At 39.4% G+C, this 40,781-nt stretch carries 33 protein-coding genes (1 of these 33 running past the window's edge); 18 read left to right on the top strand and 15 right to left on the bottom strand.

Annotated features, from left to right (window positions below; genetic code table 11):
* The first annotated feature begins 347 nt into the window (after window positions 1-347).
* Window positions 348-860 carry a DUF922 domain-containing protein gene (locus BM015_RS07950; RefSeq protein WP_090657067.1) on the top strand — a complete coding sequence of 171 codons (513 nt, stop codon included), beginning with the start codon at window positions 348-350 and terminating at the stop codon, window positions 858-860.
* Window position 861: 1 nt separating this feature from the next.
* On the opposite strand, the gene BM015_RS07945 is transcribed toward BM015_RS07950, so the two are convergent.
* The 3 genes from BM015_RS07945 to BM015_RS07935 form a co-directional block, all read right to left on the bottom strand.
* Entirely contained in the window at window positions 862-1,803 is a 942-nt protein-coding gene (locus BM015_RS07945) for a hypothetical protein (RefSeq protein ID WP_090657065.1), read from the bottom strand.
* Between the two features lie 5 nt (window positions 1,804-1,808).
* Window positions 1,809-3,680, bottom strand: a complete 1,872-nt coding sequence (locus tag BM015_RS07940; RefSeq protein ID WP_143075793.1) for a type VI secretion system baseplate subunit TssF — start codon at window positions 3,678-3,680, stop codon at window positions 1,809-1,811.
* A 207-nt stretch (window positions 3,681-3,887) separates the two neighbouring features.
* Window positions 3,888-4,325 (bottom strand): GPW/gp25 family protein, encoded by a 438-nt coding sequence (locus BM015_RS07935; RefSeq protein WP_245751286.1) that lies wholly within the window; start codon window positions 4,323-4,325, stop codon window positions 3,888-3,890.
* A gap of 290 nt (window positions 4,326-4,615) precedes the next feature.
* Here BM015_RS07935 and BM015_RS07930 point away from each other — a divergent pair, with 290 nt between their 5' ends.
* The 7 genes from BM015_RS07930 to BM015_RS07900 all read left to right on the top strand — a co-directional run bounded on the left by BM015_RS07930 (window position 4,616) and on the right by BM015_RS07900 (window position 13,302).
* Window positions 4,616-7,093, top strand: coding sequence for an ATP-dependent Clp protease ATP-binding subunit (locus BM015_RS07930; protein WP_090657061.1), 2,478 nt, complete (start codon window positions 4,616-4,618; stop codon window positions 7,091-7,093).
* Window positions 7,094-7,256: 163 nt separating this feature from the next.
* On the top strand, window positions 7,257-7,718 hold the full coding sequence (locus tag BM015_RS07925) for a hypothetical protein (RefSeq protein WP_090657059.1): 462 nt from the start codon (window positions 7,257-7,259) through the stop codon (window positions 7,716-7,718).
* 42 nt (window positions 7,719-7,760) lie between these two features.
* Complete coding sequence (locus tag BM015_RS07920; protein WP_090657057.1) at window positions 7,761-9,134, top strand: type VI secretion system contractile sheath protein TssC; 1,374 nt, start codon at window positions 7,761-7,763, stop codon at window positions 9,132-9,134.
* 225 nt (window positions 9,135-9,359) lie between these two features.
* Window positions 9,360-10,232 (top strand): TssN family type VI secretion system protein, encoded by an 873-nt coding sequence (locus BM015_RS07915; protein ID WP_090657056.1) that lies wholly within the window; start codon window positions 9,360-9,362, stop codon window positions 10,230-10,232.
* A complete protein-coding gene (locus BM015_RS07910) occupies window positions 10,232-11,407 on the top strand; it encodes a hypothetical protein (RefSeq protein WP_090657054.1) in 1,176 nt (391 codons plus the stop codon). The genes BM015_RS07915 and BM015_RS07910 overlap by 1 nt, the downstream gene beginning before the upstream one ends.
* Window positions 11,408-11,435: 28 nt before the next feature.
* Window positions 11,436-11,966 (top strand): type VI secretion system TssO, encoded by a 531-nt coding sequence (gene tssO / locus BM015_RS07905; protein WP_090657052.1) that lies wholly within the window; start codon window positions 11,436-11,438, stop codon window positions 11,964-11,966.
* 19 nt (window positions 11,967-11,985) lie between these two features.
* Entirely contained in the window at window positions 11,986-13,302 is a 1,317-nt protein-coding gene (locus BM015_RS07900; protein WP_090657050.1) for an IPT/TIG domain-containing protein, read from the top strand.
* A gap of 86 nt (window positions 13,303-13,388) precedes the next feature.
* On the opposite strand, the gene BM015_RS07895 is transcribed toward BM015_RS07900, so the two are convergent.
* The 4 genes from BM015_RS07895 to BM015_RS07880 form a co-directional block, all read right to left on the bottom strand.
* A complete protein-coding gene (locus tag BM015_RS07895; RefSeq protein ID WP_090657105.1) occupies window positions 13,389-15,545 on the bottom strand; it encodes a S9 family peptidase in 2,157 nt (718 codons plus the stop codon).
* 203 nt (window positions 15,546-15,748) lie between these two features.
* Window positions 15,749-16,315 carry a hypothetical protein gene (locus BM015_RS07890; protein WP_143075792.1) on the bottom strand — a complete coding sequence of 189 codons (567 nt, stop codon included), beginning with the start codon at window positions 16,313-16,315 and terminating at the stop codon, window positions 15,749-15,751.
* Between the two features lie 237 nt (window positions 16,316-16,552).
* The gene (locus tag BM015_RS07885; protein ID WP_090657047.1) at window positions 16,553-18,835 is read right to left on the bottom strand and encodes an NADP-dependent malic enzyme; all 2,283 of its coding nucleotides are present in this window, start codon (window positions 18,833-18,835) and stop codon (window positions 16,553-16,555) included.
* Between the two features lie 389 nt (window positions 18,836-19,224).
* The gene (locus tag BM015_RS07880) at window positions 19,225-19,899 is read right to left on the bottom strand and encodes a MarC family protein (RefSeq protein ID WP_090657045.1); all 675 of its coding nucleotides are present in this window, start codon (window positions 19,897-19,899) and stop codon (window positions 19,225-19,227) included.
* A gap of 302 nt (window positions 19,900-20,201) precedes the next feature.
* On the opposite strand from BM015_RS07880, the gene BM015_RS07875 reads away from it, so the two are divergent.
* A complete protein-coding gene (locus tag BM015_RS07875) occupies window positions 20,202-20,558 on the top strand; it encodes a hypothetical protein (protein WP_143075791.1) in 357 nt (118 codons plus the stop codon).
* A 55-nt stretch (window positions 20,559-20,613) separates the two neighbouring features.
* Window positions 20,614-20,991: a transmembrane 220 family protein gene (locus BM015_RS07870; protein ID WP_090657041.1), complete on the top strand. Its 378-nt coding sequence runs from the start codon at window positions 20,614-20,616 to the stop codon at window positions 20,989-20,991.
* 4 nt (window positions 20,992-20,995) lie between these two features.
* Here the strand turns inward: BM015_RS07870 and BM015_RS07865 are convergent, their stop codons facing one another.
* From BM015_RS07865 to BM015_RS07855, 3 genes are all read right to left on the bottom strand, one after another.
* Complete coding sequence (locus tag BM015_RS07865) at window positions 20,996-24,412, bottom strand: ThuA domain-containing protein (RefSeq protein WP_090657039.1); 3,417 nt, start codon at window positions 24,410-24,412, stop codon at window positions 20,996-20,998.
* Between the two features lie 319 nt (window positions 24,413-24,731).
* Entirely contained in the window at window positions 24,732-25,298 is a 567-nt protein-coding gene (gene efp / locus BM015_RS07860) for an elongation factor P (RefSeq protein ID WP_090657038.1), read from the bottom strand.
* Window positions 25,299-25,355: 57 nt separating this feature from the next.
* On the bottom strand, window positions 25,356-26,342 hold the full coding sequence (locus tag BM015_RS07855) for an alpha/beta hydrolase (RefSeq protein ID WP_090657036.1): 987 nt from the start codon (window positions 26,340-26,342) through the stop codon (window positions 25,356-25,358).
* A 138-nt stretch (window positions 26,343-26,480) separates the two neighbouring features.
* Between BM015_RS07855 and truB the strand changes: the two genes are divergently transcribed.
* Window positions 26,481-27,206, top strand: coding sequence for a tRNA pseudouridine(55) synthase TruB (gene truB / locus BM015_RS07850; protein WP_245751283.1), 726 nt, complete (start codon window positions 26,481-26,483; stop codon window positions 27,204-27,206).
* Here the strand turns inward: truB and BM015_RS07845 are convergent.
* Window positions 27,183-29,564 carry a BamA/TamA family outer membrane protein gene (locus BM015_RS07845; protein ID WP_143075790.1) on the bottom strand — a complete coding sequence of 794 codons (2,382 nt, stop codon included), beginning with the start codon at window positions 29,562-29,564 and terminating at the stop codon, window positions 27,183-27,185. The two genes, truB and BM015_RS07845, sit on opposite strands and share 24 nt — an antisense overlap.
* Window positions 29,565-29,630: 66 nt before the next feature.
* On the opposite strand from BM015_RS07845, the gene BM015_RS07840 reads away from it, so the two are divergent.
* Window positions 29,631-30,359, top strand: coding sequence for a TrmH family RNA methyltransferase (locus tag BM015_RS07840; protein WP_090657032.1), 729 nt, complete (start codon window positions 29,631-29,633; stop codon window positions 30,357-30,359).
* A 90-nt stretch (window positions 30,360-30,449) separates the two neighbouring features.
* Here BM015_RS07840 and BM015_RS07835 read toward each other — a convergent pair whose 3' ends face one another.
* The 3 genes from BM015_RS07835 to BM015_RS07825 all read right to left on the bottom strand — a co-directional run bounded on the left by BM015_RS07835 (window position 30,450) and on the right by BM015_RS07825 (window position 33,873).
* On the bottom strand, window positions 30,450-31,520 hold the full coding sequence (locus BM015_RS07835) for a fatty acid desaturase family protein (protein ID WP_090657030.1): 1,071 nt from the start codon (window positions 31,518-31,520) through the stop codon (window positions 30,450-30,452).
* A gap of 125 nt (window positions 31,521-31,645) precedes the next feature.
* Complete coding sequence (locus tag BM015_RS07830) at window positions 31,646-32,683, bottom strand: LacI family DNA-binding transcriptional regulator (RefSeq protein ID WP_090657028.1); 1,038 nt, start codon at window positions 32,681-32,683, stop codon at window positions 31,646-31,648.
* Window positions 32,684-32,835: 152 nt separating this feature from the next.
* The gene (locus BM015_RS07825) at window positions 32,836-33,873 is read right to left on the bottom strand and encodes a hypothetical protein (RefSeq protein ID WP_090657026.1); all 1,038 of its coding nucleotides are present in this window, start codon (window positions 33,871-33,873) and stop codon (window positions 32,836-32,838) included.
* 125 nt (window positions 33,874-33,998) lie between these two features.
* Between BM015_RS07825 and BM015_RS07820 the strand changes: the two genes are divergently transcribed.
* Window positions 33,999-34,745, top strand: a complete 747-nt coding sequence (locus BM015_RS07820; RefSeq protein ID WP_090657024.1) for a sensor histidine kinase — start codon at window positions 33,999-34,001, stop codon at window positions 34,743-34,745.
* 46 nt (window positions 34,746-34,791) lie between these two features.
* On the top strand, window positions 34,792-35,547 hold the full coding sequence (locus BM015_RS07815) for a LytR/AlgR family response regulator transcription factor (RefSeq protein WP_090657022.1): 756 nt from the start codon (window positions 34,792-34,794) through the stop codon (window positions 35,545-35,547).
* 63 nt (window positions 35,548-35,610) lie between these two features.
* Here BM015_RS07815 and BM015_RS07810 read toward each other — a convergent pair whose 3' ends face one another.
* Window positions 35,611-37,251 (bottom strand): hypothetical protein, encoded by a 1,641-nt coding sequence (locus BM015_RS07810; RefSeq protein WP_143075789.1) that lies wholly within the window; start codon window positions 37,249-37,251, stop codon window positions 35,611-35,613.
* 147 nt (window positions 37,252-37,398) lie between these two features.
* On the opposite strand from BM015_RS07810, the gene BM015_RS07805 reads away from it, so the two are divergent.
* The 4 genes in view from BM015_RS07805 to BM015_RS07790 are tightly spaced (at most 13 nt apart) and all read left to right on the top strand, a layout consistent with a single transcriptional unit that may run on beyond the window.
* Window positions 37,399-38,214, top strand: coding sequence for a 2OG-Fe(II) oxygenase (locus BM015_RS07805; RefSeq protein WP_090657018.1), 816 nt, complete (start codon window positions 37,399-37,401; stop codon window positions 38,212-38,214).
* Between the two features lie 13 nt (window positions 38,215-38,227).
* Window positions 38,228-39,472 (top strand): glycosyltransferase, encoded by a 1,245-nt coding sequence (locus BM015_RS07800; protein ID WP_090657016.1) that lies wholly within the window; start codon window positions 38,228-38,230, stop codon window positions 39,470-39,472.
* Between the two features lie 5 nt (window positions 39,473-39,477).
* Window positions 39,478-40,401, top strand: coding sequence for a UbiA prenyltransferase family protein (locus BM015_RS07795; RefSeq protein WP_090657014.1), 924 nt, complete (start codon window positions 39,478-39,480; stop codon window positions 40,399-40,401).
* Window positions 40,401-40,781 carry the 5' portion of an FAD-binding oxidoreductase gene (locus BM015_RS07790; RefSeq protein ID WP_090657012.1) on the top strand. It continues 954 nt past the right edge of the window, so 381 of the gene's 1,335 nt are visible here — the first part of the coding sequence; its start codon is at window positions 40,401-40,403; its stop codon lies off the right edge, out of view. The genes BM015_RS07795 and BM015_RS07790 overlap by 1 nt, the downstream gene beginning before the upstream one ends.

The raw sequence follows: 40,781 nt of genomic DNA, 5'->3' as shown, positions 1-40,781 counted from the left end.
ATAATTTTATCGCTGGTGAGCATCGCTATTATTTTTTGGTGTGGTAACTCAAAAATAATTTCTTCTTTGCTCACCCTCTTTTATCTAGCAACTTGGGTTAATTAAAGAAAGCTCGTGCAACGCAATGTGGACGGGCTTTCTTGTTTTTTAGCACATCCTTAGTTTACACGGTTTTGCCTCGGTTTACGTGCAACTTTTATGCGCGAATCGTGTATTTCTTTCTTGCGTATCAGCGCCTGAAGCCATCCTCTTCAATTTTAAAATCAGTAAGGGTTTCTTATGATATGATGTTCATTATATGTCCGTTGCATAAGCTGGCTGCTTGCAAATAATAATACATTTGCCTGATGGCTTTAATTAATTTCAATAGAATATTAACATGGGCGGACTTCCCAAATTCGCTGCCTGCCAGCAAATCAGAAGATGCAAGAATAAGCGTGAGCTGGAAATTGGATGCAGATGAATTTCAGCGAAAAGGTAATGCCATTGTTATAGGGAAATTTGCAGTTGAAATATTTCTCGTGCCTGATAACTGCGGTGTGGTGAGAAGCGTTGTTTCCGGCGACAGGGCTGTGGCGGAAGCTTTGCTGAAACATGAGCAGGGGCATTATGATATTATTGCTTTGGGTGCAAGGGAATTTCATAAAAAGGCAGCAGCTTTATCAGCGCTGACTGAACAGGAATTAAACAATAAATTAGATAAACTACAGGAAGAAATGACAAAAAAAGCTGATGAAGCCGATGCCCGTTATGATGTGCAAACCAATCATAGCCGTAACAAACAAAAGCAGCAGGAATGGGAGCGGTTAATTGCTGCTGAGAAACAAAAACCTGATGGCAGTGTTAGCAACCTGCCTTAAGTTAAAGCCAGGTATCTTCCCCTAAAACACTATTATAAAAACTTTTTTCATCAGCAAGTTTTGTTATTTTATCGCTTGCATCTAATTCAAAGGTTGTAGCAACATCCAAATGTACAGGCAATAAATAATCGTATAAGAGTTGCAATATTTTTTCATTATGGCCGCCGGGCATAAATAGCTGCAGAGCCTTATTTTTTTTGCAATGAATAGCAATATGAATTTCATCTTCCCCCGTATCTAAATGCATATTGCCGGTGGTTAAATCTATGCCAAGCGCACTATCTCCTAAAACACTTATTGCGGGATTGGCTGGTTGCAGCGGCAGTTGCGGTTGCAGGCAAATTTTTACAGGCAACAGGAACATGGCTTCTAAAATAGTTTCAATAGCATTAAAATCATCACGAAGATTATGCAGAATAGGAATCAATAAAATAAAGATGTTGGATTGCCTTGCATCAAGGTATTGGAATATTTCCCACTTGTCGGCAAAAATGCTTACCAGGTCATCATAATGAGAACGTTTATCAAGCCTGTTTTCATACAAGGCCATCTGGGTTCGCAGGCAGTTTATAACCGTTTCAAACGGCAGAAAAAATTTTCTTGCATTTACTTCTTCCTGCCTGCGTTGCTTAATGCTTTTTATAATTTCCTTCTCCGTTTTTACATTCTTATGCGGTGTGGGCTGATGAAATAAACCTTCGGGAAGCATATCGTAAATGCCTTCCCGGCTTGTATTTATAAGTGTATATTCTTTATGGTCGTATTCAGATAATTCATCTTCAATTAATGTAACATCGCTTCTGAAAGATCGTTTAGAGCCGCCGGATAATAAGATCATTACCCTGTCTGCGTTCAGGCCATGTTCAATCATTTCCGCAGCAATCACCTCGGCTTTAAAATCAATATCATAATTGCCAAAAAAAGTATGTGGAAGCGAATGCATGCTGTTTAAACTTTCTGGTTTAATAATATCCTGTAATTATTACTGATGCCTGAGCGCAGTTGCAGCTTTGTTCTAAGCTGTTCGCACAGGTTTTCCCATGTTGCGGCATTTAATGATTCATCATCAGAGGGCGTTAATATAATATCTATTGTTTTCCTGAATGTTTCTTTTGGCAGCGGCGATAATTCAAAACCTTTTTCTATTTCAACATTACTTAGTTTATCGCCTAATTCATAAAAACAAAAATTGCGGATGTCTTCTTTTGTAATAATACGGTTCCTTGTCATAATGCCATACCTGAAAGCCTGCAATCTTTCATCTGCACGCAATTTGTTTTTACCTCCGACGGTTCCTGTTATTAAAACAAGAGAATCCTGCTTTACGGTTAATCCTTTGTTTAGTTGCAATCTTGTATTGGCGCGTATATGATTGGCAACTTCAGCCAGTGTTGTCCAATATTTTGCATACATCATGTCAAACCCTTCAAATGGTTTTGCAATTATGTAATACGGAATTTCATTGCCGTTAATGCCATAGCCTTTTGTTTTCTGCTCCATCAAAGAAATTTTCTGGTTCATTTCTTTGAGTGTGGTGGCCATAAAATCGTATCCATACGAAGAAAATGCAGCGCCTTCGCTGCGCAATAATTCCAGCAGGTATTTAATAAAGTCTTTTGCATTTCTTGTATCAAATCTTTCCACGCCACCGTTGCGCAAAGTATAAGTGCCATATTCATCTTCGTCGGTTTTTTTATAAGGCACCGGTTTATAAGCATGGGTGTTATCTGTGAGCGAATGAACTGACAGGAACTGGTCAACGCCATTTGTTTTAAGCGGTATGATATTGCTGCCACCTTTCAGCCTGAATTTTAAATCGTTTAACTGCCGGTTCATTACGGGGAATGCGTTGGTAAAAACCTGCAGCTCTTCAAAAAACTCAGGCAGCATTGCTGCGGGAAATACAACTTTTATCCAGAGCAGTTCTTCCGTTAATTTCTGCAGGTCATTTTCTGAAAAATTATTATTGAATGATGTGGGATAAACAGATATGCTATCATTAATATTTTTAAGTTTTGTATCTGTTATTGTAACGAAACGCTGGTTATAATAATGCTTTATATCTTTTTCAAGCAGGGATAGTACATCGTATTCAAGAAAGAGGTTTTCGTAAGCATTTAAGCTGTCCTCTTTTTCGGCATATTTAAGTGTTTGCTCAACATTAATTTCAATTTCATCAATATACCATTCTGTCATAGGCAGAAGCTGGTAAATGCGCCCTGCAAGTTTTGGCTCAATATTTTTCAGATCAAAATAAAAAAACAGGTTATTAATGTCTGTAAGTTTTGGGTTGATCTTTAAGCCAATCCAAAGTGTATTTCGTTCTGTTTGCTTCTGCCTGCTGTGTGCAATAAGCTGTTTACCTGTTGTGGTATTGCAGGCATATAAATGTTCAGGCGTGGCTATGTATGAAACCTGCGCATCAAATAATTGTATAGCATCAACCGGTGTAAAATATACTTCAAGTGAAGTGTCTAATACTTCATCCTGTTTTGATGATATTTTTTTTTGCGTATAAAAATTAGCGGTGTTTGATAATACTTCAGCAGGCTCAACTGGCAGGGCGTGCATAACAGCGTGTGCAGGGTTTGGGCAGGTTAAAAAATCCGGCGCCATAAGGCTTGATACTTTCTCAAGTACCCTTACCTGCGAATCTTTTATTTCGTTGCTAAGGCTATACAGCTCTGTAGATAATGCTTCAAGAATGAGCTTAACAGCAGGATCAAGATCATCGCTGTTTTTAATGTTCCAGTAGTTAAGCGCATGCTTAAGCATCCTGGTTTTAATCATTTCTTTTGAGGCGTCAAATTCAGAAGGCATAATAAATTTTAGAAACTATTTTAAGTAAGATTAAATATTCGATGTTGTTGATTTAAGAAAATACTCAATATTCCCCGCCTGACCGAATCAGTCGGGCAGGAACAAAACAATACGCAATGTTCAATTGTAAAGCTCTCTGCAAATTGAACATTGAATATTGTATATTTTAAAATTAAGTGAACGGCATTGACTCAGCATTTACAAAACTTAATCTACTGAAAGCGGGCTTAAAAATAAATTCGTTCTAAAATGAACGGGCTCGCCTGTTTTATGAAGCGTTCCATAAATTTCAATCTCAACCCGCTTCTTTATTTCAACAAACTGTTTTATGCCGTTAAATTTTTCCATATCGGTTACAGCAACGTTTATATCTATATCCGACAACCGGCTTTCGTGTGTGCTTATTGATTTAAGTAAAGACTGGCGCAGTTTTTCTTCCCAAAGCCTTGCGCTTACAATCAATTCAAAATCCAGATCCCATATTTCGCAACCAAAAGTTGAATCGCTTCTGTGCTCTCCAAACCTTGTCATAATAATCAGTTCAAGATTTTTTGTTACCGATGTAAGCAAGTCGCATACGGGCAATTCTTTCCCTTCAATAACAGCTCCAAAGGCCAGCGGTGTTTTATAGTAAACAATACTCACGAAAAGTTTTTTTAATTGTCGTAATTATAGTGTTATCGAAAACACGAATACTATAGCAATCGTTTAAATTGTTTGCATTATTATTATCCGGTATGTCTATTCGCTGAAAACTTAACTTGAATTTATTCATGTAAATTCCTGAACAACCTGTTCTCAAAAAAATCCCCGATAAACATTTATTATCATAATATGATCTGCCCGCCCTAGATAACCTCGTTTCCATAATGCATTTTTTAGCGATTAAGTTATGCTGATAATCCTATTATAAACCAATACGAAAAACAGTATAAATGTCAACTATTGCTTTGAACGAATCAATGAAAACGGCTGTTGAAATAGCACAGTCTTTAGCCAGGGAATACCATAATGATTTCTTTTATCCCGCACATTTATTAAGGGCAATGTTGCATAAAGATGTTGGCTTAAAAGATTTTATTGATTCAATTGGTAAAGACACTGCATATATTATGGAGTGGGCTGAAGTACATATAGAAGATGCGCCAAAAGCTGCTAAAACCAAAGAAAATATAAATGGCGATGATGGTATTAAACAAGCTTTTGAAGAAGCGGATAATGTGCGTATGAAAATGGGATTAGACAATATAACGCCTATCGCCACACTGGTAGCTTTGGCAAAGCCAGGCGTTGCCTTTACATCGGAACAACTCAAATCATTTCCTGTAAAAGAGAAAGAAATACTGGATGTTTATTTTAAAGATGATGGCATACAAAACGCGGTAAAGTCGTCAGCCGAAAATAAAACCAATACATCTTCCGGCGCTTTATATAAATATTGTATTGAGCGTACTGCATTAGCTAAAGAAGGAAAAACAGACCCGATCATTGGAAGGGATAAGGAAACAAGAATGATGATTGAAATTCTTGGCCGCAGAACAAAGCCCAATGTAATTATAACAGGTGAAGCCGGTGTGGGCAAAACAGCGTTGATTGATGGTTTTGCTCTGGATATTATAAACAATAAAGTGCCTGCACAGCTTGCTGATTCTTTACTTTTTGAACTTGACCTTGGCGCTTTAATTGCCGGCGCTTCTTATAAAGGAGAAATAGAAGACAGGTTAAAAAATATATTGAAAGAGATAAAGCAATTTCCAAAGGCTATTTTATTTATTGATGAAATACATATACTGCTCGATAATAAAGGCGGCGGTGGTATTGGTGGCGGCGCTGCCAATCTTTTAAAACCAGAATTGGCAAGGGGCGAAATAACAGTGATTGGCGCTACAACAAACGATGAATATAGAAAATATATTGAAAGTGATCCTGCTTTTACGCGCCGTTTTGAAGCATTGAATGTAGGCGAGCCCGATGTGGTTGCTGCAGAAAAAATGCTTGCCAAACTTGCCCCCAATTTTGAAAAACACCACCAGTTAAAAGTAGAGCCGGAAGCTATTAAAGAAAGCGTGCGTTTATCCAAACGTTATTTGCGCGACAGGAGGCTGCCCGATGTGGCTATCGATCTTTTAGACAGAACAATGGCAGCTATTAAATTAATGGTTGATACCAATAAAAAAGAACTGGAAGATTTAAAAGCTGAGTTTGAAAAAATAAAAGCAGGAAAAGATAAACAACCGGAACATGAATTGTTTGCAGAATATAAATGGCTGAATAATGTATTGCAAAATAAAATAAGCCCCGTTTTATTAGGCAAGCTGGAAGAGCCTGCACAAACCGATAAGTTTGAAACAGCAGATCAGTTTGAAGCTTTTCTCTTGCAGAGTTTTGAAAAATTATTATTGCTTACCAATGAAAAAAAAGATACTGTAACCAAAGAAGATATTGCTTCTGTAATTTCTTATAAAACAGGCATTCCGCTTGGGAAAATACAGGCGCAGGAAAAAGAGCGCCTGATGAATATGGATGACTATTTAAAGAAGAGAGTAGTGGGGCAAGACCATGCCGTAAAAGCTATTGCCGCCGCCGTGCTTGAATCCAGGAGCGGGCTTAATAAAAAAGGCCAGCCCATTGGTTCTTTCTTTTTTCTTGGCCCCACAGGTACTGGTAAAACAGAACTTGCAAAATCTGTAGCCGAATTTTTATTTAATGATGAAAAGGCTATGATAAGATTTGATATGAGTGAGTTTAAGGAAGAACATTCAGCAGCCTTGCTGTATGGCGCACCTCCAGGTTATGTTGGTTATGAAGAAGGCGGTATGCTCGTGAATAAAATCCGGCAAAAGCCTTACTCGGTTTTATTATTTGATGAAATAGAAAAAGCACATCCATCAGTGTTTGATACTTTCCTGCAAATACTCGATGAAGGCCACATGCACGACAGGCTTGGCAAAGAAGGTGATTTCTCCAATGCAATTATCATATTCACTTCCAACATTGGCAGCGAATGGATTGCAGGAGAGTTTGAAAAAGGGGAAATACCGCCTTCAAACAAGCTCATGGAAATCATGACAAAATACTTCAGGCCCGAATTTTTAGCACGCTTAACTGAAATAGTTCCTTTCGCACCTATCAGCGAAAAAAGTATCGTTCGCATATTTGAAATTCAAATGAAAAACCTGTTGGAAGCATTAGATAAGCAGGGCATTAAATTTCAAATTTCGGATGAAGCAAAAAAGCATCTTGCATTAACGGGCTTCACACCTAAATATGGGGCCAGGCAAATTACGGGTGTAATAAGGTCGCAGTTAAGCAGGTCCATATCAAAATATATTGTTTCAGGTGAATTGAAAAAAGACAATAGCCTGCTGGTTGATTTTGCCAATGACGAAATAAAATGGAAGATTGAGCAGTGACCGCTTGATGTTGTATTAATTACAAAAGAACTGTTGTTGCTGTCAGAAAATATTTTGCGACTAAACCCTGTGAATGTGAAGAAGCGAGATTGAATTTATAATAAACTAACTTAATAAACGGCGGGATTTGCTGCCTTAATTGCTAAACTTTAAAACTGAAAATATGCCACAAGTTAAACCAGGAATCGCCACCACCATTCTTGCACCAGACCCGGTTGGAGAAGGTTTTGTTGAGATTTCACCAAATAAAACATTGTTCGTTCAAAAGCTAACCAACGAACCTCCGGTAAAACCGGAAATTGTGGAAGACCTTCAAACAGTAGAACAGGTTTTCGATTATTTTAAACCTAACTGCGATGTTGAGCTCGACCGCGAAGATGGCTCTGCCTTAAAAGAAAATTTTGCATTTGCCGGGTTAGGCGATTTTGACATCAAGAACATAACCAACAGGAGCGATTACTTAAAGAATTTAAGCCTTGAAAATGATGCTTATTTAAAAATCATCAAGCAGCTTAAATCCAATAAGTCTTTAAAAAATGTAATTGAAAATCCTGAAACAAAGCAGGCCTTTGTTAATGCTTTAAAAGCATTGGTTGCCGAGCTTGATGAAGCTGACAACAAATAATTCTTCAACAATTAATTATTCAGTAAACATAAACTCCCTGATATGTCAACAGAATTAAAAGATGAAAGCGTTTTGCAATATAAAGAAGGCGAAAAACAGGCCATAGCCGAAATGCCTTCACTGCAAACTTCTTTAAACACGCTGGTTAGGTCTGGCGGGTATGATTTTTTAGAGGCTGTGGTTGATGGCGCCGATAATATGAACCCCGTTCGCAAAGCCAAGCGCAATATTTTTTTAACCGATACTTCCAAGAAACAGCAGCGTGCTGAATTGAAAAAGAAGATGCAATTATGGATCGATCTTTTAACCGAAAACAATTCAGTTGCAGCAATGGCGGAGAAAAGTATTGAGAAAGCTGAGAATGCAGAGAAGCTTTTGAAACAGAACCTGAAAAAAGTATTGGATGCCAGCCGCGAAATGGAGCAGTCTTACCGTTCTGTTCACCTGTTTTATAAAAACACTGAATCACCAAAACTTAAGAATGTTGTATTGATGAATGCTGCAATGGAGCAGCTTACAGATTTGGATGAGCCAAGGTTTATTGAATATATAGCAGAAGAATTAAAACAAAAATTTGACCGCTTGGATCTTCGCCAGAATTATTCTTTGCTTGTAGTGCCTGGTTATTTAAAATCTGCAACAGTGGTAGATAAGTGGGCGAAGATGGCCTACAATAATAAAGTAATGCTCGTTACAGATTTTGAAAATATTGAAACCCCGGATGATGTGCTGGATATGTTTACCGATGCAAACCTTACAAGCGGCGATCCGCATAAAGCAAACGTAATGATGACCTGCAATTATATTGTGGGCAGAGGTAAAAAAACAGATGTTGGCGAAGAGGAAGATGTGTATGTTCCGGGCTCTGCAGCGCTTGCCGGTAAAATGTATTGTACCAAATTATCGCAGCCGGTTGCAGGTAAAACCTATGGTTCTATTGATGAAGTGGACACGGTGCGTTTCGATCAGAAAAAAGCAGAAATATCAGAGCTTGAAAACGTTGGGCTTGTGCCGTTGGTTGGCGAATGGGGTAAGGTAATGCCTTTCTCTGCCAAAACATTATTCACAGGCGATAACCTGGGCATGCAAACTTATTCTGTAGTGCGTGTATTTGATTTTATTGCCAAAGTGCTTTCCGATTTTCTCAACAGGCGTGCCTTTGAATTATGGAATGTGAAGATGGAAAAAAATCTTCGTTCCCAGATTGTAAAATTCCTTGATGGCATACAAGGGCCTGACAAACTAATTGAGAAATTTCAGATTATAAGATTTGAAAGAGATGAAGAACATAAAGATCATATTTTCCTTGATATTCATATAACGCCATTCTTCCCTGCAAAAAGCTTCCTCGTTAAATTAGATGGTTACAAAGGCGATGATGGCGAGGAATGGAAAGCTTCATTCAAGCAACAATAACACATGCATTTTTTAATGCTGAATAAAGCTTTGTAATGTGTTGTTTGAGATATAAAAAACATTATTGTCGGTTACCGGCCTGACGCTTTAAATGATAAAATGGATTAAGCCTGAAGCGGCTGACCGTTATTCATAATCATCTTGATCAATTAACCCAAACAGCATCTGAAGCTTTATTTTTTCTACACTCATTTATATGTATGCAACTGCATTAAAGGGTATCTCATGGCAATCAAATTTTTTTTAGGATATATTGGGGTGTTTCTGGCGTTTGCAATTACGTTACTGGTGTTGGTTAAGCCTTTTTCTGAAACGTTTTCGGCCAGTGGTAAAAAGCCAACTATATACAGTATTGTTTCTTCCATTCTTGTTTCGCTTGTTGCCTATATTTCAAAGTTTGTAGGCGATCACAGCTTTGCAGTTTACTGGATTATTGCGGCTATATTTCTAATATTTGGCGCTATACATGTTGCTATTGTTCATAAAAAATATTTTCATACTTATAATGAAGATAGTAACAGTAAAATAATCCTGGCTGAAATAATGTTTGGGCTTTCTGTAATATTTTTTGTGGTGGTTATTTTTTCATCGCTGCAATATTTTCTTTCCAACGAGAAGCAATATCTCTTTTATCCCATGCTTTTAAGCTGTCTTGCGTTTTTCATTCCAATGCTGGTGTATCATACGTTTAACGCTGCATACAGTATTCCGGCTGCAAGGTTTATAACATGGGCTTATCCTTTAAATGCTCAAATAGATTTGCCTGATGAAGACCCAAGGGAAAGGTTATATGTAATAGGTTTTGAAATTGCAAAGAAAAACAGCGATGCCGGCCGCTCATACTTCAGGGCAAAAGCGCCCGAAGGCATGAAGCTTGGCGAATTGTATTATCATTTTATAAACGATTATAACGAACTGCAAAGTGAAACGCCAATTGAGTTTGCAACAAAAGATTACGATGCTTACCAGTGGTGGTTTCGCCGAAAACCAAAATGGTACCAGCGCCAGCGTATATTGAACCCTGAAATAACAATGAGGGAAAATGGTGTAAAGGAAAATACAGTAATTATTTGTGAACGTATAAAGAACATTAGATAATGAGAGACCGCATTAAACATCTGCCCGTAAACTGGATTGATGGGATGAAGATTAACAAAAGCCACTTTATTGCGCAGGATGATGCCTGGCGCGATGCCTTGAATGATGTGGCGGCTTTGAATGTTTCTCATTTGAGATTTGGCGTCATTCCTCCATCTGCTGCAGGCGAAGACAACTTTAATGTAAAAATATCTGTTGACAATCAGAACACCGTAAGGGTGGCTGTTTTAGCTTGCCAGGCTGTAACGCCGGGCGGTATAAGAATTAATTTACCGGCAACAGGTAATGTTGAAAATATAAACAATGACCTGGATGCTGCCCCATCAACAACATTCAGTTTTGCAGAAGCAAAGTCTGAAAATATATGGTGGGTAATATTGATAGTAAATCCTTATCAGAAAAAACCTGCCGGTACGCCTGATGTTGCTGAAAACCCTCCGAGGTATCCTTTTGTATTGCCTGCTTATTCGGTTGAAATTATAAGCGATAGCCAGTACAGCCAGTTTGCCTATAATCCTTTTGCTTTAACTGTAGGTAAAATTTTGGCTGAAGGAAATGATTTTAGAGTTGACGCTGATTATATTCCCCCCTGTTATGCCACCGAAGCGCTTGATGATCTTGTAAGCCTGCATGGCGAACTTGATAATTTCTTTTCAACGCTTGAAATGCGCTGCTCGCAGATTGTGCAAAAGATATACAGAAAAAATCAGCAGAACGAATTATCGGAATTAGTACTTTTTTTATGCGACCGGCTTATCCTATTTCTCAGCGATAGAATAACCAAAACAAGATGGGCAACATTATACGAATCGCCGGCTGAATTGTTTGCAGGCATTGTAAGCCTTGCACGTTTAATGAAGAATGTGATTGATTTACGTATAGGTTCCGGTAAGGAAGAGATGATGAATTATATAAGTGAATGGTGCGGATTAAAGCAAGGCGAACTTGAAAATATGCTTACCGGCCTTGCTGCCATACGGTATAATAATAACGATATAAATAATAATATTCAGAAAATAACCCAATTTATAAAAGTAGTTGCTGCTTTATTTGAAACACTTCATAAGCTTGAATTTATAGGCAAGAAAAAAGACTCCGGAATTTTTGTAAAAGAAGAACAGAACGGCTTCCGGGAGCTGCAGCCAAATAAAGCAAGAAGGCGTTTTTTCGGATAATATAATTTCATTTTAAACATACTGATCTATGAAACCAGTTAACCAGCCTGAAAGGCGCAAAGCCTTTTTAAACTTCCTGATATTTTTTATAATAACAATAGCTGTTATAGTTATAACAGTATTTTTTAGTACGCAGGTGCCTTTTGAAGAGAACAGGAAAATGAAGGAAGAAATTACAGCATATCAGCAGGAACAAAAATTCATGGCGCAGTTTTCGGGCAAGCTTACCGACCTGCAAACGTTGATTGATACACTTCAGGCACCCGGTGTTCAAACAGATCTTATAGACAACCGTATAACACTTGCCATGAGCGACCTGCAGGCATTCAAAGAAAAAGCGATGCCGGGTAATGATAATATTTATGCAAAGATGATAGACGCTTTGTATAAGCTGAAGAGCGCCAATTCCAGTCTTGTGAATTTAAGATCACAATCACCCGACATCGGCAAACTGCAGGCAGAGCAGGCTAATTTAATGCAAAGAATAAACAGCGCCAATGCTTATATCGCGCAGTTATCAAGCCAGGTGGGAATGAAACCGCCTTATCAATCTTTTTAGAAAAGCCGTGTTGAATGCTATGAAAAATTCCACATCCATATTTACAAAATCAAGAATGGGCCTCGACGACAGCGTGTGGTTAACCATGCTGATAGTGCTTGTTTGCGCTGCATCTTTTTTAAGTTTTAAGCTGGTAACGCATGTTGATTGTTCTGCGTTTGAAATTGCAACATCAGGTTTAAGGCAGCAAACGAATAATGTGTTTTATGTGGGCGAGTCGATTACTTTTTCTGTTCCGGCAACATCGAAAGATAAGTTAAGCTGGAATTTTGGTGATGGCACCCGTGAGCAAGCAGGCAAACCAGTTGTGCAACATAGTTTTTTGAAAGAAGGTGATTTTACAGTTTCATGTACGCAAAATGATAAGTGCCTGCAAGCTGTTGCAATTAGCATAATTTCCAGGCCCGCAAGGCAAAAAGATACGGCGCAGTTTGCAGCAATTCCAATAATCGGCGCAGACACTGTAGTAGCAGGTGCAGCGGCGCATTTCAGCACATTAATAAAAGCAAGCTACAACTACCAGTGGAACTTGTCAGGCTCGCCTGATGTGAAAACCGCCTCCGGCGTTGATTTCAATTTTTACAAAGAAGGTTTGCAGATGATAACACTAACCATCGATGGTAATAAACGATATACAAAAACAGTAGTGGTATTGCCTAAAAAATCTGCAGGCAGTAATACTCCTGGTGAAGCGGAAGCTTTACCGGCACGGTCAATAAAGATACCGCCGGCCGTTAACTCCGTCTATCCAACCAGTGGCGGCCCCGGTACAAGTGTAACCATTATGGGCAGCTTTTTTAACGGGACGAAGTCGGTAAGTTTCGGTGGTATTGAAGCAAAATCATTCCAAATAGTTTCGCCAACAGAAATTACAGCCATTGTTAGCGAAGGCAGCCAGACGGGGCCTGTTATGGTAACAACGGAAAATGGCCCGTCACCTGCTTCTTCGCCACAGTTCACTTATATTGCTTCAAACGCAGCAGCAGGCGGCAGCATGCCAAACCAGGCTGATAACGCTGCACGCAAAAGCTTAACTGATGCAAATTTGAAAACATTGCTTACGAAGGTGGCTAATGGAGACCCAAATGTAACGGCACAGAAAGTTGCCCAGTTTTTTTGCGGCGGCGAAGGCACATTGGTTAAAGCCAATTCTGAAAAAAAGGCAATCTCCTTATCGGAGCTTTGCAAACGCCTGCAATCAGCAAAAGATGTTACGGTAGAATCTGCGAAAATTATTCATGACCCTAATAACCCCAATTGTGAAACAAACATATTGGTAACCTACAGCCAGCCAAGAAAAATATTGGGAATAAAAGTTGGCAAGAAACGCAATTAAACCCGGTCGGCCGTGCCAGCGGTCTGACCGGGTATTCAAAGCAAGATTATTAATCTTCAACAAACGGATGCTATGTTAGTTGAAGATCATCTTCCGCCCATTGGATTAGATAATCTATACTCCTTAGGATGCGCAGCGCCCAATAAATTCGTTACAAAATAATCCCAGCGGCGGCGCATCATGTAATAAGAAAATGCGCCGTAACCATGGCGGCTGTTGGGGAAAATGATAAGATCATAATCTTTGTTTGCCTTCTCGAGCGCTTCAACCACCAGCAGTGTATTGTACGGCGGAACATTATCATCCAGCATACCATGCGCCAGCAATAATTTTCCTTTAAGGTTGCCGGCATAAACCTGGTTGGCCTGCGCTTCATAATTGTCTTTTCCGGAAGCATCTTTTACAAGCAGGCCGATATATCTTTCACCCCAGTCATCTTCATAATTGCGGTTATCATGGTTACCTGATTCTGAAATACCCACTTTAAAAAAGTCGGGGAATTTAAACATGGCGCAAGCTGTGGCAAAACCACCGCCGGAATGTCCCCAGATGCCTACACGGTTTGTATCAATATAATCATAACGTGCAGCCAGTTGCCTTACGCCGTTAATCTGGTCGGGCAAAGTGTTTTCAGCCATAAAGCCATAACTCATATCATGATAAGATTTTGAACGGAGCGGGTTAGCCGTTCCTTCAATGGCAACCACTACAAAGCCCAGTTCTGCCAGCGATTGATTATCGCCCCTGGCAGGAGAGAAGCCCCAATTACCGCCGATGCTTCCACCTTGCGGGCCGGGATAGATATATACTACAACAGGGTATTTTTTTGCCGGGTCAAGATTAGAAGGCGTAAATACCAATCCATAAATATTTGTTGTATCATCATGCGCTTTTAAGGTTACAGGTTTTGGCGGTTGCCAGCCAATTGCCTTCAGCGGGCTGACGTCTGCTTTTTCCAGCGTTGTAATAACCTTTCCGTTTGTATTGCGTAGTACAACAGTATTGGGAACATCGGGCTGCGAATAATCATCAATAAAATAATTTTTTAAAGGTGAAAAGGTAATCCTGTGAAAACCTGTTTCAGGCGTAAGCGGCACCAATTTCTTTCCGTCGAAACCAATTTTATAAAAATGCGTGAAATAAGGATTGGCTGTATCAAGCCCGTTGGCAAGAAAATAAATCGTCCTGCTTTTTTCATCCACATGCAACATTTGCGTAACCACCCAATTGCCTTTTGTAATTTGATTTTTGAGCTTGCCTGTTGTTGCATCATACAGGTACAGATGGCCCCAGTTATCGCGTTCTGAAAACCAGATGATCTCTTTTGTGCCAGGCAAATATTTCCAGTTAATAGAGCCCCAGCCTGATTCATATTGCGTGGGTACTTTTTCTTCAAACACTTCCCGTACAGCGCCGCTGTTAGCATCGGCTATGCGCACTTTTTCAATTTTATGATCCCTTGAAGTGGAAACAAAAGCAAACTGAGAACCATCATCGCTCCAGCTTATATCATCAAATGTGCCGCTGCTTGAAATATCATCGCTTAAGGTAGCACGGTGCGGATCAGGGGGAATTTGAAGGCGGATCACTTTAGGATTTTCAACATCAATCACAACTCTTTCAATCATAATAATATTGGTATCGCCGGGCAATGGATATTTCCAGTGCTGCAATGTTGGATGCCCAACGTTGGTTGTGGCAAGGTACATATCGCCGGCCTTGCGTTCATCCTGCCGGAAAGTGGCGATTTTTTTTGAATCGGGCGACCATCTTACAATGGCATTATCAGAATGTGTCCAGCCGGCGTTGTCGGTTGCATAACCGTAATATTCAACGCCATCTGTTGTAAGTTGGGTAAGCTGGTTGGTGGCAACATCCCTCACCCATAAATTATAATCTTTTATAAATACTGCTTTTTTGCCATCAGGAGAAAGCACTTCTTTATTGCCGGAGCCGTATCTGTTGCCACCAAGGCCTTCAGGCTTATCAGTTAAGCTGGTGCGTGTTCCTTTAACTGCATCAACCATAACATAATTAACCCCCTGTGCTGTGCGTGTTTGATAAGCATACTGGTTATCGTTTATCCATTTGCCATAGCTCACATTGTTATAGATATATGGCGTAAGGTTGGCAGACAGCATTTTTTCAGCACGTGCATAATCGCTTACAGTTACAGAATCTTTTTGCGCAAAACCAGCAGCAGATATACATGCAGCAAGCAGAAGCAAGGAAATTTTTCTCATGTTAAACATTCAGTTTATAAATACAAAAAGCGCAAAGTAAGTTTTTAGCATGAGAGATAGAAGAGTTTGTTATGCGCTTATTATTAAGCCTGCATCATTCAATTTGGCCAGCACATGAGCACCAGTTTTTAGTGCCGCTGATTTTTACTTTGCGCAGAAATTGCTGTACGTAAAGAAGGCTGTATATCTGCATGCATATAAAGTTATGCTGCTGCAGGCGGCAGCTTTAAAGCTATATGCCTGAACAGCAGGCCGCAAATAGCATACAGCATGGCAAAGAATGCATTCACCATAATAATCTCTGTTACAGAGCTGCCTGCATATTCATACATTTTGGCCAGCAACTGTATGCCGGCACATATTGCCAGTGCAAAAGCCGCAATGAACATCACGTGCTTCATGCCTTTGCTGGTAAAGCGGGAGAGGAGGGTGCCGATAATAACAATGGCTACAATGCCTGCATACATAAGGTTGGCAGCGTTAGGCCCTGAACCAATAAGCCCGACGGCGAGGTTAACCCATATTAATAAAAACGTGGTACCAACAGCAAGTGCAAAAGCTGCCCGGTGCGTAAAGCCGGAAGAATATCTCGTAAGGAATACGTAAGATAATCCTGTACCGAATATCAGCAAACCCATGATAATAAAATCTGATGCGCTCCAGTTTACTTCTTTGGTAAACTGCATGGCTGTAAAAGGTATTGCAAGCAAAAGAAGGGTTATTGCTGCTACCCGGGAAACAGGCCGGGATAAACTTTTTTGTGCTTTCATTGTGAAAGGTATTTGATGTAATTAAAAGTGCTTTGAAATACAAAGTAAAATGATAAAAAATGAAATAGCAAAATAATTTTGGCTGTTTTATTTCAGGTTAATAATAATTGGGGGCTCCTGTGTTGTTTATAGAGTAATTGATATGGGAATTGACAAAGCAAGACTTTGCGAATCTTGCTTTGTCAATTCTTTTAATCTTTTATTTTTTACCAGGTGCTAATGCAGGATGTCATCAGCTTATTTCTCTTTAGCACATTTAATCTGTGCATCCCAAACGGCTATTGCCACCATATTTACAATTTGCCTTACAGAACTTCCCAGTTGTAAAACATGCACCGGTTTTTTTAAGCCGAGCAATACCGGGCCCACTGCTTCTGCACCGCCAACGGCCTGCATTAAATGATAGGCAATATTGCCGGCTGCCAGGTTAGGGAATATCAACACATTGGGCGATTCATTTACAAAGTCGGAGAAAGGATAATTTTCTTTCAGCAAATCCTGGTCAAATGCAACGGCAGCCTGTATCTCACCATCAATTACCAAACCAGGATTTTCTATTTTTATTTGCTCTACCACGCTGCGAACCAGCTTGGCTTCGGGCGAAGAACTGCTTCCAAAATTGGAATAAGACAGCATAGCTACACGCGGTTTGATATTAAAATTCTTAACTGCTTCTGCAGTGAGGCATGTAATATCTTTTAGCTGCTCAACATTAGGATTGAAATTGAGCGTGGTATCTGCAAAAAACAACGGGCCTTTTTTAGTAAGCATAATGTACATGCCCGCCATTCTCTTAACACCGGATTCCATACCTATAATTTCCAGCGCAGGTTTTACCGTATCAGGGTAACGCCGTGTAAGCCCGGATATCATGGCATCGGCTTCGCCCTGCGCCACCATCATGCAACCGAAATAAGTACGTTCGCGCATTACCTGCCTTGCTTCATATAAATTGAAACCGCTGCGTTTTCTTTTCTCAAAATATATATCGCCAAATTCAATGCACTTCGCATCCATCTCTTCGCTCTTGGGGTCAATAATCTGCACGTCTTTCAAAGGCAGGTTATTCTCTTCAATTATTTTTTGTATGCGTTTTTCGTTACCCAATAAAATCGGGATAGCAATACCATCGTCTTTTACAACCTGCACCGCTTTCAGTATTTTAATATTTTCTGCTTCGGCAAATACCACGCGCTGCGGGTTTTGTTTTGCTTTGTTTATAATGAAGCGGAGAATATTATCATCAGTGCCGAGGCGTTTATATAATTGTGCTTCATAAGCTTCCCAATTAGTAATGGGATATTTTGCCACACCGCTTTCTATGGCGGCTTTTGCCACAGCAGGCGAAACAGTAACCAGCAGCCTTGGGTCCATGGGTTTGGGAATAATATACGAAGGCCCGTAATGCAGATGACTTTCGTTGTAAGCTACATTCACAATATCGGGCACAGGTTCTTTTGCCAGTTCCGCCAATGCTTTTACGGCTGCCAGCTTCATGGCTTCATTAATAGCTGTGGCACGCACATCAAGCGCACCACGGAAGATGTAAGGAAAACCCAGTACATTATTCACCTGGTTAGGATAATCACTCCGGCCGGTGGCCATAATTACATCCGGCCTTGCTTCAATGGCATCGTCGTAGGCAATTTCAGGTGTGGGGTTGGCCAATGCGAAAACAATTGGTTTGTCCGCCATTGATTTCAGCATCTCTTTACTTACGACATTGCCTTTTGAAAGACCGATAAATACATCGCAGTTATTCATGGCTTCTTCAAGGCTTTGCGGCTGCACATCCTGCGCAAAAAACTGCTTGTTTTCATCGAGGTCGGTGCGGGATTTTATGATCAATCCCTTACTGTCGAACATATACATGTTGCGCACATCGGCGCCAAGCGCAATGTATATTTTGCAACAGGAGATAGCAGATGCGCCTGCGCCGCTTATTACAAACTTAACTTTTGAAATATCCTTGCCCACCAGTTCCAATGCATTCAGCAAAGCTGCTCCCGATATAATGGCGGTGCCATGCTGATCATCGTGCATAACGGGTATCTTCAACTCTTCTTTCAACCTTCTTTCAATCTCAAAACATTCAGGCGCTTTTATATCTTCCAGGTTAATGCCGCCAAACGTGGGCTCCAGCGCTTTTACCACTTTTACAAATTCGTCTGCATTGGTGATGTTCAGTTCTATATCAAACACATCTATATCAGCAAAAATTTTAAACAATACGCCCTTGCCTTCCATTACCGGTTTGGACGCTTCCGGGCCAATATTTCCCAAACCCAATACGGCCGTGCCATTGCTGATGACAGCTACGAGATTTCCCTTGGCTGTATATTTATAAACATACTCTGTATTATCGTGTATTTCCAAACAAGGCTCTGCCACGCCAGGCGAATAAGCTAAAGCCAGGTCGCGCTGTGTTTTGGTTTCTTTGGTGGGGGCAACTTCAATTTTGCCCGGTCTTTCTTTTTCATGATATTCAAGTGCATCTTCTTTGCGGATCAATTGTGCCATATTGATAAAAATTTAAGGACAGGAGCCTGTGAAAATAAGCGCATTTACTTTGTTCAATGCCGGCTGGCTGTATTGCAAAATAGGACATAGCGGCGAATGTTTGGCGCAAGATGTTACAGCCGCAGGATAAATAATCGCTTTACTGTAATAAAAACAGGGTTTTTATTACAAACAAAAATAAATTTTTTAAGTACCAAATAACAATGGATTATGATCGCATATCATTAAATGAAACCAACATTCCGTAAGTGAAAAAGAATTTGTAAGCAATGTTTTTTTGGGCTGCCCTTTTCCCGGGGCAGCTTTTTTATGCAGTTATCTTAGTGAATTATTATAGCTTAATAATGCAGGCTTGTATTATTGAAGAGTTTGTATTGGGGATATTAGTTCTATGCCTGTACCAAAACTTTTATGCCATTTACGGCTATTTGCAAACCCACGCAAAATATAAGGAAAGCGCTAATACGGTTAACCACGTTTTCTCCTTTCGGCCCCATAAATTGTATGAGCGATTTTGTATTGAGATAGAAGATGTAAATCAGTATGCATATAACCATAATGGCAATCATAAGCGCACCTGTATTCATAAGGTAGGCTTTCATGTCTTCGTGTGTGCTCCTGGCGCCCAATGTAAACAATACCGAAATAGTACCGGCGCCTGCAGTAACGGGAAATGTAATGGGATAAAAGAGTTTATCCTGCAACCTGTCAACATTAACTGCTGCTGCAGTGTGAGCAGCCTTTACCTGGTTTTCTGATGAGTTATTGCCGGCAGATAAAGATTCCCATCCCATTTTGCAAATCATTATACCACCTGCCAGTTGTATAACCGGTATGGAAATACCAAACAACTCCAGTATCCAGTGCCCTATAAATAAAGTTACTGTGCAAATGATGAAGGCATATAAGGCTATTCTTTTTACTGCATTTTTTCTTTGTTTGCGTGTAAGGTTATCAAAATATGGATTTAGAATAAATGCAGTACCGATAGGATTTACTACCGGAAACAATGTTATAATACCAATAAACACCAGGTGAATAAGCGACTTGTAATCTTCCTGCATAACGTAAAATAAAAAGCAATTTAAGCAATTGCTTGCTGTGTAGGCAAACCATAAAAGTTTATTGCTATCCCCTGGTAAGGGCTTCCAATATTTTAGAACCGGTTATGCTTAATCAATAAAAAAATAAGAGAATTATCAGCCACACATACATAAATAAAATCTGTGCATCTGTGGCTGAAGATCTTTTTACAAAATGAGGAGTTTTTTATGAAGAATAGTTGCCGGGTAAAACCCTGAACTTATCCTATGTTAATGGATAGCAGCTTTTGGTGTTTGTAAGTTTGTACAAAGAAGAGGTTAACATGAAAACATTACAGGCATACGCAGTAATAAATGAAACAAGTAATACTAATACTTTACAAAATGTAGCAGCAGGCGTTCAGCACCTGGATATTACTTATGAAAACAATATAGAAGATGCTGTAAATGCCATGAATGCGCAAAACTTTCAATTGCTTATTATAGACAAAGCTTTGCCCGATGCTGATATAAAAAAGCTGAACCGTTTGATGGAATTATTGCATCCTGATGCAGCTATAACAGCATTCAACCTGCAGGATGAAGATTATATACGTTTTAAGTTAAGCGGCCTGATGTTAAAATGGGAAGATGCACAATCTGAAGGCAAGGTGAATTTTATTGATGATCCGGAGCTGTAAGCATGTGCGGAACGTTTAAACGTGGTTGAAACATTTTTCGCTTTAACTTTCAGCCATGAAAATATTTAATATCACCTGCTGCATATTGTTTGTTTTATTCGCTGCGTTACAGTACAACGATCCCGACGGCATTAAATGGATAATTATTTACTTATATCCTGCTATTTTATGCTGGCTGGCTTTCAGGAATAAATTCTATCCGCCGGCCTACATTATCGGCATTATAGTTTACCTGGGGTATGCTGTTTATAAAATATTTGATGCCAACGGGCTGATTGACTGGGCAACAAAGCATCATGCGGAAGATATTGCTGCAACAATGAAGGCCGAAAAACCATGGATTGAAGAAACCCGTGAATTTTTCGGCCTTGTTATTTTAATAGTTGTATTAATTATCAACTATGTGTATGCCCGCCGGCGAAGGAAGGCTTAAACTGCTATTTAAATTGTACATAGGTAATACCGGCTCTTGCCGTTTCCTTTGCATCAGCAGCTTTTGAAACAATATAGACTGTATGATAGCCTGAACCGGTTACCGGCTCCAATTTTATATTAGCCATACCATAATTCTGTTTGCCTGCCGGTGGCGCTAATTTGCCTTTACCCAATAATTTTCCATCGGGCGCATCCAGTCTTACTTCAAAATCAAAACCATATTTTGGCGGAAGCTGCCAGCCAAGCATCAGCGTTGTGGCTGTAACACCGGTAAGGTCGATGCTATCCAATGCAAACCAGCCCTGCTCCAGAGGCAACACCATTAGATTAGTACCGTTAAAACTAAAGGTTGAATATCCTTCTTTTTTCTCGGTGCCTTTAAATGTAACAGTATTGCTGCCCAGTACAGCTACGCTTCTTCCGGTTAAAGCTTTAATGTTGTTGCCGCCCTTGTCGGTATAGCTTGCAGAAAGCACCATGGCAGCGCCGGGTTTCGCATCGGCAGGCGGCACAATGGTACCGCTAGCCGGCAATGATTTTTTACCGGTATGTTCTCCGGAGAGCGATAATATCCAGCCCACGATTTGCCGGGCATCGCTTTGCGGAAGATTGGGATGGGCTGCCATTACGGTTTCTCCCCAAACGCCACCACCGCCTTTAATAATCTTTTGTATGAGGTAATTCATTGCCCTGCGGTCTTTTGCATATTTCTGCGATACCTCTATAAAAGATGGGCCGATAGATTTTTCATTCTCTTTATGGCAGCTTTTACAATCCAGTGTTTGTGTGAGTATTTTACCGGCGATAGGAGCTGTTTCAAGCTCTGTGCCGCTAACAAATTTCTGCTGCCCGTAGTTCTCAATGTAATCAACCGAAACAAAAAGATTGGCCGGGTCAATTTTAGAAGTGTCTTTTGGATCGGTAACCGTTACCGTATAACCAACAGGCTTGCCAGGCACATAGAATGATTTGTTTGGATTATTAAGCTGAATATTTACAACCGGCGTTTCATTGCCCGCATAAACGGCTACAGGTTCGCTCACAGAAGAATCGCCTGAAGGATCTTTGGCTGTAACTGTAATCCTGTAATCGCCTGCCGTGGTATAGCTGAAATCAAGCTGCGGCGTGGTGGTTTCTTTAACAGTACCATTACCAAGGTTCCAGTAATAAGTTATTTTATCATTTTCCGGATCATGTGCTTCTGCTGTAACTGTGCCGTTAAATGGCAGTGCGCCTGTGGCTTTATTTACTTTAACCGAAGTAATCTTTGGCGCACGGTTGCCGGATATGTAATCAATTCTTGCCAAACCGGCATCAGGGTTTTCCTGGAACCAGCCGGAGCCATATTCAAGTAAATATATTCTTCCATCCGGTCCAACTTCCATATCAATACAGTTACTCAGCTTGATATTTTCAAAGAAAGGTTCCATCTTATCAAAATCTCCGTTTGGTAACATGGTCACAGCTTTTATCCAGCCACGCATCCAGTCGTAAATAAGCAGTTTGCCATTATAATAATCCGGCAGCCTTGTTTCTTTGGGAAACATATCTGTATAATATACCGGGCCGGCCATTGCATTCCTGCTGCCTGTGCCTACCTGCGGAAAATCGGGCGAAGCCGCATAAGGATACCATATAAAGGCAGGGTTTGCAGGAGGAAGGTTTCTAAGACCGGTGTTATTACGTGAATTATTTACCGGGTGCGCCGGATCGAAAGCGGGGCCGCTTTTACCGGTTGCATAGTCATACTCATGGTAAGCATAATTATTTCCAACAAATAAAGGCCAGCCAAAGAAACCGGCTTTGCGTGCCTGGTTCACTTCATCGTAGCCGCGGGGGCCACGTGTTGCAAGGCTGTCGTTATTGGCATCAGGCCCCACTTCGCCCCAATATAAATAGCTGTTCTTCTGGTCAACAGAAATGCGGTAAGGATTGCGGTCGCCCATCACATAAATTTCGGGGCGTGTACTGTCTTCACCTTTTGGAAAAAGGTTCCCGTCGGGGATTTCATACGTGCCGTCATCTTTTACCCGTATGCGTAAAATTTTACCGCGCAAATCATTGGTGTTGCCGGCAGACCTGCGGGCATCGTACTGCTGGTGGCCGGGTATATCATTTAGCGGGGCAAAGCTGTTGGAAACATATTTCACGCCCGGCTCATTAAACGGTGTGGAATTATCGCCGGTAGAAAGATATAATAAACCGTCAGGCCCAAATGCAATGGAGCCGCCGGTATGGCAACATATTTCCCGCTGTGAATGCACATCGAGGATCACTTTTTCTGAAGCCATATCAAGCGTATCGTTCTTAAATGTAAAGCGGGAAAGCCGGTTTACAGAAGTGTCGATAGGACTGTAATAAATGTATATCCAGTTATTTTTTGCGTAATTGGGGTCTTTGGCAAGGCCAAGAAAACCTTCTTCTGCATTTACGCCGGGTGTATTGGTGTGCCAATAAACATCGAGATGACCAACCTGCTTTACTTTCTTCGTATCGTTTTTGTACAATTTTAATTCGCCGCGGCGCTGCGCAATCAATATATCAAAGTTGGGGAGAATGGTCATTTCCGTAGGCTCAAAAAACTCGCCTTCCACCAGTTGCGTTTTTACAAACCGGTCTGCATCCGGCGGGTTTTGTGTTTTGGCTTTGGCATAATCCAGCTTAAGGTTATCGCCTATTGCATACTGGATGCCGCCCAGTAATAATTTCAGGTAATCTGGTTCGGTGTATGATTCTTTTGTATGGCCAAGGGCGGTATAAAATGAACGGCCGCCATCATATTCATGAAACCAGGTCATTGGATGATACCCCATTCGCTTGCCGCCATTATACGTGTTTTCATCAATCGTAATTAATACATGAACATTGGCAGAATCGAATTTTTTAAAGCTGTAAAATTCATCGGTACGCTTCCATTGTTTGGGCAAATGTTTAGTGGCATTATTGGTTTGATCAATTACTTCCAAAACGCCTTCCTGCACATTATGCGCTGTATCGTGAATGCCGGGATGATCGTAGAAATACCCGCCAACCAGCCTTCCGTACCAGCCCCAGTCGTATTCGGTATCTGCGGCAGCATGCACGCCCACATATCCGCCGCCGGCTTGTATGTAGCGCTCAAAAGCCGCTTCCTGCCTGTAATTGAGCACATCGCCGGTAGTGCTTAAAAATATAACGGCTGAATATTTTTCCAGCGTGCTGTCGGTAAACATTTCAGGATTTGTGGTAGTGTCCACATCAAAATTATTTTCCTGGCCAAGCTTTTGAATGGCCGCAATGCCTTCCGGGATGGCATCGTGATGAAACGCTTTTGTTAAACTGAAAATAAGCACCCGGGGTTTTTCGCTTCTTTTATTGCTGCAGGAATAATATGCAATTACAATTGCAGTTAGTGTGGCAAATACGAGCAATTTCTTCATGTGGCTATGCAGTTTTTATGATTTTGAAAGGCCTTAAAATTAAGCGGTATGCGCAATAAATCTGTTGGTTACCAATATTTTTATTTAAAGAGATATAAACAGATTACGCTATTTTGCTGTTTGCCGCATATTCGGTATTTATTAAGGAAAATCAAAAGTAAATGAGACGAAAGTAAAAAATCGAAATACGAAAGCCGGTTTTTCCCGGATATTACAGGGCGGGCCCAACTTCATTATTGAATTCCCAATCATGCTTATAATAAAAAAGCGTTTTATTCAGCAGAAATAAAACGCTTTCAGTTTAATATATTAAACCGTATTATTCTTTCACCCTTTCAACATAATCACCCGTCTTTGTGTTGATGCGGATAACTTCACCTTCGTTTACAAATAACGGCACCTGAACAGTTGCGCCGGTTTCCACCGTAGCTGCTTTTAAAGCGCGGGTAGCGGTATCGCCACGCAGTCCCGGTTCTGTATAGGTTATTTTTAAAGCAATCTTTTCAGGCAGTTCAGCCGAAATAGCTTGCTCGGTTTCGGTATTGATGCTTACGAAAACTTCACCACCTTCCTTTAAAAACTGCGGCGCATCAATCATGCTTTCCGGCAAAGCCACCTGTTCAAAAGTTTCATTATCCATGAAGTTGTAACCGCCATCATCTTTATATAAAAACTGGTATGCTTTCTTTTCAACTCTTACAGGAAAAATATTTTCGCCGCTGTTCCAGGTTTTTTCAATGGTGCGGCTGTTATCAACGCCCTTTAATTTGGCCCAAACCTTTGCGGCGGCACGGGCTGTTTTATTTTCACCAAACTCAACCACGGAATAAAGGCTTCCGTCGAGTTTCAATATCATGCCGCGGGAAATATCTGATGTTGTTGCCATACTTTACTTTTTAATAGGGCGGCAAAAGTATGGATTCAATTTTTAAAAATGAAAAATCTACCGGCAACTGGATTCATTGCCTGTGTAATAACCGCTTTCGGGCGCGCCACTTAGTATGCTGCTAAAAAAGCATGATTCATTAATTGCCAGGAAATTAGAATTGTAAGGCAAATGACTGCCGCCGGGGTCAATATGCACTACTGCCGCCGTTTCCAGCGCGGAGGCCCTGGTGTATAAGCTTTCGCTTCCATAAACGAACGGAGTATTGTCGCAACCGTAAGTATGGCCTTTATCAACCGGGATGACTTCGTCTTTTTCACCGTGAAAAAAAATCATGGGTACCGCATTTAATGCTGTTATATAAGATGGGTCGGGAAGGCAGCCTGAATTGGCTGCTATGCCCCTGATGGTGTATGTATTGGTGAGGCTATTGGTAGAATTGTCAAGGCTGCCCAGCTTAATTTCCACGCCGGGGATCATGTTGCTGAAATCGCTTTGGGAAAGATAAACCGTATTTAAAACAGTTACGGCGCCGGCGCTGTTGCCCGACAGGAAAATTTTTGAAGCATCCACATGATAGGCTGCCGCATTTGCTACCATATAACGCAGGGCGGCTTTTGTATCCTGAACTGCCATGTAAGAAGCGTATTGCGTTTGTAGCGGATCTACGGTGCAGGGGCTGCTGCCATCTTCAGGAATGAGTCGGTAATCAATTGAAACGGCGACAAAACCTGAATCGGCAAATTTTAGCATTAAAGCTGATGCACCGTTTTTATCGCCTTCGCTAAACCCGCCGCCATGCACATACAACACCATGGGAAATGTTTGGTTGTCAGCAGCGCCTTCGGGCACATATACATCCAGCTTTAGGTCAACCCGTTTATTATTTATATCTGTATTCGTTCCATATTGCAGGTTTTTATAGGTCTCCGCCCTGCGGTTGCTACGGCGGGTGGAATTTTCTTTAAGGCATGAAGTGATTAAAAAAAGTGCAGACAGTAAAATTATAAAAGGTATGGATAAAAGCTTTCCTGATAAATTCATATACAAGTTTTCAGCACTGAGATTATATTTTGAACGTAAAGTTTAAACGTTGCGATATTGGCAAAAGCTATACCATTAAATTTACCGCCTGTAAAAACGAAAATTCTGTACAGATATTTTAATTCATTTATTCTTTTTATGAAACAAAAACCGGTGCACGAAGCAATGCAGGAATTCCTGGATGGACAGGTTATTTTGATTGACAAGCCTTTACGCTGGACATCTTTTGACGCTGTTAAAAAAATAAGAATTCTTACCGGCGTTTCAAAAGTGGGCCACGCCGGCACTTTAGACCCACTTGCAACCGGCCTGCTTATAATTTGTACAGGCAGGTTCACCAAAAAGATTAATGAATATATGGGAATGGAAAAGGAATATACCGGCTCATTTACTATTGGCGCCACAACGCCTACATTTGATCTTGAAAGCGAACCGGCTGATTTTAAAGAAATAAATCATCTTACAGAAGCAGATTTGCAACAGGCGGCACAATCATTAACCGGGGAAATATTGCAAACGCCACCTATTCATTCCGCTATAAAAAAAGATGGTAAACCTGTTTACCTGCTGGCCCGCAAAGGACATGAAGTAAAGCTTGAGCCGAGGAAAATAACCATCAGCGCTTTCGACATTACTAAAATTGAGTTGCCGGTGATTGAGTTTAAAGTTGTTTGTTCAACAGGCACTTATATACGAAGCCTTGCAAGTGATTTTGGTAAAATACTTGGCGCCGGCGCTTATCTGAGCAGCCTGAGAAGAACGCGCATTGGCAGTTTTTCAGTTAATGATGCCATGCTGCCTTTACAGTTTGAGGAAAGAATAAACAAAATGAAACAGGCATCAGAAGGGCAGGCCAATGCCTAACTGTATGGCATAATTATTTCGTTTGGAGCCAATGAGTTTTCCATTTACATCATACCTGTCAAATTCATGATTGCGCCAGGTGAAATTTGGAATATCGAGCCAGCCATTATTTTCAAGGCGTGCAGGGTCTTTTAGTTTTATGCCCATATCAACCCTTATTAAAAAATAATTAAAATCGAAACGAAGACCGGTGCCAACGCCTATGGCAATATCTCTTCCAAACCGGCTTATATTGAATTCGCTTTCAGGGTTATTGGGATCTTTTCGCACATTCCATATATTGCCCGCATCCACAAACAAAGCGCCGTTAAGGTTAAGGCTTGAATAATGTGCAATAGGATAGCGGTATTCCACATTTGCTTCCAGTTGCATATCTCCATACCTGTCCCTGAAAGTGGAAGATGTATCGCTTAGCAAAGAAGAACCAAGGCCTAGTTGCCGCAGGCCCCAGGCCCGCATGCTGTTTGGCCCGCCGGCAATAAATTGTTTATAAAAAGGCAGGGTTATGCCCAGGCTTTGAGATACATGATAGTTGTACCCTACACCTGCAAAAGCACGTGTGGCCAGCACAGTTCTGTGCAGGTTGATCGTTTTACGGTATTCAGCTTCTGCTTTTACAAATTGATATATCCTGTCGTTTATTTTATATAACCCGGGTATGCTCAGCTCGCTTGAAAAGCGCACATAATTAGTGACGTTTGTTTTGCCGGGATAGGTTATAATCAGGCTTCCCCTGGCGCTGATTACTTTTCCCGTATTGAAAGAGTTACGCAAAAAAGGGTTTTGTTCAAAAGCTTCTACGAGCCTTGGTAAAGTATCCAAAGAGTATAATTCGATATTTGGAAAACGTGCCTGCCATACTTTATTCCGCTTTTTCCAGTCATAACCGTAATCGGCCACAAAAGAGCGCAAACGGAAATAATCGCGCCTGTCGGCATAAGAGGCATTGGCGCTTATAACGGTGCGGCCAAAATCGAACCGCCCGGGCCGTTTTATTTTAAAAGGAATGAATGCCCGGGGAAAACTATACGTTTGACCAAGCGAAATTTGAAATGCCTGGAAGAGCGAATTATTTTGCACCTGGCTTTGATTAAGGCTGAGTTCAACGCCGTTTACAAAACTGGTGGACGATTGTACCGCATTGCGCCACACGTTCCTGTTGCGATAGGTAGTATTTAATGCCAGGCCGAAAAAGTTAGAAGAAGTCAATACATCGCCGGTATTGCGGCTGGCTTCAAGGTTATAGCTTATATTTTGTTTTCTGTCGGGATATAAAAAATAATATATGTCAAGTGAATCGCCTCTTATAATGGTTCTTGTATCTACCTGCTTCCATGCGCCAATCTGATTTAAGGTATTTACCGTTTTGTAAAACAGGTTGTCGTTATACATGCGCTCGGATCTAAGGAAGTTAAGCTGCCGGAACATTTTTGGTTTGAATGAGCCGCGCCTGTAATAAACTGAGTAATTTCTGAAATTTTGTACGCGAAAGTTTTCAGTATGATTTAAAATGGTATCAGGTAACTCAGTTATATAAGTTTCGGGAAAATAATAAATTCTGCCGGTATAAAACCTTTTGAGAAAAGAAGTATCCTGGTTAGAATTGGTTGTATCTGCCAGCCGGCGTTGCTGTATGGTAACGGTGGCTGTGGGGTTTTCAAGTTTTTTTTGCTGCGCCTGTTCAATTATATGCATCTGTTCAAAAGGGTCAACGGTTAGGTTAAGCAGGGCAATATTGCCTGTATCAACCAGGGCTGCCAGGTTATTGCGTTGTAACAAAAAATAGCCCCTGTTTCTGTAAACATTCACTAACCGGTCTAATTCAGCCCCTAAAACTTCTTTTGAATAAGGTGTTTTACCCGGCTCTATTTTGCTTGCTTTAACTGTGTTTTTAGCAATGCGCTGCAGCATTTCATCCTGAAGGTCATACCCAAATGAATCTATAATTACCCGCTTGCCAACATCAATATTCATTTCTACAGTTGTACGGTACTGAGGCGGCTTTTTGCCTTTATACACAGTATCTATATGGAAAGTATCAGTTATGGCGGTGTTGAAATATCCCTGCGAAAACAGGAAGCTGTTCATAAAATCATGCGTAGTATTTATAGAAGTGGAATCAAAAACAGGCGGATTTCTCAAAATATAACGGTAACCCAGTTTTTGAACCCGTCTTGCATATAAACTATCAGCCCAATAACTTACAAGATTTTCCTGCAACCGGGTTTCTTCTTCGCCGCTTATTTTACCATCTATATTTATCTTATTGCTATACACGAAAGGTGTGTCAACAGGATAATTTTTTACTTTAACGCGGTTAATGGCAAACAGGAACTTTTCTTCGGTACAGGACTGCAATAAAAAAATAAAGGCTAAAAAAAATAAGGTATTTATAATCTTTGTTCTACTCAAAATCATATCTAAATGCTCAGCAGGAATGAGGCCAAATATATCCAAAGTTTAGGCCATAAAAAAAACCGTGATAATGAAGGTTGTTTTGTAGCCGAAGGTGTAAAGGTCGTTGACGAATTAATACAGTCGGGATTTGCGATACGAAAAATTTATGCGCTTAAAAAATGGGCTGCTGATAACAGCGATATAAAAGATGTTATAGAAGTTGATGAAGCAGGTTTAAAAAGAATATCAAACTTCGAAACACCAAACAAAGTTATTGCGGTATTTGAAAAAAAGAAGCTGCGTCAAAGCCCTGATTTCAACAATAAAATAACGCTGGTGCTTGACGGCATACAGGATCCCGGCAATCTTGGAACTATCATCAGGACGGCAGACTGGTTTGGCATTGAAAATATCATAGCATCGCCGGACACGGCAGATATATATAATGCAAAGGTTGTGCAGTCAACTATGGGAAGTATAGCCCGTGTAAATATGATTTATACTGATTTAGACGGATTTCTGTATTCCAATAAAATACCCGTTTATGGCGCTATGCTTGACGGGGAAGCGGTTTCAGCTATCAAAAAAACAGAAGAATGCTTTGTGATAATTGGCAATGAAGGAAAGGGTATCAGGGAAAATATTCAGCCTTATATTCAAAAGAAAATATCTATTCCGAAAATTGGCAATGCAGAATCGCTGAACGCCGCCGTGGCGACAGGTATTATTTTGTACTCGTTAAAGATTAAGATTTAGAAAATTTGAATATTCACGAAGCCAGGGAGTTTACATGCTAATTGTGTATTAAACTAATGAACATGTAAACCCGTGGGCTTTAAAACTTCGTTACGCCGTTCCCATTTGTTTCAGGAAAGAAACATGCGAAATAACTGCCTGGTACATGCGCGGATATTCAACATAAGTGATATTATATTCCTTGCATGCCTGCTTTATTATTTTGCTGATGGCAGGATAATGAACATGCGATATTTTAGGAAATAAATGGTGTTCAATCTGGAAATTCAGGCCGCCTACCAGCCAGGAAATAACAGGATTTCTTGTTGCAAAATTGGCGGTTGTTTTTAGCTGGTGAATTGCCCACTCGTCTTCCATTTTGCCGGAAACCTCATTCGGCATTGGGAAATGCGTGTGCTCAACTGTGTGCGCTAATTGAAACACAATACTTAAAATAAAACCTGCAACAAGCGTCATTATTAAATAGCCAATAATGGTATCGCCCACGCCCACTTTAATCATAGGTATAACAATAAAAACTGCGAGGCTTACTACCTTATACAGCCAAAAATAAACATGATCGCTTATCGTCATTTTCTTCAGTGGTATATCTCCTATTTTGCGGGTAAAATATTTTTTATAGTCAGAGAAGAAAATCCAGTATATATACAGCCAGCAATAAAAAAACCAAAAATACCAATGCTGGAAACGATGAAATTTATACTTCTTCTGAGTTGATGCCATTCTTAAAAAAGGCTTTGCGTCAATATCATCATCCACGCCATCAATGTTTGTATAAGCATGATGAATAATATTATGTTTAACATTCCACATAAAATGGCTTCCACCCAAAAAGCCAAGCGTTACGGCAGCCATTTTATTTAAAACAGGGCTCTTGCTGAAACTGCCGTGAGCGCCATCGTGCATAATATTAAAACCTATTGATGCAACAGCGCCGCCAAGCAATATGCATTCAGTTATAGCCCAGAATGTTGAAGGCGTAAAGAAAACCAGGTGTATATATAAGAAGATAAGTGTCGAGACTAAAATAATGGCTTTGGTCCAAAGTGCGTAATTACCAGCAGTCGATTTGCCGGTAGTTTCAAAATAGTTAGCAATACGTTTTTTTAATTCAGCATGAAAAGATGGTTTTAGCTGTGCAAATTTTGGAGTAACACTCATGAGAAAACAGACTTTTAAAAAATGAATTGCAAAAATAGTAAACTTAAGGGTTAAGATTTATGCAATATTATCATTAATCTGTAGCTTTTAGTTAAGATAAGTGCATTCTAATACAGATAAAAAACCTATGCTGTTTTACCTGATTTAAGGGATGACTCCCTGATAATAAGCTCCGATTTTATTACCACAGTGTTGGTAAGGTTTATATTCCATAACCCCTTTAAATGATTAATAAGGCTTTGTGCTGCAACCTGTCCCATTTCAAAGCCGGGATAATTTATGGTAGTGAGTTTGGGGCTTACAACTTTGCCTATACTATCGTTATTAAAACCAACAATCGCTATATCTTCCGGCACACGCACACCTGCATCTTTCAATATTTGCATTATTACGGCTGCACAAAAATCATTGGTAATAAAAAGGCCGTCGGGTAAAGTTTTCATAGACAAGATATGCTTTGCCGAACGGGTGGCGTCCTGCTCTTTAAAACCGTCAATTATCACAAGCTTTTCATCGAACTTCAATTTGTTATCAAGCAAAGCCTGTTTGTAGCCCCTCATTCTTTCGGCATAAACATTTCTTTTAAGGCTGGAGGTAACATGTGCAATACGCCTGCAACCCTGTTGTATAAGATGACTGGTGGCATCATAGCCCGCCTGGAAATTATTGATAATAACTTTTGTGCTCTCGCTGTTTTCAAAAACGCGGTCAAAGAAAACAACGGGTATATTTTTACTTTGAAACTGATTGAAATGAGAAATGTCTTCTGTATCGAATGATAGGGAAGCTATAACACCGTCAACCCGTTTATGAAAAAGATTGCGGGCATTTGCTATTTCAAGTGCAGCATTTTCAGCCGAGTGCACGATTATAAGATTGTATTTAGCTTCTGATGCAATTTTTTCTATACCTGCAAGCACAGAAGTAATAAAGTAGCTGTTTAATTCGTGAAGGATTACGCCAATTGTATTTGTTTTTTGGAGGCGCAGGCTGCTGGCGAAAGTATTATGCCGGTAGCCTAATTTTTCGGCTAAAGCATTTACGCGTTTACGTGTGGAAGTGCTGATTGACGGGCTGTTATTGAGCGCACGGCTTACCGTGGCCGGAGATACACCCAATTGTTTGGCAATATCGTAAATCGTAATTTCCTTTTCTGGTTTCACACTGTGTTATAAGTTATTTTTTGAATCTAAAACTTTTTAAAGCAGTCAGTTAGCTGCCATTTCAAAACAAATATCTTTGAAATAGCTGATAAGCTATTAAAAAATTAGCAAAAACGTTTTTTAAAACAGGCTGGAATTTAAATGGATGTGTTTCATTTTCTAAATAATTTATCCATGGATTTTATTATGCTTCTAAAACGTGCAGCATAATTTTTTGAAAATCCGGAAAGCCATTTCAATGTTCTTCTTTTAATCACATACGTATAATAAGGGGGTTTTTCAACTTCCACAGGGTTGAATAATTCTTTAAACCTAACTAAACTGTTGCTGCCGCCATAACTTATATTATAGTATGCTTTATTATCATTATAAAAGCTATCCTGCATGGCAAAAAAATGCAGTTTGGCAGGAGGAGATTCGTTTGGATGATAGTTGGTTACCCTTAATGCACTTGTAAAATGATAGAACGACTGGCTGTCTTTTACAATAAAAACTGCATTTACAAGTTCGTTATTTAAATAGGCTGTGTACCAATCGCATAAATTATATTTCCTGCCTTCTTTGTGAATGGCTTCATATATTTTAAAGGGTAAAAAACCATAACCCTTACTGTTTGATACTTCGTTAAAAAGGTTCTTTATATCAACTAATTCCTTTTCGCCGGCTTTTTTATATTCAAAGCCAACCCTCCCGGCCAAAACAATTTTTCGCCGGCATTGCATTTTAAAACCGGCAAGCAATTCTTTTTCGGGTTTATTATAAATGTTTAATTCGCTATTCTCTTTTATATGGTAAGGGAAATAAACTTTCTTTTCAAAGTCATTGTCTGTTTCTATAATGCTTACGGCAGGAGAATTAATAGGAGGCCTTATTTGCAAATGCGTATAACCTGATTTTGCTGCAAATTTTTTGAGGTTACTTATTATGGCGCCCACATCTGCATCATTTGTTAGTAATACGGGCCCGCCTTCGATAATGCCCATCTTAGCAGGATATAGGCCAATTTCTATGATAGCTGCATAAGCTACTTCCTGTTCCTGCCAAACATATTTTATAAAGCAGCTTTTTGCTAAAAATGAATTGTATTCATTTGCGATGTAATAAGGAAATTGATTAAAAACTGCATCTGCATTTTTTAGTTTTTCATTCCAAAGAGCAGTTTCTTTCTTCGATATGGGTACCCAGGACATTGATTAAATACAAGAGTTGTGGTTAAACAATTTGTAACGTAATAATATTGAAAATAAAAAAACTTAAGTTTATTTAGCGAAAAAATTTCTAAGACTTAATTGTGATCCGCAGATAACTTAAGCTTATGACCTTTGCAATCTTTGTTTATTACATTCTTTTAGCTGTTATTGCAGCAGGCAGCTATTTCTACAGGCGTACTTACAATAAACTTACTGAAAAGAATATCCGGCTCGAGCGTAAAAATAATAAAATAGAGTTAGAGTCGAAGGCATTCAGCAGCCAAATGAACCCGCACTTTATTTATAACTCATTAAGTGCAGCTCAATATTTGATAATGATAAATGAGAATAAAAAAGCATTTGATTATTTATCAGATTTCTCTTTGTTATTAAGGCAGATGTTTGAAAATGCCAAGAAACCTGAAGTGTCGCTGGCTGATGAACTAACTTTTATAAAAAGGTATATAGAACTGGAACGGCTGCGTTTTAATGAAAGCTTCGATTATAATATTAATCTTAATAATATTCCCGAACCTAAAAATATTTATATACCAACCATGATGATTCAGCCGCTTGTTGAAAATGCAGTGAGGCACGGCCTTGCGCCAAAAAAGCATAATGGTTTTCTGCAAATTGATTTTCATTTCGACAAACTTTTAATCTGCAAAATTGATGATAACGGCCTTGGTTTAAAGCAGGATTTTCAGAGTAATCCAAATTATGAAAGATCAGCGCTTAAAATTCTTAATGAGCGTATTAAGATGATGAATGAAACCTCGGCAATGAAGGCTTATATCGGCTTTGTAGATAAAAAAGCAAACGGGGGAGAAGGCCTTTTGGTGGAATTAGGGTTGCCTGTTCAAAATATTTAGCAGGTTTTTGCATTCACTTAAGAAAAAATTGTTATAATTGCTTTCTATGAGAAACGTTAGAGTTGCTATTTTGGATGATGAAATGTCCAATATCGAAATACTTAAACGCGTTGTATTAAGCTGCGAAAATGTAGAAGTTGTGTGGATTGCAGACAACTTAGATGATGCATTGGTAAATATCGAGAAGGAAAAAGTGGATGTTATTTTTATGGACATCCAGATGCCGCCTTATACTTCTTTTGAGCTCTTGCCAAAAATCCCGAAAATTGATTTTGAAATAGTTTTTGTAACTGCTTATCAGGAATATGCCATACGCGCCTTAAAAATGGCCGCTATGGATTACATCTTAAAGCCCATAAAATCATCTGACATAATTGCCGCCATAGAAAAGGTAAGGAATAAACAAAATAAATACGGCGAAATAAGCGGCCTTATTAAAAATTACTTTACTAACTCGCCTGAAAACTTTTCAAAGATTGTAGTGCATGTTGCTGATGGATATGATATAGTTGACATTAGTAAAATAATGTATATAGAAGCTTTGGATAGCTATTCCAAGCTAAAGCTTACCGGTAATATTAGCTATGTGGCTTCAAAATCTTTAAAAGACTTTGAAGAGCTGCTTACGGAAAAAGGTTTTTACCGCGTGCACAAATCTTACCTTATCAATATAAGGCACATGATTAAAATTGTAAAAGGCGTTGGCGCATCTATTATTATGACCGACGGCGCATCTGTGCCCATCTCCGCACGCAAAAAAGATGTTTTCTTCGAAGAACTGAAAGGCGTTATTTCTTTCTGATCGTCAATAATGCAGCTTAAAGCCACAAAATTCTCTTCACGTTTCACTATTGCCGGTTCACGTCTATTTTACATACACTTCAATCGTGCCGTTTGTTGGCCTTCTGGGAGCAAGAAAACTATCTGTTTTTTTATAATATACCTGCAGCGAATCTCTTATCCTGAAAGGGAAGAAATTATTAAGTGATGGTATGTATTCAAACAAAACAACATCATATTGCTTGTTTTTAATTTTATTGCAATAATCATCGCATTGTTTATTGAACATGCAAACACCAAGATGGTCCCACAGCGGGTGGTCCTGGCCGGTCTCAAGTTTATAACCAAACTCATAATCCAGCGGCGTTAATTCGGTCATATTTAAAACGGATGCATTATTGTTTTTTAATACATCCATTTTTTTCAACCGCTGTATGCCTGCAATAGTGGAAGGCGGCAAATATATTTTTTGAAATGATTTAAGCGAATCTATCGTTGTCCATGTGCTTTCATCTTCATAATAATTGGAATCAAGATTAAGCATGTAAGTGTAACGGTTGATCACATTTTCAGCAGGCAGCGAATCATTTTTTGCTTCAACTGTTTCTGAAGGAAAAATGCGCATGGCAATCCTATTAATATATTGCCAGTAACCAGCCGACCACCAGAACAGAATCAATATTGTCAATCCCAAAAAATAATAAACCTTGCTGAAATTAATTAAGGTAATGCCAGATAAACCTGTAATAATATATGCCAGCGCAAAACTGTGAAAGAAAATATTATTATCGGGCGGCGTATAACTTGTTACGCCAAAAATTAATGCTTCCGCTAAAATGCCCAGTGTAAGCAGCAGGAAAATCATTTCATTCCTGTTGGTTAAAAAACTGCGGTTATTTTTTATTTTGAAGGCAACGATAATAGCGATTAACAGAAAATAAAATTTAATCCATTGTGAAGCGCTAAAAAGTTCACCCAGTATCTCGGAAATAGAAATTCTTGCTGTGTGCGGCGGCTGGCCATGATTAAACCAATAGCCGAAACTGTATTGTGTAAAAGGTAAGATTACCAGTACGGCAATGATTATATAAAGCAGTAAAAAAAGAAAAATATCTTTCCATTTTTTTGTGATGATGGTGTTATACAAAACAAGCGCTGCCGCAATTGCAAAACCTAAAAAGCCGCCATCCTGCTTGGTGAAAAATGAAACAAAAAGAAAAAAACAGCTTAAGAATAAAAAAACATATTTCTTTCTGGCTTCAGTATTTAAAAAACCTAATAAAAAATTCAGGCCCACTATCTGCCAGATGATAACAGAGTTATTGTACCATGGCCAAAAATTCGGGAGTATATAAGAAAGGCAGAAAATAATCATTACCGCAATTCTTACGCCATCTGAAAGTTTTAATTTTTTTAGTATGCCCCTGAAAGAAAGGCAACATATAAAATTTAAGAATACCTGTGCTTTTATCAATGAAATAAGATAAGGCCCAAAGACTTTAAAGAAAATGGCCGGCACCACCCAATATCCAAATCCCATGGGTAAACCAAAATCACGGTACGGCACCTGGCCGAGGTACAACCTGTAAGCGCCTTCCCAGGACAGAAAAATATTTACCCTATAGGGAAAACTCATAAAAAGCGGAACGCAGCAAAAGATAATAATGATGAATAAATCTGAATTCCTTAGCCAGTTGTTTTGGGAAATAGAAAGATTGGATTTCATTTCATTATAAAATTACAGAAACAGTTTGAATATCGTTTAACGTTAAAAATAACACGCATATAGGATAAAACGGAATATTCACTTAAAAGGAAAATAAAAATTTTTATTACTGTTCTAATTTAGCCCCGATATAAAAAAATAGCCGTTATGAACTTTACATCACGTACCCCCGAAGAGCTGAAAGCATTTGCATTGCAATATAAGGATGCATATGCTTCAGCAGATCCATTTCCCAGTATTTACTTTGATAACTTTTTTAATGAGGATGTTTTAAAGAAAGTGTTGAGCGAATTTCCTGACATGTCTAAGAATGCAGACTTTAAATATAATGATGCGAACCAGATAAAGCTTGCATCAAAAGGTGAGTACAGGTTTGGAGAAACCACGAGAGAGCTCATGCATTATTTAAATTCCCAGCCCTTCCTTGAATTTTTATCAGCGCTTACCGGGATTGAAAATTTAATCCCCGATCCATTTTTTGATGGCGGTGGCTGTCACCAGATTCAACCGGGCGGTATGCTTAAAATACATGCAGATTTCAACAAGCATCCAAGAACAAAACTTGACAGAAGGCTGAACGTGTTAGTATATTTAAACGAAGACTGGAAAGAAGAATATGGCGGCCAGTTTGAATTGTGGGACCTTGATATGAAAGAATGCCGTACATCAATCCTACCCATATTTAACAGGATGGCAATGTTCTCAACCACCAGCACTTCATGGCATGGCAATCCAAACGTGGTAAAATGCCCTGAAGGAAGATCAAGAAAATCACTTGCCTTATATTATTATACAAATGGAAGGCCGGCAGAAGAAGCTGCTGTTAGCGATGCCGATCATAACACCATTTTCAAATATAGAAAGGAAGATAAAAAAGCCCGTGTAATGACTTCTTTAAAAGAAACCATTAGGCTGTTTACACCGCCTATTTTATTACAGGGGTTAAATAAATCAAAAAACTAACTCTTTTAATTGAATGCGAGTTTTATATCCGGAAGTTAATGAGAAGAAAGTCTCAAACCTTCTTACCCTGAAAGGAAAAGACATAGTTGTTGTTGGCTTACAGCCATGGTATTACCATGTGGGAAGCAATTGTAAAGACATTGCTTCAAGGCTTGCAGAGCATAACAGGGTTTTATATGTAAATAAACCATTGAACCGCAAAACCTGGGTTTCAAAAACTAAAGATGAAGGCGTTCAATTGCATTACGACCTTGTTAAGGAAAGCGGCAATAAAGTGGAGAAGATAAAGAAAAATATGTGGCAGTTTTTTCCGGCATCTGTTATAGAATCCATCAACTGGCTGCCTTCAACAAGCGTTTTTAAAAAAATTAACTACGTTAATAACAAGCGTTTTGCAAAAGATATAGAATCCGCAATTAAAGAACTTGGTTTTAAGGATATAATACTCTTTAACGATAATGATATTTTTAATGGCTATTACCTTAAAGAGTTGTTATCACCCTCTTTATATGTTTATTACTGCCGCGATTATTTAAGAGGTTACGATTACTGGAAAAAACATTGCGATACTTTAGAACCTGAACTTATTGAAAAGGCTGATGTTGTTGTTACCAATTCAGAATATTACGCTAATTACTGCAGTAGTTACAACGCATCATCTTACTATATTGGGCAAGGCTGCAATACCAGGCTTTTTAATGCAGATACTGCGTATGAAATGCCCGTTGATTTAAAGAATATTCCGTACCCTATTATTGGATATACCGGTGTTCTTGATATTGAGAGGCTTGATGAGGAGATCATTGCAGCTATTGCCCTACAATATTCTAACGCAAATATTGTCTTGGTAGGCCCTGAAGAAGAGAATTTCCTGAAATCGAAGCTGCACAACTACAGCAATATTCATTTTTTAGGAAGAAAGAAATTACAGGAGTTGCCGGCTTATGTAAATGCTTTTGATGTTTGCATTAACCCGCAGGTGAAAAATGAAATCACTAAAGGCAATTATCCTTTAAAGATTGATGAATATCTCTCGATGGGCAAAGCCGTTGTGGCAACGAGAACAGAAGCCATGCGCATGTTTGAACCATTTACTTATCTCTCAGATTCACCTGCCGAATTCGCCGATCTTATTGAAAAAGCGCTTACTGAAGACAACGATAAATTAAGAACGGAAAGAATTGTTTTTGCAGGCTCCCATACCTGGGAAAAATCTGTTGAAAAATTAAGCGCTATCATTAATAAATATTTAAGCTGATTATAATGGTTACATCAGGTTCCATAGCAAATAATAAATCCATATCACATTATCTGAGTCTGCTTCGCCCAAAGCACTGGATTAAGAATTCTTTTATTTTTCTTCCTTTATTTTTTTCGGGCGAAGTATTTAACATGCAAAAGCTGCTGTTGTGTTTTGCAGGGTTTATTGCCTTTTCATTTATTGCCAGCGCGGTGTATGTAATTAATGATTACATGGATATTGAAGCTGATAAAAAGCACCCGGTTAAATGCGCAAGGCCGCTCGCTTCCGGCGCCGTATCTAAAAAAGCGGCTATTGCATTATTTATAAGCTGCGTGGTGCTGGGCATTGCAATAGCAGCGCTTGTAAAAGACAAGTTCCTGTTTGTGTTAATGCTGTATTTTATAATGAACCTCGGTTATTCCCTTGGCCTCAAAAATATTTCGGTGCTTGATATAGTGTTGGTGGCAATGGGTTTTGTGCTGAGGATTAAAGCCGGCGGTGTAATTGCAGTAATTGGTATATCACAATGGTTAATGATAATGGTGTTCTTGCTTGCCATGTTTATGGCAATTGCAAAACGCAGGGACGATGTTTTAATTAAACTTGATTCGGGGCTTGATATGCGCAAAGCTATTAAAGGCTACAATCTCGAATTCTTAAATGCCATGCTTTCATTGTTTACCGGTATTATCATCATAGCGTATATTATGTACACTATTTCACCCGAAGTAATGCAGCACTGGAACACATACAGGCTTTATTATACATCTTTATTTGTTATTGTTGGGCTGATGCGTTATCTCCAAATAACATTTATTGAGAAAGACAGCGGCTCGCCAACGGACCTGTTATATAAAGACAAGTTTTTGCAAATAACACTTGTGTTATGGATCATAAGTTTTTACCTGATAATTTATTTACCCGACATTTCAATATTTAAGTAATGGCGCAAAAGAACATAGCAAACTGGGGTAATTATCCTGTTGTAGAAAGTAATGAACGCAGTTTTAGTTTTGATGAACAGTTGGAACAGTTGGTAGAAGAAAGCATTCACTTTATCCCGCGTGGAAATGGCCGTTGTTATGGCGATGCTTCGCTTGGGGAAGAAACCATCAGTACTTTGAAATATGATAAGGTGCTTTCTTTTGATACAGTGAATGGAATATTGGAGTGCCAGAGCGGCCTTACATTAGATAAAATATTGGAAATAATTGTTCCCAAAGGCTGGTTTCTTCCTGTAACACCGGGAACAAAATTCATAACGGTTGGCGGTGCAGTAGGCAGTGATGTGCATGGAAAAAATCATCACGTTGACGGCTCTTTT

The organism is Parafilimonas terrae, assembly GCF_900115755.1.
GTDB lineage: Bacteria > Bacteroidota > Bacteroidia > Chitinophagales > Chitinophagaceae > Parafilimonas > Parafilimonas terrae.
Note: the sequence above shows the minus strand (reverse complement) of the source record. Positions and strands in the feature narration are given on the sequence as shown.

Bases quoted from the DNA above. Each gene is read 5' to 3' on its own strand.
- BM015_RS07880 (WP_090657045.1), bottom strand. From the start codon at position 19,899: ATGCAGGAAGATTACAAGTCGCTTATTCACCTGGTGTTTATTGGTATT.
- BM015_RS07940 (WP_143075793.1), bottom strand. From the start codon at position 3,680: ATGCCTTCTGAATTTGACGCCTCAAAAGAAATGATTAAAACCAGGATG.
- BM015_RS07835 (WP_090657030.1), bottom strand. From the start codon at position 31,520: ATGAGTGTTACTCCAAAATTTGCACAGCTAAAACCATCTTTTCATGCT.
- BM015_RS07820 (WP_090657024.1), top strand. From the start codon at position 33,999: ATGACCTTTGCAATCTTTGTTTATTACATTCTTTTAGCTGTTATTGCA.
- BM015_RS07915 (WP_090657056.1), top strand. From the start codon at position 9,360: ATGGCAATCAAATTTTTTTTAGGATATATTGGGGTGTTTCTGGCGTTT.
- BM015_RS07795 (WP_090657014.1), top strand. From the start codon at position 39,478: ATGGTTACATCAGGTTCCATAGCAAATAATAAATCCATATCACATTAT.
- BM015_RS07920 (WP_090657057.1), top strand. From the start codon at position 7,761: ATGTCAACAGAATTAAAAGATGAAAGCGTTTTGCAATATAAAGAAGGC.
- BM015_RS07910 (WP_090657054.1), top strand. From the start codon at position 10,232: ATGAGAGACCGCATTAAACATCTGCCCGTAAACTGGATTGATGGGATG.
- BM015_RS07945 (WP_090657065.1), bottom strand. From the start codon at position 1,803: ATGCATTCGCTTCCACATACTTTTTTTGGCAATTATGATATTGATTTT.
- BM015_RS07865 (WP_090657039.1), bottom strand. From the start codon at position 24,412: ATGAAGAAATTGCTCGTATTTGCCACACTAACTGCAATTGTAATTGCA.
- BM015_RS07885 (WP_090657047.1), bottom strand. From the start codon at position 18,835: ATGGCACAATTGATCCGCAAAGAAGATGCACTTGAATATCATGAAAAA.
- BM015_RS07930 (WP_090657061.1), top strand. From the start codon at position 4,616: ATGTCAACTATTGCTTTGAACGAATCAATGAAAACGGCTGTTGAAATA.
- BM015_RS07870 (WP_090657041.1), top strand. From the start codon at position 20,614: ATGAAAATATTTAATATCACCTGCTGCATATTGTTTGTTTTATTCGCT.
- BM015_RS07815 (WP_090657022.1), top strand. From the start codon at position 34,792: ATGAGAAACGTTAGAGTTGCTATTTTGGATGATGAAATGTCCAATATC.
- BM015_RS07925 (WP_090657059.1), top strand. From the start codon at position 7,257: ATGCCACAAGTTAAACCAGGAATCGCCACCACCATTCTTGCACCAGAC.
- BM015_RS07840 (WP_090657032.1), top strand. From the start codon at position 29,631: ATGCTCAGCAGGAATGAGGCCAAATATATCCAAAGTTTAGGCCATAAA.
- BM015_RS07890 (WP_143075792.1), bottom strand. From the start codon at position 16,315: ATGAAAGCACAAAAAAGTTTATCCCGGCCTGTTTCCCGGGTAGCAGCA.
- BM015_RS07950 (WP_090657067.1), top strand. From the start codon at position 348: ATGGCTTTAATTAATTTCAATAGAATATTAACATGGGCGGACTTCCCA.
- efp (WP_090657038.1), bottom strand. From the start codon at position 25,298: ATGGCAACAACATCAGATATTTCCCGCGGCATGATATTGAAACTCGAC.
- BM015_RS07825 (WP_090657026.1), bottom strand. From the start codon at position 33,873: ATGTCCTGGGTACCCATATCGAAGAAAGAAACTGCTCTTTGGAATGAA.
- BM015_RS07900 (WP_090657050.1), top strand. From the start codon at position 11,986: ATGAAAAATTCCACATCCATATTTACAAAATCAAGAATGGGCCTCGAC.
- BM015_RS07800 (WP_090657016.1), top strand. From the start codon at position 38,228: ATGCGAGTTTTATATCCGGAAGTTAATGAGAAGAAAGTCTCAAACCTT.
- BM015_RS07805 (WP_090657018.1), top strand. From the start codon at position 37,399: ATGAACTTTACATCACGTACCCCCGAAGAGCTGAAAGCATTTGCATTG.
- BM015_RS07855 (WP_090657036.1), bottom strand. From the start codon at position 26,342: ATGAATTTATCAGGAAAGCTTTTATCCATACCTTTTATAATTTTACTG.
- BM015_RS07875 (WP_143075791.1), top strand. From the start codon at position 20,202: ATGAAAACATTACAGGCATACGCAGTAATAAATGAAACAAGTAATACT.
- tssO (WP_090657052.1), top strand. From the start codon at position 11,436: ATGAAACCAGTTAACCAGCCTGAAAGGCGCAAAGCCTTTTTAAACTTC.
- BM015_RS07810 (WP_143075789.1), bottom strand. From the start codon at position 37,251: ATGAAATCCAATCTTTCTATTTCCCAAAACAACTGGCTAAGGAATTCA.
- truB (WP_245751283.1), top strand. From the start codon at position 26,481: ATGAAACAAAAACCGGTGCACGAAGCAATGCAGGAATTCCTGGATGGA.
- BM015_RS07895 (WP_090657105.1), bottom strand. From the start codon at position 15,545: ATGAGAAAAATTTCCTTGCTTCTGCTTGCTGCATGTATATCTGCTGCT.